The sequence below is a fragment of the Pseudonocardia bannensis genome, assembly GCF_012911875.1.
Classification (GTDB): Bacteria; Actinomycetota; Actinomycetes; order Mycobacteriales; family Pseudonocardiaceae; genus Pseudonocardia; species Pseudonocardia bannensis.
This window is the reverse complement of record NZ_JAAXKZ010000038.1, coordinates 1-44,370: the sequence shown is the minus strand read 5'-3', so window position 1 is coordinate 44,370 and position 44,370 is coordinate 1. Positions and strand designations below refer to the sequence as shown.

Annotated in this window: 43 protein-coding genes; 23 read left to right on the top strand and 20 right to left on the bottom strand. The window is 71.2% G+C overall.

Annotation, left to right across the window (positions count from 1 at the left end; all coding sequences use genetic code 11):
* The first annotated feature begins 210 nt into the window (after positions 1 to 210).
* From HF519_RS12785 to HF519_RS12765, 5 genes are read left to right on the top strand one after another with little or no spacing between them, the layout of a single operon-like run.
* Positions 211 to 1,653, top strand: a complete 1,443-nt coding sequence (locus tag HF519_RS12785; RefSeq protein WP_169413138.1) for a sugar porter family MFS transporter — start codon at positions 211 to 213, stop codon at positions 1,651 to 1,653.
* A 3-nt stretch (positions 1,654 to 1,656) separates the two neighbouring features.
* Positions 1,657 to 2,478: a trehalose-phosphatase gene (gene otsB, locus HF519_RS12780; RefSeq protein ID WP_169413137.1), complete on the top strand. Its 822-nt coding sequence runs from the start codon at positions 1,657 to 1,659 to the stop codon at positions 2,476 to 2,478.
* A 19-nt stretch (positions 2,479 to 2,497) separates the two neighbouring features.
* The gene (locus HF519_RS12775) at positions 2,498 to 4,927 is read left to right on the top strand and encodes a glycoside hydrolase family 65 protein (protein ID WP_169413136.1); all 2,430 of its coding nucleotides are present in this window, start codon (positions 2,498 to 2,500) and stop codon (positions 4,925 to 4,927) included.
* Between the two features lie 27 nt (positions 4,928 to 4,954).
* A complete protein-coding gene (locus HF519_RS12770; RefSeq protein WP_169413135.1) occupies positions 4,955 to 5,746 on the top strand; it encodes an HAD family hydrolase in 792 nt (263 codons plus the stop codon).
* A complete protein-coding gene (locus HF519_RS12765) occupies positions 5,743 to 6,711 on the top strand; it encodes an ROK family glucokinase (protein WP_169413134.1) in 969 nt (322 codons plus the stop codon). The genes HF519_RS12770 and HF519_RS12765 overlap by 4 nt, the downstream gene beginning before the upstream one ends.
* A 39-nt stretch (positions 6,712 to 6,750) precedes the next feature.
* Here HF519_RS12765 and HF519_RS12760 read toward each other — a convergent pair whose 3' ends face one another.
* From HF519_RS12760 to HF519_RS12750, 3 genes are all read right to left on the bottom strand, one after another.
* Complete coding sequence (locus HF519_RS12760) at positions 6,751 to 7,497, bottom strand: hypothetical protein (protein WP_169413133.1); 747 nt, start codon at positions 7,495 to 7,497, stop codon at positions 6,751 to 6,753.
* A gap of 140 nt (positions 7,498 to 7,637) precedes the next feature.
* Positions 7,638 to 8,600, bottom strand: coding sequence for a cysteine desulfurase-like protein (locus tag HF519_RS12755; RefSeq protein ID WP_312860076.1), 963 nt, complete (start codon positions 8,598 to 8,600; stop codon positions 7,638 to 7,640).
* A gap of 114 nt (positions 8,601 to 8,714) precedes the next feature.
* Positions 8,715 to 10,772, bottom strand: coding sequence for a fatty acid desaturase (locus HF519_RS12750; protein ID WP_211169933.1), 2,058 nt, complete (start codon positions 10,770 to 10,772; stop codon positions 8,715 to 8,717).
* A 108-nt stretch (positions 10,773 to 10,880) separates the two neighbouring features.
* Here HF519_RS12750 and HF519_RS12745 point away from each other — a divergent pair, with 108 nt between their 5' ends.
* Positions 10,881 to 11,501 (top strand): TetR/AcrR family transcriptional regulator, encoded by a 621-nt coding sequence (locus tag HF519_RS12745; RefSeq protein WP_169413132.1) that lies wholly within the window; start codon positions 10,881 to 10,883, stop codon positions 11,499 to 11,501.
* 591 nt (positions 11,502 to 12,092) lie between these two features.
* On the opposite strand, the gene HF519_RS31300 is transcribed toward HF519_RS12745, so the two are convergent.
* The 9 genes from HF519_RS31300 to HF519_RS12700 form a co-directional block, all read right to left on the bottom strand.
* Entirely contained in the window at positions 12,093 to 12,443 is a 351-nt protein-coding gene (locus HF519_RS31300) for a transglycosylase family protein (RefSeq protein WP_169413131.1), read from the bottom strand.
* 422 nt (positions 12,444 to 12,865) lie between these two features.
* Positions 12,866 to 13,948 (bottom strand): DNA topoisomerase IB, encoded by a 1,083-nt coding sequence (locus HF519_RS12735; protein ID WP_169413130.1) that lies wholly within the window; start codon positions 13,946 to 13,948, stop codon positions 12,866 to 12,868.
* Between the two features lie 76 nt (positions 13,949 to 14,024).
* Positions 14,025 to 14,990, bottom strand: coding sequence for a 5-oxoprolinase subunit C family protein (locus tag HF519_RS12730; RefSeq protein WP_169413129.1), 966 nt, complete (start codon positions 14,988 to 14,990; stop codon positions 14,025 to 14,027).
* Positions 14,980 to 15,876 carry a 5-oxoprolinase subunit B family protein gene (locus HF519_RS12725; RefSeq protein ID WP_169413128.1) on the bottom strand — a complete coding sequence of 299 codons (897 nt, stop codon included), beginning with the start codon at positions 15,874 to 15,876 and terminating at the stop codon, positions 14,980 to 14,982. Before HF519_RS12725 ends, HF519_RS12730 begins: the two co-directional genes overlap by 11 nt.
* Positions 15,873 to 17,264, bottom strand: coding sequence for an acetyl-CoA carboxylase biotin carboxylase subunit (locus tag HF519_RS12720; RefSeq protein ID WP_169413127.1), 1,392 nt, complete (start codon positions 17,262 to 17,264; stop codon positions 15,873 to 15,875). Before HF519_RS12720 ends, HF519_RS12725 begins: the two co-directional genes overlap by 4 nt.
* A complete protein-coding gene (locus tag HF519_RS12715) occupies positions 17,261 to 17,518 on the bottom strand; it encodes an acetyl-CoA carboxylase (protein ID WP_169413126.1) in 258 nt (85 codons plus the stop codon). Before HF519_RS12715 ends, HF519_RS12720 begins: the two co-directional genes overlap by 4 nt.
* A 25-nt stretch (positions 17,519 to 17,543) precedes the next feature.
* Positions 17,544 to 18,266 (bottom strand): LamB/YcsF family protein, encoded by a 723-nt coding sequence (locus HF519_RS12710; RefSeq protein WP_169413125.1) that lies wholly within the window; start codon positions 18,264 to 18,266, stop codon positions 17,544 to 17,546.
* A 15-nt stretch (positions 18,267 to 18,281) separates the two neighbouring features.
* The gene (locus HF519_RS12705) at positions 18,282 to 20,639 is read right to left on the bottom strand and encodes a xanthine dehydrogenase family protein molybdopterin-binding subunit (RefSeq protein ID WP_169413124.1); all 2,358 of its coding nucleotides are present in this window, start codon (positions 20,637 to 20,639) and stop codon (positions 18,282 to 18,284) included.
* Positions 20,640 to 20,717: 78 nt separating this feature from the next.
* Positions 20,718 to 21,998, bottom strand: coding sequence for an aminotransferase family protein (locus HF519_RS12700; RefSeq protein WP_246243349.1), 1,281 nt, complete (start codon positions 21,996 to 21,998; stop codon positions 20,718 to 20,720).
* A 107-nt stretch (positions 21,999 to 22,105) separates the two neighbouring features.
* On the opposite strand from HF519_RS12700, the gene HF519_RS12695 reads away from it, so the two are divergent.
* A complete protein-coding gene (locus HF519_RS12695) occupies positions 22,106 to 23,059 on the top strand; it encodes an RluA family pseudouridine synthase (RefSeq protein ID WP_169413123.1) in 954 nt (317 codons plus the stop codon).
* 44 nt (positions 23,060 to 23,103) lie between these two features.
* Here HF519_RS12695 and HF519_RS12690 read toward each other — a convergent pair whose 3' ends face one another.
* Entirely contained in the window at positions 23,104 to 23,874 is a 771-nt protein-coding gene (locus HF519_RS12690; RefSeq protein ID WP_169413122.1) for a hypothetical protein, read from the bottom strand.
* Positions 23,875 to 24,333: 459 nt separating this feature from the next.
* On the opposite strand from HF519_RS12690, the gene HF519_RS12685 reads away from it, so the two are divergent.
* The 5 genes from HF519_RS12685 to HF519_RS12665 all read left to right on the top strand — a co-directional run bounded on the left by HF519_RS12685 (position 24,334) and on the right by HF519_RS12665 (position 27,596).
* Complete coding sequence (locus HF519_RS12685) at positions 24,334 to 24,933, top strand: hypothetical protein (RefSeq protein ID WP_169413121.1); 600 nt, start codon at positions 24,334 to 24,336, stop codon at positions 24,931 to 24,933.
* A gap of 365 nt (positions 24,934 to 25,298) precedes the next feature.
* Positions 25,299 to 26,063, top strand: a complete 765-nt coding sequence (locus HF519_RS12680) for an alpha/beta fold hydrolase (RefSeq protein WP_169413120.1) — start codon at positions 25,299 to 25,301, stop codon at positions 26,061 to 26,063.
* Positions 26,064 to 26,260: 197 nt separating this feature from the next.
* The gene (locus HF519_RS12675) at positions 26,261 to 26,689 is read left to right on the top strand and encodes a DUF2267 domain-containing protein (RefSeq protein WP_169413119.1); all 429 of its coding nucleotides are present in this window, start codon (positions 26,261 to 26,263) and stop codon (positions 26,687 to 26,689) included.
* 95 nt (positions 26,690 to 26,784) lie between these two features.
* Positions 26,785 to 27,246, top strand: a complete 462-nt coding sequence (locus HF519_RS12670; protein WP_169413118.1) for a phosphate-starvation-inducible PsiE family protein — start codon at positions 26,785 to 26,787, stop codon at positions 27,244 to 27,246.
* A 185-nt stretch (positions 27,247 to 27,431) separates the two neighbouring features.
* The gene (locus HF519_RS12665) at positions 27,432 to 27,596 is read left to right on the top strand and encodes a hypothetical protein (protein WP_169413117.1); all 165 of its coding nucleotides are present in this window, start codon (positions 27,432 to 27,434) and stop codon (positions 27,594 to 27,596) included.
* Here the strand turns inward: HF519_RS12665 and HF519_RS12660 are convergent.
* The gene (locus HF519_RS12660; RefSeq protein ID WP_211169932.1) at positions 27,538 to 28,104 is read right to left on the bottom strand and encodes a hypothetical protein; all 567 of its coding nucleotides are present in this window, start codon (positions 28,102 to 28,104) and stop codon (positions 27,538 to 27,540) included. The genes HF519_RS12665 and HF519_RS12660 overlap by 59 nt on opposite strands.
* A 167-nt stretch (positions 28,105 to 28,271) precedes the next feature.
* Here HF519_RS12660 and HF519_RS12655 point away from each other — a divergent pair, with 167 nt between their 5' ends.
* From HF519_RS12655 to HF519_RS12645, 3 genes are all read left to right on the top strand, one after another.
* A complete protein-coding gene (locus HF519_RS12655) occupies positions 28,272 to 28,790 on the top strand; it encodes a hypothetical protein (protein ID WP_169413116.1) in 519 nt (172 codons plus the stop codon).
* A 204-nt stretch (positions 28,791 to 28,994) separates the two neighbouring features.
* The gene (locus HF519_RS12650) at positions 28,995 to 29,561 is read left to right on the top strand and encodes a hemerythrin domain-containing protein (protein ID WP_169413115.1); all 567 of its coding nucleotides are present in this window, start codon (positions 28,995 to 28,997) and stop codon (positions 29,559 to 29,561) included.
* 46 nt (positions 29,562 to 29,607) lie between these two features.
* The gene (locus HF519_RS12645) at positions 29,608 to 30,828 is read left to right on the top strand and encodes a ferritin-like domain-containing protein (protein WP_169413114.1); all 1,221 of its coding nucleotides are present in this window, start codon (positions 29,608 to 29,610) and stop codon (positions 30,826 to 30,828) included.
* 11 nt (positions 30,829 to 30,839) lie between these two features.
* Here the strand turns inward: HF519_RS12645 and HF519_RS12640 are convergent, their stop codons facing one another.
* Positions 30,840 to 31,199, bottom strand: coding sequence for an ATP-binding cassette domain-containing protein (locus HF519_RS12640; RefSeq protein ID WP_211169931.1), 360 nt, complete (start codon positions 31,197 to 31,199; stop codon positions 30,840 to 30,842).
* Positions 31,200 to 31,208: 9 nt separating this feature from the next.
* Between HF519_RS12640 and HF519_RS12635 the strand changes: the two genes are divergently transcribed.
* Positions 31,209 to 31,364, top strand: a complete 156-nt coding sequence (locus HF519_RS12635; protein WP_169413113.1) for a hypothetical protein — start codon at positions 31,209 to 31,211, stop codon at positions 31,362 to 31,364.
* A 20-nt stretch (positions 31,365 to 31,384) separates the two neighbouring features.
* Here HF519_RS12635 and HF519_RS32345 read toward each other — a convergent pair whose 3' ends face one another.
* On the bottom strand, positions 31,385 to 31,513 hold the full coding sequence (locus HF519_RS32345) for a hypothetical protein (RefSeq protein WP_281358508.1): 129 nt from the start codon (positions 31,511 to 31,513) through the stop codon (positions 31,385 to 31,387).
* Positions 31,514 to 31,613: 100 nt separating this feature from the next.
* Between HF519_RS32345 and HF519_RS12630 the strand changes: the two genes are divergently transcribed.
* Positions 31,614 to 32,513, top strand: a complete 900-nt coding sequence (locus tag HF519_RS12630) for a GntR family transcriptional regulator (RefSeq protein ID WP_312860077.1) — start codon at positions 31,614 to 31,616, stop codon at positions 32,511 to 32,513.
* A 75-nt stretch (positions 32,514 to 32,588) separates the two neighbouring features.
* Here HF519_RS12630 and HF519_RS12625 read toward each other — a convergent pair whose 3' ends face one another.
* From HF519_RS12625 to HF519_RS12610, 4 genes are read right to left on the bottom strand one after another with little or no spacing between them, the layout of a single operon-like run.
* A complete protein-coding gene (locus HF519_RS12625) occupies positions 32,589 to 33,599 on the bottom strand; it encodes an ABC transporter substrate-binding protein (protein WP_169413111.1) in 1,011 nt (336 codons plus the stop codon).
* 54 nt (positions 33,600 to 33,653) lie between these two features.
* Entirely contained in the window at positions 33,654 to 34,427 is a 774-nt protein-coding gene (locus tag HF519_RS12620) for an ABC transporter ATP-binding protein (protein ID WP_169413110.1), read from the bottom strand.
* 16 nt (positions 34,428 to 34,443) lie between these two features.
* The gene (locus HF519_RS12615; protein ID WP_169413109.1) at positions 34,444 to 35,220 is read right to left on the bottom strand and encodes an ABC transporter permease; all 777 of its coding nucleotides are present in this window, start codon (positions 35,218 to 35,220) and stop codon (positions 34,444 to 34,446) included.
* Entirely contained in the window at positions 35,217 to 36,098 is an 882-nt protein-coding gene (locus tag HF519_RS12610; RefSeq protein WP_312860075.1) for an ABC transporter permease, read from the bottom strand. Before HF519_RS12610 ends, HF519_RS12615 begins: the two co-directional genes overlap by 4 nt.
* Before the next feature lie 824 nt (positions 36,099 to 36,922).
* On the opposite strand from HF519_RS12610, the gene tcuA reads away from it, so the two are divergent.
* The 6 genes from tcuA to HF519_RS12580 form a co-directional block, all read left to right on the top strand.
* Positions 36,923 to 38,425, top strand: a complete 1,503-nt coding sequence (gene tcuA, locus HF519_RS12605; RefSeq protein ID WP_169413108.1) for an FAD-dependent tricarballylate dehydrogenase TcuA — start codon at positions 36,923 to 36,925, stop codon at positions 38,423 to 38,425.
* A gap of 183 nt (positions 38,426 to 38,608) precedes the next feature.
* A complete protein-coding gene (locus tag HF519_RS12600; RefSeq protein WP_169413107.1) occupies positions 38,609 to 39,970 on the top strand; it encodes an MFS transporter in 1,362 nt (453 codons plus the stop codon).
* A 37-nt stretch (positions 39,971 to 40,007) separates the two neighbouring features.
* The gene (locus HF519_RS12595; protein WP_312860074.1) at positions 40,008 to 42,332 is read left to right on the top strand and encodes a xanthine dehydrogenase family protein molybdopterin-binding subunit; all 2,325 of its coding nucleotides are present in this window, start codon (positions 40,008 to 40,010) and stop codon (positions 42,330 to 42,332) included.
* Positions 42,329 to 42,874, top strand: a complete 546-nt coding sequence (locus tag HF519_RS12590) for a (2Fe-2S)-binding protein (protein WP_169413105.1) — start codon at positions 42,329 to 42,331, stop codon at positions 42,872 to 42,874. The genes HF519_RS12595 and HF519_RS12590 overlap by 4 nt, the downstream gene beginning before the upstream one ends.
* The gene (locus HF519_RS12585) at positions 42,871 to 43,770 is read left to right on the top strand and encodes an FAD binding domain-containing protein (RefSeq protein ID WP_169413104.1); all 900 of its coding nucleotides are present in this window, start codon (positions 42,871 to 42,873) and stop codon (positions 43,768 to 43,770) included. Before HF519_RS12590 ends, HF519_RS12585 begins: the two co-directional genes overlap by 4 nt.
* Positions 43,767 to 44,370, top strand: a 604-nt coding sequence (locus tag HF519_RS12580; protein WP_169413103.1) for an SRPBCC family protein, incomplete at its 3' end; no start/stop codon positions are given. The genes HF519_RS12585 and HF519_RS12580, both read left to right, overlap by 4 nt.

The following is a 44,370-nucleotide window of genomic DNA, read 5'->3' as shown; positions in this document are numbered from 1 at the left end:
GCCGGGTGGGCCGTGTGAACCGGACCGGCCGAGGCCGTGGAAGCCGCCGGTCGGAGCAGCGGCCACCGGCATCCACCAGCGCCGCTCCCCCGTGCGGCCCCTGCGTGGGAACCCCCTTGCGCACGTATTGTGGCGCTGCACACACTCCACCAGCGGGCGGGTTCCGCAACGCGTGGAGCACGCCTCGTCCAGCCACCCAGGGAGGTTGACGTGGCGACGACACCAGGCGACGCATCCCAGCAGACCGGTGACGAGTACGGGCAGACGGGCGTGGCCGGACCCAGCACCGGCCGCACCGTCCTGGTCACCGCGACGGCGGCGCTCGGCGGCTTCCTGTTCGGCTACGACACCGCCGTCATCAACGGCGCGGTGAAGGCCGTCGGGGAGCAGTTCGGCGCCTCACCGCTGGTCCTCGGCTTCGCGGTGGCCGCGGCGCTGATCGGGTGTGCGATCGGCGCCTGGTTCGCGGGGGCGATCGCGGACCGGTACGGCCGGATCCGGGTCATGATCCTCGCCGCCGTGGCGTTCGCCATCAGCGCGCTGGGCTCCGGCCTCGCCTTCTCGATCTGGGATCTCGCGTTCTGGCGGCTCGTCGGCGGGCTCGGCGTCGGCGCGGCGTCCGTCATCGCGCCCGCCTACATCGCCGAGATCTCACCGGCCCACATGCGCGGCCGTCTCGGGTCGTTGCAGCAGATGGCCATCGTCACCGGCATCTTCGTGGCGCTCCTGGTCGACTACGCCCTGGTCGCGGCGTCCGGTAGTGCCTCGGCACCGCTGTGGTTCGGGCTGGAGACGTGGCGCTGGATGTTCCTCTCGCTGCTGGTCCCCGCGCTCGCCTACGGCTCCCTCGCGTTGACGATCCCGGAATCGCCGCGCTACCTCGTCGCCAAGCAGGAGAACGAGAAGGCGGCCTACGTGCTGCGCCGGTTCGTCGGCGGCGACATCGAATGGAAGATCTCCGAGATCCGCCGCACCCTGGCCGGCAAGACCGACAAGGGCAGCTTCGCCACCGTCCGCGGCCCGCGCTTCGGGCTGCTGCCGATCGTCTGGGTGGGAATCGGGTTGTCGGTGTTCCAGCAGTTCACCGGCATCAACGTGATCTTCTACTACTCGTCGGTGCTGTGGCAGGCCGTCGGCTTCGCCGAGCAGGACGCGCTGGCGATCACGGTGATCACCTCGGTGACCAACATCCTCACGACGATCATCGCCATCGCCCTGATCGACCGCATCGGCCGCAAGCCGCTGCTGCTGATCGGCGCGATCGGCCAGTTCGTCTGCCTGGGCACCCTCGCCTTCCTGTTCGGCACCGCGCCGGTCGTGAACGGCCAGCCGACGCTCGAGGGCGCGGCCGGGCCGATCGCGCTCGTCGCCGCCAACCTCTACGTCGTGTTCTTCGGGGCGACCTGGGGCCCCGTGGTCTGGGTGCTGCTCGGCGAGATGTTCAACAACAGGATCCGGGCGATGGCCCTGTCCATCGCCGCCGCGGCGCAGTGGGTGGCGAACTTCATCATCTCCACGACGTTCCCGGCGCTGGCCTCCGTGGGGCTGGGCCTGGCCTACGGCGTCTACACCTTCTTCGCCCTGCTGTCGATCTTCTTCGTGATCAGGCTCGTGCAGGAGACGAAGGGCCGCGAACTGGAGGAGATGGTCTGATCCATGAACGCACCCGCGGCGACCGTCCGCGACCTGCCACACGCGCTGCACGACGCCGACCGCTTCACCGCGCAGCTGGCCGGCCGGCGCCCCGCGGTGTTCCTCGACTACGACGGGGTCCTCACCCCGATCGTCGACCGTCCGGAGGACGCGCTGATCTCGGACGGGATGCGCGACACCGTCCGGGCGCTGGCCCGGCGCTGCCCGGTGTGCGTCGTCAGCGGCCGCGACCGGACCGTGGTGCAGCAGCTCATGGGCATCGACGACCTGGTCGTGGCGGGTAGCCACGGGTTCGACATCTGGAGCCCGCAGGAGGGCACCATCGCCCACGATGCGGGCTCCGGGTTCTCCGATCTCATCGCGAAGGTGACCGACCGGCTGCGCTCCGACCTCGGGGCGGTCCCGGGGGTGGTGATCGAACCCAAGAAGGCCTCCGTCGCGCTGCACTATCGGCTCGTCGATCCGGACCAGCACCCGCGCACGGCCGCCACGGTGGACGCGGTGCTCGCGGAGTACGAGGGGCAGCTCAAGGTCACCCCCGGGAAGATGGTCTACGAGCTGCAGCCCAAGATCGACTGGAACAAGGGCCGGGCCGTGGAGTACCTGCTCACGACACTCGGCCTCGACTCCGACGACGTGGTGCCCCTCTACCTCGGCGACGACGTCACCGACGAGGACGCCTTCCGGGTCCTGTCCGGGCGCGGCGTCGGCATCATCGTCGGTCACCCCGACGACCCGGAGGTGGCCGGGCGGCCGACGGCCGCCGACTTCGTCCTGTCGTCGCCCGCAGAAGTAGAACGACTCCTGAGCACGCTGGCACGCTGATCATCCCCGAGGGGGACCCGTGCAGGACTTCACAATCTCCTACGACCACTTCGACACGGGAGCCGAGAGTCTGCGGGAGGCGTTGACCTCCACCGGCAACGGCTACTTCTGCACCCGGGGCACGGCCGAGTGGGAGGACGTCGGCCCCGTCCACTACCCCGGCACCTACGCGCACGGCGGCTACAACCGCGAGACCACGATCATGGGTGGTCGCCCGGTGCACAACGAGGACCTCGTCAACCTGTCCAACTGGCTGGTGCTCAAGCTTCGGATCGAGGGCGAGGAGGCGATCCGCCTCGCCAACGTGGAGATCCTGTCCTACGAGCACTCCTACGACATCCGGCTCGCGATGGTGCGCCGCGCCGTGCGGTTCCGCGATCGCGCGGGCCGGGAGACGTCACTGCTCAGCAACCGCTTCGTGAGCATGGCGCACAGCCATCAGGCCGCCATCGAGTGGACCATCACCCCGGAGAACTGGTCGGGCCACGTCGAGGTGATCTCCGCGCTGGACGGGCGCGTCAGCAACCAGATGGTCGCGCGCTACCGCGAGCTGGAGGGCCGGCACCTGAACCCGGTCTCCCCCCGCACGTTCGGCTCGGAGGTCATCGCCCTGAAGGCACAGACCCGGCAGTCCAACATCTACGTCTCCGAGGCCGCCCGGACCCGGGTCTTCGCCGACGGGGAGCCACTCGGCGTCGGCCGCAGCCTCTACCAGATGGAGGACTACATCCAGCAGGTCCTCGCCTTCGATGTCGAGCAGGGCCGCCCGGTACGCGTGGAGAAGCTGGTCTCCCTGTTCACCTCGCACGACAACGCGATCAGCGAGACGCTCATCGCCGCGGGCCGGCACGTCCTGCGGTACCCGGACTTCGCCGACGCGCTGGCCGAGCACACCTCGGCGTGGACCGAGCTGTGGGACGACTGCGACGTCGAGCTGCCCCGCGAACCACGCGCGCAGCTGCTCCTGCGGTTCCACGTCGCCCACGTCCTGCAGGTCTGCTCACGGCACACCGCGCGGCACGACGCCGGAGTCCCGGCTCGCGGCCTCAACGGCGAGGCCTACCGCGGGCACGTGTTCTGGGACGAGCTCTACGTCTACCCGTTCCTGAACTTCCGGCTGCCCGAGATCACCCGCGGGTTGCTGATGTATCGCTACCGCCGGCTCACCGAAGCCCGGGCCGCCGCGGCCGAGGCCGGCTACCGGGGCGCGATGTTCCCGTGGCAGAGCGGCAGCGACGGCACCGAGGAGACCCAGGTCGTCCACCTCAACCCGCTCTCCGGACAGTGGGACCCCGACCACAGCCACAACCAGCGCCACGTCAACGCCGCGATCTTCTACAACGTCTGGCACTACTACCAGGCCACCGACGATCTGGAGTTCCTCCGCGACTACGGCGCCGAGCTCATGCTCGAGATCACCCGGTTCTGGGCCTCGATCGCGCACTTCAACCCGGAGCACGAGCGCTACGAGATCCACGGGGTGATGGGACCCGACGAGTTCCACGAGCGGCACCCGGGCGCGGAAGCGGACGGCCTGCGCAACAACGCCTACACCAACGTCATGGTCGCCTGGATCACCGACACTGCGCCGCGGGTCCTCGACCTGCTGCCGGCCAGCCGCCGGACCGCCCTGCGCGCCCGGTTGGGGCTGACCGACGACGAGCTGCGTACCTGGCAGGACATGAGCCGGCGGATGTTCGTGCCGTTCCACAGCAGTACCGACGGGGACGTCATCAGCCAGTTCGAGGGCTATGAGGAGCTCATCGAGCTCGACTGGGACCGCTACCGGGCCGCACACCCCAACATTCAACGTCTGGACCGCATCCTCAAGGCCGAGGGCGACGATCCCGACCGCTACCAGCTGGCCAAACAGGCCGACACGGTGATGCTGTTCTTCCTCTTCTCCCCCGCCGAGCTCCGCAGTCTGTTCGAGCGCCTCGGGTACGACTACGACCCGGGCATCGCCGCCCGGACCATCGACTACTACGACCGCCGGACCTCCCACGGCTCGACGTTGAGCTTGATCACCCATGCCGGCGTGCTGGCCGAGCTGGACCCGGAGAGCTCGTGGGAACGGTTCATGGTGGCGCTCGAGAGCGACATCAGCGATGTCCAGGGCGGCACCACCAAGGAGGGCATCCACATGGGTGTCATGTCCGGGACGCTGGACCTGCTGCAGCGCGGCTACCTCGGCAGCAGCGTCCGCGACGGGGTCCTGTACTTCGCGCCGCGCCTGATCGACCGGCTCGACGGCGTCGCGTTCTCGATGCAGTTCCGGGGCACCTCGATCCGGGTGTCCATCAAGGGCGAGGAGCTGACGGTGCTCGCCCGGGCCGAGGGTTTCCGGGGCCCGGTGCAGGTCGGTGTCGGCGAGGAGGTCCGGACGCTGGGCGCGGGCGACGGCTGGGTCTTCGCGCTCCCTCCGTTGTCCAGCCCGGCGCCCAGGTAGATCACGCACGACCCGAAGGGAACGGCGATGCCCGCAACGGGATTCCAAGGAGCAATCTTCGACGTCGACGGTGTGCTCGTCGACTCGCCGCACGAGCGCGCGTGGAAGGAGTCGCTGCGCGAGCTGATGGAGACCGACTGGGCCGGCATCCGCGACCGCACCACCTGGTCCGACGAGCGCTTCACCCCGCAGGTCTACCAGCAGGTCATGTCCGGCAAGCCCCGGATGAGCGGGGCGCTCGCCGCCCTGGAGCACTTCGAGGTGCCGGACGCCCAGGACCGGGTCGAGGCCTACGCCGCGCGCAAGCAGGACATGGTGATCAAGCTGATCGAGGCCGGCGAGTTCGAGGCCTACCCGGACGCGCTGCGGTTCATCCTGGCCGTCCGGGCCGCGGGGATCCCCACGGCGGCCGCGTCGTCGTCGAAGAACGCGGGGCTGTTCCTGCGCCAGATCCGGCTCGACACCTTCGCCGAGCGGGAGGGACTGCAGTACGACTTCATCCGCCCGGGCCTGACCCTGCTCGAGTTCTTCGACGCCGACATCTCCGGGCGCGACTTCGCCCAGGGCAAGCCGCACCCGGAGATCTTCCTGACCGCCGCGTCGGAGCTCGGCGCCGACCCGGGCGACTGCTTCGTCGTGGAGGACGCGGCGAGCGGGGTGGAAGCCGCCAAGGCCGGCGGGATGGCGGCGCTGGGCCTGGCCCGCGCCGGCGACGAGGCACTGCTGGCCGACGCGAAGGCCGACCTCGTCGTCTCCTCGCTCGACGACGTCGACGTCGGGAGCCTGTCCCGGCGCGAGCTGGCCCGGCGGGCGTCATGACCGCCCCGGCCCGGACGGACGACGCACTGGCCATCGGCGTCGACATCGGCGGCACGAAGATCGCTGCAGGGGTCGTCGACGACGAGGGCCGGATCGTCGTGCGCACCCGCCGGGACACCCCGGCGGAGGACCCGACCAAGGTCCAGGACACGATCGTCGACGCGGTCCGCGAACTGCTGAGCACGCACAGCGCCGTCGCGATCGGGCTCGGCGCGGCCGGTTTCGTCGACGAGAAGCGCTCGACCGTCATGTTCGCGCCGAACCTCGCCTGGCGTGACGAGCAACTCCGCGAGGCACTGGAGCAGCGACTCGGGCTACCGGTCGTGGTCGAGAACGACGCCAACGCCGCGGCGTGGGCCGAGGTCCGGTTCGGGGCCGCCCGCGGCGAGGACTACGTCGTCACCCTGACGATCGGCACCGGGATCGGCGGGGGCATCGTGCTCGGCGGTGAGCTGGTGCGGGGCCGGTTCGGCCTGGCCGCCGAGGTCGGCCACCTCAACATCGTCCCGGACGGCCGGCGGTGCGGCTGCGGTCTGCAGGGCTGCTGGGAGCAGTACGGCAGCGGGCGCGCGCTGCTCCAGGAGGCGCAGGAGCAGGCGAGCGTATCCCCGTCGATGGCCCGGGAGCTGCTGCGCCTCGCCGGGGGCGAGGCGCAGTACATCACCGGGTACATGGTGACCCAGGCCGCCCAGGCCGGCGACGTGGTGGCGCTGGGGTGCTTCGACGAGCTCGGCAAGTGGCTCGGCCGGGGCCTGGCCCAGCTGGCTGCGATCCTCGACCCGGCCGTGTTCGTGATCGGGGGCGGCGTGTGCCAGGCCGGCGACCTGCTCCGGGTGCCGGTGGAGACCACGTTCCGCAAGCACCTGACCGGACGTGGGCACCGGCCGACGGCCGAGGTGCGGATCGCCCAGTTCGGGGCCGACGCCGGAATCGTGGGGGCCGCGGACCTGGCCCACCGCCGCTGACGCGAGGGCGGTCGAGCACCGGCGCGGCAGGCCGGGACCTCACTCCCACTCCCCGCTCGTCAGCGGAGCCAGCGGATGCACGTCGCGCTCCATTCCCAGCTCGCTGAAGAACGCCGCCGAGTCCGGCGTCCGGTGCTGCGGACGCAGCCGCACGCCGAGCTCCCGCTCGGCATCGTGAGTGGCCCCGACCAGCACGATCTCGGTGCCTGGGTAGTCCAGGAACTCCGGGGGATCCAGCTCGATGAAACGCCTGCCGGTGAACTCGGCGCTCAGGGTTTCGGGGTAGTCGGGCCGCCGCGCCGGGGGCAGGCCGGCCCGTGGCCCCGGATCCGCGTCGGGGTTGCGCACCGTGACGACGAAACTGGCCTCGTCGGTGATGCGCAGATCCCGCTGCACGGGCCCCGGGGAGTTCGGCAGTTCCAGTACGTACGCCAGATGCGTGTGCGTGGCGTGCCGGGCGATCATGTAGACGCTCTCACCGGCGGGCCGGGCCGGGGCCGCCACCCGCGGCCCACGGGTCCGGGTGCGGTACGAACGGGGATCCAGTTCGTCCTCCAGTTCCACCGGGTCGGGACTCACGCGGTCGACGAACGCCCACTCCCGCTCGTGGGCGGCCAGGTCCGGCAGGCGCTTGCGGCCCATGATGATCCGCCGGAAGAGCCGCTTCCCGTCCGGCTTCATGATCATGTAGAAGCGCTGCACGTCCAGCAGTCCCGTGGCCCGCTGCACGTCCACTCGCGGCCGGTAACAGAAGAAGAGGTGGCCCCGCTCGAGTTCAGCTCCCATGGGTCCGTCCGGATGGGTGCGACGTGGCCGTCGAGCATGCCCGAACCACGACGCCGAACGACTCGGCCCAGCGGTACCAGCATCCGGCGCGGCGTCGACCTCTCGTGACAGCGACGACAGCAGCCGCTCCGGCACCGGTGTCAGTGCCGGGCCGTGAACTCCGCGAGCCCCTTGAGCAGCCGGTCGACATCGGAGTCGTCGGTGTACGGAGCGAGCCCGATCCGCAGCGCACCGCTGTCGCCGAGGCCGAGCCACCGCGACGCCTCCAGCGCATAGAACGAACCCGCCGGTGCGTTGATCCCCAGCGTCGCCAGGTACTCGTAGGCCTCGGCGGCGGCGCGGTCCCGCACGGACACCAGCAGGGTGGGGGTGCGGCTGGCGGCCCGCGAGTGCACGACCACACCCGCCATCTCGGCCAGCCCGTCCTCGATGCGCCGCCGCAGCCGGTCCTCGTGCTCCTCGACCCCGGTCATCGCGGCGACGAGGCGCTCGCGCCGGGAGATGGCCGTGCTGCCGGGTCCCAGTGACGCGAGGAAGTCCACGGCCGCCGTGGTACCCGCGAGCAGTTCGTAGGGCAGGGTGCCGAGCTCGAAACGCTCGGGTATCGCATCGGTCGACGGCAGCAGCTTCTGCGGGTGCAGGCCCTCCAGCAGCCCGGGGCGGGCGGCCAGTACCCCGCAGTGCGGCCCGCGGAACTTGTACGGCGAGCACGCGAACACGTCGGCACCGAGCCGCCCGACGTCGACGAGCACGTGCGCGGTCAGGTGCACGCCGTCGACGTAGAGCAGCGCACCCACGCCGTGCGTGAGGCGGGCGATCTCCGGGATCGCGGGCCGGGTCCCGATCAGGTTGGACGCCCCGGTCACGGCGACGAGCCGGGTACGCGGGGACAGCACCGCCGCCACCTGCTCGGGGGCCAGCTCACCGGTCTCGGGATCGAAGTCCGCCCAGCGGACTGCGGCACCGACGGCCTCGGCCGCCAGCACCCACGGGCGGATGTTGGCGTCGTGGTCCAGCCGGGTGACGACCACCTCGTCGCCCGGGAGCCACGTCGCCGCCAGCGTGCGGGCCATGTCGAACGTCAGCTGGGTCTGCTCCCCCACTCACTCCGGCGACCGGCTCCGGGATCGGATCGCCCAGGGTGACACGGACCGGGCGCCGGCGTGCAGACGCCGGCGCCCGGTCACGCATGCAGCGGGATCGACGCAGTCAGGCGGTCAGGCGTCGTAGTCCAGCTCGACCCGTTCCGAGGTCGGCCGGGACTGGCAGGTCAGCACGTAACCCGCGGCGAGCTCGTCGGCCCCGAGGGCGTAGTTCAGCTCCATCTCCGCGGTGCCACGGACGAGCTTCGCCCGGCACGTGCCGCACGCCCCGCCCATGCAGGCGTACGGAGCATCCAGCCCGCCGCGCAGGACGGCTTCGAGGACCGACTCGTGGCCGTCGGTGTCGACCGCCGACGTGCGCCCGCCGGCCGTCGCGGTGATGGTGCTCGCCACGCCCGCATCGAGGGCGCGGGCCGGCTCGGCGTGGAACAGCTCGACATGGACCAGCTCGGCCGGGACCGCGTGGTCCGTCAGCAGCGCGCGGGTGTCGTCGACGAGCTGCTGTGGTCCGCACAGGAACCAGCCGTCGACCTCCCGGGGTGACACGGCGTCGTCGAACAGCGAGGTGAGCTGCGCGGTGTCCATCCGCCCGCAGACGATCCGCTCGAAGCCGGACCCCGGCTCGGAGTCGGTGGCCTCGGAACGGAAGTGGACGATCCGCAACCGGCCCTCGAACTGGCGGGCGAGCATCTCCAGCTCGTCGCGGAACATCGTCGACTCGGCGGTGCGGTTGCCGTAGAGCAGGGTGAACCGGCTGTCCTCGTGCTCCGTCAGCGCGGTGGACAGCATCGAGATGATCGGCGTGATGCCGCTGCCGGCGGCGATCCCGACGTGGTGGCGGCCCTTCGCCGACGCCGGGTGCAGCGTGAACCGGCCCGAGGGGGGCGCCACCTCCAGCACGTCGCCCGCGGCGATCTCCTGGGTGAGGTGGCGCGACATCGCACCGCCGTCGATCCGCTTCACCGCGATGCGGACCAGGTCCGAGGTCGCCGACGTGCACAGCGAGTAGGTGCGGCGGATCTCCGCGCCGTCCACGGTCGTCCGCAGGGTGAGGTGCTGGCCCGGCGTGAACCGGAAACGCTCACGCAGGGACTCGGGGATCTCGAAGCTGATGGAGACGCTGTCCGCGGTGAGCGGCCGGACCTCGGCCACCGTCAGCGGGTGGAACTCCGACGTCTCGGCCGTCGAACCGGGCGCCTCCTCGCTGTGGAACGACGCGGTGAGCCGGCGCCACGCGCGGTACTCCGACGCCGTGAGCTCACGCCCCCACGCGGTCATGATCGGGACGTCTCGGCTCAGGTAGGCCTTCTCGTTGCGCTGCCACGCCTTGACGTACCGGTAGAACGGGATCGCGGGGTGCAGGTGATGCACCAGGTGGTAGTTCTGGTAGAGCATGACGGGGGTCAGCAGCCACTCCATGCCGACCCGCACCCGGGTGGCCGCGAACCGGTTCTGCCGGGCGGTGGCGGTCAGCCCGTGGTGGGGCATCCAGTCGAACCACCAGGCCAGCACGCCGACCCCGATGCGCTGCGGGATCAGGTAGATCAACGCCAGTTCCCACCCGTGCCCGGTGGCGATCAGCCCACCGAACGCGAGCAGGGTCAGGCCCACGGTGGCCATGGTCTCGAGGCGCTCACCGCGCGGACGGGTCCGCAGTCGCCGGAGGTAGAACACCGCGTAGCGGCCGTCGATCGACAGCCAGCGCAGCGGCAGCTGCCACCAGGGGCCGTGGGTGGTCCACGCGTCCGGGTCGGTGTCGATGTCCTCGTTGGTGTTGCGGTGGTGCTCGATGTGGATGAACCGGAACATGCCGAAGCTCGCGTAGCAGGCCACGAAGGGCACCGACAGCCGCCCGAAGACCTCGTTGACCCAGTTCATCCGCCCGGCGGCGTGATGGATCGCGTCGTGCAGCACCGTGAACATGGTGAAGGTGACCAGCGCGTGCAGCGGGATGGTCACCCAGAACGGGGCGTGCTCGCCCAGCGCGAGCCAGGTCGCCACGCCCCAGACCACGAGGGAGCCGAAGAACAGCGTGAGCGTCGGGGTCGCAGCCGGTGGCAGCGGGATCCCGGGATCCGGTACGCCGCGGCGTACCGCACGTGACTCGGCCTCACTGAGCACAGGGCCGTCACCCGCGAGCCGGACCCGCTCGTCGATGGGACTCGTGGTCAACGCGCCTCCCTCTTCTAGACGTCACGTCGGGAACTGTTCCCACCGTCGACAGATGAGGTCACACTGTAAACAGTGCCGACGATCACGCGCCAGATGTACGGTGAGGCGATGAGCGCCCGGCAGGGATTCCACGCCCGCGTCCGCTCGCTGTTGCGCGACCAGCTGCTCGACGCCGCCACCGAGATCACCTGCGACCGGGGATGGGACGCGGTCACCATGTCCCGGGTGGCGGCCCGGGTCGGCGTGAGCCGGCAGAGCGTCTACAACGAGGTGGGCTCGAAGGACGCGCTCGCCGAGGCGATGGTCACCCGCGAGACGGACCGCTTCCTGGCCGGCGTGACCGAGCGGCTGGCGCTGCATTCCGGGGACCTGCCGGCAGGCCTGAGCGCGGCGGTGGAGTACACCCTGCGGGAGGCGGCCGACAACCCGCTGATCAAGGCCATCGTCTCGGCCGCGCACGGTGCCGCGGACGATCTGCTGCCGCTGGTGGCCGTCCGGCCCGAGCCGGTGCTCGAGCGGGCGGTCGCGGCCATCGCCGCCCAGGTACGGGCAGTCCATCCGGATCTGTCGATCACCGGCCCCGACGGCGCCGACGCGATCGAGTCGCTCGTCGAGGTCTTCGTCCGGTTGACCCTCAGCCACCTGGTGCAGCCCAGCGCCCCGATCGAGTACGCGGTCGAGCAGGTCCGGTGGATCGTGAACGCGGTCCTGGCCGGCCGGCGGGGCTGACGGCGGAGCGAGGGAACCGTCGCGACGGAGGACCGTCGAGCGGAGTCCCTCCGCCGTGGGCACGGCAGGCTGAGGCGGCTCGATTGCCGGGTATGAGCTTCCTCGTTCGCGCGGTTCGACGTCCGCGGTTATCGACGGAGGGACTTCGAGCAGGTGGCGCTCGCACTGCGCGTGCAGGCGCAGGACGAGCCCGCGACCCTCACCTACCGGTGGTTCTCCTCCGGTGCCGGCAGCTACCCGGTGCTGGAGGAGTGGTGACTGCATTCGCGGACTTCCTGATCACGACACCCGGAGCTGAAACAGACGCGGCAGCACGCCGAAGGGTTCGCGGGCACCGGGACCGCTCCGCCGAGCGATCCCGGTGCTGCGCTGGCTCCGCATGCGCCACTGCGCGCTGGAAGCGATTACCGCCGAGGAACTCCGCTGTGTCCTCATGCGGGTCACACGAAACAATGGCGCCGCCGATGGACGGCCGGCCCCATTTCGGAACGACCGCGCAACGGAGGTCGTCGAGGCGCGTCGAACACGCCGATGCCCGGTGGGCGCGTACGCCACGAAGTGGCGAGGGAGCACGCACCCACCGGACGCGCGTCAGCGCAGGCCGAGCTTGGCCGAGCAAGCCGGCCAGGCGCCCCAGCCCTGGGCCGCGAGGACCCGCTCGGCCACGGCGATCTGCTGCTCGCGGCTCGCGTTGTGCGCGGCGCCCTGGCCACCGAAGGCCTTCCACGTCGACGGGGTGAACTGCAGGCCGCCGGAGAAACCGTTGCCGGTGTTGATGCTCCAGTTGCCACTGCTCTCACACTGCGCGAGCTTGTCCCACGTGGACGCGGGGACCGCGTTCGCGGTTCCGGTCGCGACGAACGGGATGCCGATCGCCACGGCGCCGGCCGCCGCCAGGCCCATGAGCCGGCGGGCCGAGAAGAAACTGCGTCGAGAAGCCATGCTGAGTCCGCTCCACCCGCACCGCCGAGGATCCGCACGACAGCCGGCCGGCACGGGGGAGACAACACCGATGCCGGCCGAACTCCCGGGCGTTGGGGAGAAACGCCCGGAACCGCTACCTCGTCCCTGTCCCGTCTTCATGTCTCAACGGACCGAAACCGCGGGACAGGGCTAGGCGCGGCGGATCCGGATGCTTTTCGGTCAGCCCGTACCGGGCCAACGAGAAACGACACTACGGAGACCGGAAGCGACTTCGTCAGGGAAAATCGGGGTGAGGATTGTCACGTTGAATGGCGAAATATGAGCCCTCAATGGCCGTTTCAGCAGGTCAACGCAAAGCTATCACGAAATGATCACGAGTTGACCCGCTCGACTGCAGGGCGCAGATTGTCGGCGCCGCCACAGCAATGGCGCAATCTGCATCACGTCGTGATCACGATCAGCATCGCCGATTCGGAGGTCCGCAGCCGCTCCAGCGCCGGGGCGTGCCGGTACGCGTCGTCGAGGGAACCGTCGACGTACGACTCGGGCACCCGCGGGTTCACGTAGCTCTTCCGGCACACCGCACGGGTGTTGTTGAGCCGCTCCGCCGCCGCATCGATCGCCGCGACGATCTTGCTCCGGGCATCGGCGGTGGAGCGCGGCGGACCGAGCTCCACCAGGGTCTCGGCGGCCGTCACCGAGCCACCCCAGGTCCGGAAGTCCTTGGCCGTGAAGGCGGCCCGGGTGACGGCCTTCAGGTAGGCGTTGACGTCGGCCGATCCGACGCGCGCCACCCGGCCCTCATCGGTCGTGTACTGGAACAGCTCGTGGCCGGGCAGCTCGTGGCATTCGCGCACCACGGTGGCCAGACGCGGGTCGCTCAGCCGGACCCGCTGCTCCTTGCCGGACTTCGCCCGGAACTCGAAGGCGACCGTCGTACAGCCCTCGATCCGCACGTGCTCGTGCTGCAGCGTGGTGAGACCGTAGGAGTGGTTCTGCCGGGCGTACTCCTCGTTGCCGATCCGGATCAGGGTCTCGTCCATCAGCCGCAGCACGGCGCCGATGACCTTCTCGCGCGGAAGGCCGGGGCGGTCCAGATCGTCGTCGATCCGCCGGCGCAGCCCGGGGAGCGCCTCCCCGAACTCGGTCATCCGGTGGTACTTGGTGGCGTCGCGGACCTCGTGCCAGCGTGGGTGGTACCGATACTGCTTGCGTCCACGGGAGTCACGCCCCGTGGCGAGGATGTGCCCCTGCGGGGTCGGGCTGATCCACACGTGCGTCCACGCGGGCGGGATGCCGATCGCATCGATCCACGACCGCTCCCCCTGCCCGACGATGAGGATGCCGTCCGGCCTGCGGTAGAGCCAGCCGTCCGCGTGGCGTTCCCGGGTGATGCCCGCAACGGTGTCGGTCACGTAGATCAGGCCGGCGCGTACCGCGACCGCGACGGGGTCGGATTCGGTCGTGCCCGGCTCCGCCGCTGGCCCGGGGCGGCGCCGGACCTGCGTCCTGCTCGTGACCATGGGGACCCTCGCTCGGATGGGCGCACGGATTCCCCCGCTCGCCGCACCCAAACGGAGACGCTCCGTGGTCGCCGGATCAGCCCAGCGCCTCGTGCAACCGCTGCACCCGCCGCCGGTGGTCCGCCCGCGCGGCCAGCGCCGCGTCGAGGTCGAGCTCGATGAACCGGGTGCGGGTGTTGGGCGCCGACTGGGCGACCACGTCCAGGTCCCCGCTGATCACCGTGGCGATCATCATGTAGCCGCCGCCGGAGACGGCGTCGCGGTGCAGGATGATCGGCTCCACGCCGCCGGGCACCTGGATCGAGCCGATCGGGTAGGGCGCGTCGACGATGTTCGACGGGTCGTGGCCCGCGCCGAAGGGCTGCTCGCGTTCGACCGTCTCGAGCGCCGGACCCTTGTAGCGGAACCCGATCCGGTCGGCCACCGGGGTCAGCGTCCAGGTCGTGTCGAGGAAGGTCTTCCGGCCGGCCTCGGTCAGCCGGTGGTCGTAGAGGCCCATCACGACCCGGACCTCGTTGTCCTTGCCGAGCGCCGGCCGCAGGTCCTCCGGCACGCTCCGCCCGGCCGTTCCGTCACCGGCGCCGAGCGGGAGGGTGTCGCCCTCCTGCAGCGGCCGGCCCTCCAGGCCGCCGAGCGCCCCGAGCCCGTAGGTCGAGCGGCTGCCCAGCACCTCCGGGACGTCGATGCCACCCGAGACGGCGAGGTAGGCCCGCGCGCCGGCCTTGATGTAGCCGAAGTCGAGCACATCGCCGGCCCGCACGTCGAACGACTCCCACAGCGGGCGGCCCTCCCCGTTGACCCGCGGGGCCATCTCCGCGCCCGCCACGGCCACCACCGCGGGCTCGGTGAAGACCAGCTGCGGGCCCAGGTACACGCACTCGAGCGCGGCGGCCCCGACCGGGTTGCCGACCAGCAGGTTCGCGGCCCGCAGCGAATACTGGTCCAGCGCGCCGGAGGGTGGGATGCCGAGATCGTAGTAGCCGGTCCGGCCGGCGTCCTGCACCGTGGTGGACAGGCCGGGCTTGCGCACCTCAATCGGCACGGAGCACCTCCAGCAGTCGGGCGTTGTAACCGTCGGGGTCGTCGAGGAACGGCTGGAGGCTGAAGTCCACCGGGCGGGTGCGGATCCGGAACGTGCCCGCCTCCACCTCGGCGAGGTGGGCGTCGTAGCGCTCCCGGTCGATCGGCGTGAACTTGACGATGTCGGCGGGGCGGAAGAACACCATGAAGTCGCTGAAGTCGGGCAGCTTCTGGGTCGGGTCGTAGATGGGCGCCGGGGTGATGCCGAACATCTGGTAGCCGCCGGCACCGCGCACCGAGTAGATGCACGCGAAGCAGCCGCCGTACCCGACGGTCTGCTTCGGGGTGTCGGTGCGCGGCCGCAGGTACTTCGGCACCACCAGCTGACGCTCCCGGGGAACCATCTGGAACATGAACGGCAGCCCGGCGACGAAGCCGACCATCGAGGTGAACCACGGCGAGCGGGAGTGCGCGGCGATGAACTCGTCGGCGTCGGCGAAGCCGTTGATCCGCGCCGCGTACTCGATGTCGGTGGCCTCCGGATCCTGGTGGCGGTCCCGGAAGCGCATCAGCGTCTCGGTGGTCCACGGGTCCCGGTAGAGCACCGGGATCTCGAGCACCCTGGTCGGCAGCGTGAGCTCGTGTGCGTCGCCGACCTGCTTCTCGAGGTCCTGCAGCTGTGCGAGCAGCGCCCGGGGCTCGATCACGTCGGGGTCGAAGCGCACCTGGTAGGACGCGTTGGCCGGGCAGATCTCGAGCACCCCGTCGGGGCGCTGCTCGCGCAGCAGCTTCGTGATGGCCATGGCCCGGAAGTTGGCCTGCAGGCTCATGTCCTCGGCCAGCTCCACGAAGATGTGCTCGTCCCCGCCCCAGCTGTAGCGGGCGTCCTGCACCTGCGCGGTCGTCATGATCCGTGCCCTCCCTGGTCTGCCGCCGCCCGCCGCCGGCCCAGCCAGCCCTCGAGCGTTCCGGTGTGGAAGTCCCCCGCCTGCAACCACGGCTCGTCGAGCAGCTCGGTGAACATCCCGGCCGTGGTCGCCACCCCGTCCACCGCGAACTCCGCGAGTGCCCGACGGGACCGGCGCAGCGCGGTCTCCCGGTCCTCGCCCCACACGACCACCTTGGCCAGCAACGAGTCGTAGAAGGGCGAGACCTGCGAGTCCGGCTCCAGCCAGGTGTCCACCCGGACCCACGGCCCGCCCGGCAGCGACACCCGGCCGACCTTCCCGGGGGCGGGCAGGAAGTCCCTGTCCGGGTCCTCGGCACAGATCCGGAACTCCACGGCGCTCCCCCGGGCCGTGACGTCGTCCTGCCGCAACCGCAGCGGTTCACCGGTCGCGATCCGCAGCTGCTCGGCCACCAGGTCGACCCCGGTGACGAGCTCGGTGGTCGGGTGCTCCACCTGGATGCGGGTGTTCATCTCGATGAAGAAGAACCGCTGATCCGATGACTCATCGGCATCATCATCAACGAGGAACTCGACCGTCCCCGCGCTGCGGTACCCCACCTCGCGGGACAGCCGCACCGCCGCGTCGGTCATCGCGGCCCGCACGTCGGCGTCGATCCCGGGGGCGGTCGCCTCCTCGACCATCTTCTGCCGTCTGCGCTGCAACGAGCACTCCCGCTCGAACAGGTGGACGACGTCGTCGCCGTCGCCGAGGACCTGGACCTCGACGTGACGGGCCCGGCGGACGAACCGCTCCAGGTACATCCGGCCGTCCCCGAACGCGCTGGCCGCCTCGGCCGAGGCCGCAGGGAAACCGGAGCGCAGTTCCGCCTCGTCGGCGACCACCCGGATCCCCCGGCCCCCGCCGCCCGCGGCCGCCTTGAGCATCACCGGATAACCGATGTCGGCCGCCGCGGCGACGGCGGCCGCCACGTCGTCGACGCCGTCCTCGGTGCCGGGCACGGTCGGTACCCCGGCGGCCCGGGCGACCTGCCGGGCCCGCACCTTGTCCCCCATCTCCTCGATCACCGCGGCGTCCGGGCCGACGAACGTCAGCCCGGCGTCCGTCACCGCCGCGGCGAACGCCGCCCGCTCGGAGAGGAAGCCGTACCCGGGATGCACCGCGTCGGCCCCGGACGACCGCGCGGCCTCCAGGATCGCGTCGACGACCAGGTAGCTCTTGGTCGCCTGGGGTGGCCCGATCTCGACCGCGGCGTCGGCGAGCCGGACGTGCGGGGCCTCCGCATCGGCGGTGCTGTGCACCGCGACCGTGGAGATCCCGAGGTCGCGGGCCGCGCGGATGATCCGCACGGCGATCTCGCCCCGGTTCGCGACCAGCAGGCGTCTCACCCGCCGTCCCCGGCGCCGTCGATGATCGCGACCACCTGACCGGCGTCGACCACGTCCTCGTTCTCGACGAGGAACTCCACGACCGTGCCCGCCGCGCCCGCCGGCACCTGGTGGAAGGACTTCATGACCTCGACCAGGCACACCGTGTCGTCGGCGCCGACGTTCTGGCCCTCGGTGGCGAACGGGTCGCTGTCCGGGTCCGGTCGGCGGTAGAAGACACCGGGAATGGGCGAGACGACCTCGTGACGCGGCATCGGACTCCTCTTCGGTCGGGGTGGGCTAGTCGAGGTAGGGCGCCAGGGCCTCGTTGACCGCCTTGGCGAGCTCCACCGCGTTCGGGGTGTCGGAGTGCACGCACACGCAGTCGGCGCGCACCGGGATCTCCTTGCCGCCCACGGACGTGGCGACGCCCTCGGTGACGGCGCGCACCGCCCCCTTCGCGGACTCGGCGGGATCGAACGCGGCGTGTTGCCGGGTGATGATCAGCGAGCCGTCGTCGCGGTAGTCGAGGTCGGCGTAGTACTCGGCGATGAACCCGGCCTCGCGGCTGCCCCAGACCTGCTCGTGCACCGTGCCGGCCATGCCCATCAGGGGCACGCCGAACACCTCGGCGGCGTCGGCGACGGCCTCGGCCACCTGCTCGTCGCGGGCGGCCATCCCGTACAGCGAGCCGTGCGGCTTGATGTGATTGAGCGCCATTCCCTGGGCCTGCAGGAAGCCCGACAGCGCGCCCACCTGGTAGATCACGCAGGCGGTGAGCTCGTCACGGTCCATCTTCATCTCGCGGCGGCCGAAGCCCTGGCGGTCGGGCAGCGAAGGGTGTGCGCCCACCCTCACCCCGTGCTGCTTGGCCAGCGCGACCGTGTCCGCCATGACCATCGGGTCGGACGCGTGGAAGCCGCAGGCCACGTTCGCGAGTGTGATGTAGGGCATCAGCCCCTCGTCATCACCGCAGCGGTAGATGCTGAACGCCTCGCCCATGTCGCAGTTGATGGCAACCATGTCTCGTCCTCCTCGCTACCGGGCTTCCTGGATCGCCCGCCAGACCTTCTCGGGCGTCGCCGGCATGTCGATGTGGGTGACGCCGAGGTGGGCGACGGCGTCGATCACGGCGTTCATCACCGCGGGCGAGGACCCGATCGCCCCGGACTCGCCGATGCCCTTGACGCCCATGGGGTTGGTCGGCGACGGGGTCACCGTCTGGTCCAGCTCGAAGTTCGGCAGGTCGGAGGCGGCCGGGACGGTGTAGTCGGCCAGGGTCGCCGTCGTGGGGTTCCCGGCGTCGTCGTGGCGCGCCTCCTCGTACAGCGCCTGCGCGACGCCCTGTGCGATGCCGCCGTGCAACTGCCCGTTGACGATCGCCGGATTCACGATCGGCCCGCAGTCGTCCACCGCGACATAGCGCTGGATCCGGACCCGCCCGGTCTCGGTGTCGACCTCGGTGACGCAAATGTGGGTGCCGAACGGCCAGGTGAAGTTCGGCGGGTCGAAGTGGGTGTCCGCGGTGAGGTTGGGCTCCATCCCGTCGGGGAGGTTCGCGGCCAGCGAGGCCGCCATCGCCACCTCTTGGATCGTCACCCCCGGGGCGTGGGTGCCCGCGACGGAGAACCGGCCGCCGGAGAACTCGATGTCGTCCTCGGCCGCTTCCAGCAGGTGCGCCGCGATCTTCTTCGCCTTCTCCGCGACCTTCCCGGCAGCCAGGTGCACCGCGACCCCGCCGACCGGCAGGCTCCGCGAGCCGTAGGTGTCCCGGCCGAACGGCGCGACGGCGGTGTCGCCGTGCAGCACCTCCACGTCGTCGGGATGCACGCCCAGGGCGTCGGCCGCGATCTGGGCCCACACCGTCTCGTGGCCCTGGCCGTGCGGCGACGTTCCGGTGACGACCTCGACCTTGCCGCTGATCGTCATCCGCACGGTCGCGGCCTCCCAGCCGCCACTCTGCAGCCGGACCCCGGCGGCGACCTTCGACGGCGACAGCCCGCCGCTCTCGGTGAAGTTGCCGATCCCGATGCCGATCTGCACCGGGTCCCCGGACTCGCGGCGGCGCTGCTGCTCCTTGCGCAGGTCCTCGTAGCCCACCAGGTCGAGAGCCTTGCGCATGCAGGCGTCGTAGTCGCCCGAGTCGTACATGACACCGGACGGGACGGTGCACGGCTGGCTGAACGGCGGAATGAGGTTGCGCAGCCGGACCTCGGCGGGGTCCATGTCCAGGGCCCGCGCGAGGTCGTCCATGATCCGCTCGTGGGCGTAGGCCGCCTCGGAGCGGCCGGCGCCGCGGTAGGCGTCGGTCGGGGTGAGGTTGGTGAAGACCCCCCGGCACTCGAACGAGTACGCGCCGAAGTCGTAGAGGCCGCAGTAGGTGAACGCGCCGAACACGGCGATGCCCGGGGTGAGCAGCTGGAGGTAGGCGCCCATGTCCGCGAGCAGGTTCACCCGCATGCCGAGGATCGTGCCCTCGCGGGTGGCGGCGACCGCGATGCGCTGCACCTGGCCCCGGCCGTGGGTGGTGGCGATGTGGTTCTCCGAGCGCCCCTCGACCCACTTCACCGGTGCGCCGAGCCGCCGGGCCAGCGCGAGGGCGAGCGCCTCCTCGGCGTAGACGTTGAGCTTCGAGCCGAACCCGCCGCCCACGTCCGGCGCGACGACCCGCAGCTTGCTGTCCGGGACGCCGCAGATCATGGCGAGGATGTCCCGGACGAAGTGCGGGACCTGGGTCGAGCTGTAGATCGTGAAGCCACCGCCCACCGGCTCCGGGTTGACCACCACGGCCCGCGGTTCCATCGCCGACGGGATCACCCGCTGCTGGAGGTAGCGACCCTCGACCACGACGTCGGCCTGGGCGAACGCCGCGTCCACGTCACCGACGGCCAGCGGCCAGGTGTAGCAGTGGTTGGTGCCGAGCTCGGCGTGCACGAGCGGCGTGCCGTCGGCGAGCGCGGCCTCGACGTCCACCACGGCGGGAAGCTCGTCGTAGGAGACCTCGATCAGCTCGAGCGCGTCCTGCGCGCTCGCGCGGTCACGGGCCACGACCACCGCGACGCCGTCGCCCACGTGGTTCACCTCGCCACGGGCGAGCGGCGGGTGGTCGGGGATCTTGATGTCCTCGGTGACCGGCCAGCCGCACGGCAGGCCGATGGCGAAGTCGTCGGCCAGATCCTCGCCGGTGAACGCGGCGACGACACCGGGCAGCGCCAGCGCCGGGCCCACGTCGACGCTCAGGATCCGGGCGTGCGCCACGGGACTGCGGAGTACCGCGAAATGCAGCATCCCGGGCAGACGGATGTTGTCCGTCCAGGTCGCCCGCCCGGTCAGCAGCGCGGCGTCCTCCCGGCGGGGCACGCTTCTGCCGACGTACCGTTCGCTGGTCTCCGTCATGACAGAACCTCCTCCCGCGCCCGGACGCTAGCGTGATCAGAGCCACACGGGAAGATCGTGCGCCGACCGGACCGCCCCTCAGAGCACCGCCGACAGGCCGCCCCGCACCGCGTCGACCAGCAGGTCGAGGTGCTCCTCGCGCAGGGTCAGCGGCGGCGAGAAGCCGAGCGCGCTGGTCATCGGGCGGATGAGGGCACCACGCTCGCGCGCGGCCCGCGCCACCCGCGCGGGCAGGGTGGGGTCGGCGCCCAGACGCTCCGGGGCCAGCTCCAGCGCGCCGAGCACCCCGGTGCCGCCGCGGACCTCGGTGACCAGGGGGTGATCGGCGAGCGTGCGCAGGGCCGCGTGCAGTTCGCCCTCGAGGTCCTCGGCGCGCTTGAGCAGCCCGTCGCCCTCGAGGATGTCGAGGTTGGCGAGCGCGGCCGCGCAGGCGGCGGGGTGGCCCGAGTAGGTCGCGCCGTGCCGGAACGGAGCGGCGGCCGGATCGTCCCAGAACGGCGCGGCGACCCGCTCGTGCGTGACGACCCCGCTGAGCGGCAGGTAGCCGCTGGTGACACCCTTCGCGAAGACGATCATGTCGGGGACGACGCCGAACCGCTCGATGCCGAACCAGTCCCCGAGGCGCCCGAAACCACAGATGACGCTGTCGACGACGAACAGCACGCCGTGGCGGTCGCAGATCTCCCGGACCCGCTCCAGGTAGCCCGGCGGGGGCGGGAGCACGCCCCCCGCGCCGATCACCGGCTCGGCGAAGAACGCCGCCACCCGGCCGGGCCCCAGCCGTTCGAACTCGGCCTCGAGGGCCGCCGGATCGTCGTGCGCGACGACGGAGACGTCGGGGACGAACGGCGCCGCGATGCGGTTGCCGGGCATGCCGGCCAGCGCCGTCCCGAAACCCTGCGTGCCGTGGTAGGAGTGCTCGCGGCTGACCAGCACCGTCCGCTCGGACTCCCCGGTGCGCACGAAGTACTCCCTGGCCAGTTTCGCAGCGGTGTCGATCGCGTCGCCGCCCCCGTTGACCAGGAAGATCTTGGCTCCCGGGACCGGCGCGAGGGCGGCGAGGCGCCGGGTCAGCTCCAGAGCCGGCGGGTTCGCGATGTCCCCGAAGGTCTGGTAGGTGGCCAGCTCCCGCATCTGCGCGGCGACCGCGTCGGCGATCTCCCGGCGGCCGTGCCCGACGTTGACGCACCACAGGCTGGCGGTCGCGTCCAGGTATCGCGACCCGCCCTCGTCGAAGAGCCATACGTCGTCGCCGCGGGTGAGCACGAACTCGGCGCGGCGCACCGCACCCATCGCCGCGAACGGGTGCCAGAAGGCGGTGTCTACGGGATCTGCGCCCTGCATGGTCTCGCTCATCATTCGGACCTCCCTGATCGGCAACGTACCGAGGGCGGGGCCCGCCCGGCAGGGACGAAACACAACCGGTCGTCGAGCGGTGCGGCGCGGCTTCTAGGCTGGGGCCCGATATGAGGCGCAAGCTGCGGTCCCCCCTGCCTCAGCGGCACGGCCTCGACCCCGTCCGGCTGCGGACACCGGCCGAAAGGTCGTGGGCGACCATGCGGGACCACCTGGTCGAGCGGTTGCCCCGGGTCGATCCGCAGCGCATCGACGAGATGCTGCGTGAGGGCCGCATCGTCGACCGGGACGGCCCGGTGGCACCCGACGCGCCGTTCGTCCCCGAGTCCTTCGTGTGGTTCCACCGGGACCTGCCCGTCGAGGTCCCCGTCCCGTTCGAGATCAACATCGTGCACCGCGACGATGACCTGCTCGTCGTGGACAAACCGCACTTCCTGTCGACCATCCCCCGCGGCAAGCACATCGTCGAGACGGCTCTGGTGCGGTTGCGCCGGGCCCTCGACCTGCCCTCGCTCAGCCCTGCCCACCGGCTGGACCGCGTCACCGCCGGGCTGATCATGTTCGTCATCCGGCCCGAACGCCGTGGGGCGTACCAGACGATGTTCCGCGACCGGCTGGTGCGCAAGACCTACGAGGCCGTCGCCCCGCACGATCCGGCGCTCGAGCTGCCGCGCACGGTCCGCAGCCGGATCGTCAAGGAGCGAGGGGTCATCTGCGCACTGGAGGTGCCCGGGCCGCCCAACAGCGAGACGCACGTCGAGCTCGTCGAGCACCGTGACGGCCTCGGCCGGTACCGGCTGACGCCCACCACCGGCCGCACCCACCAGCTCCGGCTGCACATGAGCGGGCTGGGCGTGCCGATCCTGGGCGACGACTTCTACCCGGTGCTCACCGAGACCCCGCTGGACGACTTCAGCCGCCCCCTGCAGCTGCTCGCCGCCGCGCTGGAGTTCACCGACCCGATCAGCGGCGAGCCCCGCCGGTTCGACAGCCGGCTCACGTTGCAGGCGTGGACGTCGCACGCGGACTGGGCAGGCGACGGCGCGGCCGAGCGGCCTGCGTGAGGCCGGCGGGCCCGGACCTGATCGGGCGCCCGCCGGTGGTGTCCCTATCCGAGGTTGTTGATGGCGTAGGCGAGCACGATGGTCATCGTCATCAGCGACGCGAGTGCCTGCAGCCCCATCAGCACCTTCGCGCGGCGGGTCAGCGGAGTCGTCTCCCCCGGGCCGAACGAGGCCGCGTTCGTCAGCGACAGGTAGAGGTAGTCGAGGAACTCGGGCCGCCAACCGGGCGGGGCCGCGCCCGGCTCGGTCATCTGCGGGAACAGGAAGTCGACGGGGTCCTCCTCCTGGTAGGCCCGCGCCACCGCCCCACCCCGGTCCAGTTCCCAGAACCACACGGCGAACAGCAGGACGGCGATCAGCCACAACGCTCCGGCGCCCACCAGCAAGGACCGCCCGTCCAGCCCGGCCCGCTGCACCAGTCGCTCCGCGAGCAGCAGCAGCACCACCACGTTGATCCCGCTGACGAGTCCGACCAGGCCGATCCGGATCCGCCGGCGGCGGTCGATCTGCGAGGGCCGGCGGGGAGAGGAAGCCACGAGCCCGAGGAGCAGCAGGGTCTCCGCGGAGGGCACCAGCCACCACGCGCCGATCGTCACCTCCTCGGGCAGGGCGAGGCCGAGCAGGATCCCGATCAGCACGGTCAGGTCCGCCGGCCACAGGGCGGCGGACTCGGGGTCCGTACGGGGTGCGTTCCCCTCGGCGGGCCCGGCGTTGTCGCCCTGCACGGCCGGGGCGTCGTCTGCTTCGGGGCGGGTGTCCCGGGGCGGATCGGGCGGGGCAGCCGCTCGACTCTCGGCGCGATCACCTGGGGCCACGGTTCGGTCCCTCTTTCCCGGCAGGGTCTCCCGCGACGAGCCGCACCGCGGGCGCTTCTCCTGCTGCTCTCCTGCTGTGCGTGGTCGGCTCTCAGGTTGCGCCGTCCCGGCACGGACGGGCAGGGCCCGGCAGCGCGAAGCCCATCGCGCCGATTGGACCCGGGGTAGCCGATCCGGCACGGGTGGGGGCCACCCCGGCGGCGCGGCGCGCGGGGTCCACCCACCCGTGTTCCGGTGCGTGCACGCCGGGAACCTGCACGCCGGACCGTCCGTTAAGGTCCACGAACATCCTTTTTGCGAGTTTTGCGAAAGATGGGGCGCGGCGCCCCGGAACCCCGCCGAGGTCCCGGTACGAAGACGTGCCGAGCCGGCCTCCCTGGGGGTCCGCCCTGCCTCCTCTCCGCGCTGCCCGCCGGGTGTCTCGAGTCCAGCCACGACCAGAAAGAAGGACGTCCGCCGATGGGCCTGTTCGACAAACTCAGGGAGCGCTTCGCCCCAGCCCCCGCGCAGCCTCGAGGAGGCCCCGCCGCCGCGTCCACGGGCCGGGCCGCGACGGGACAGAAGTCTCCCGACGAGCTCGCCGTCGAGCGGTACCAGTACATGCTGCGCACCGCACCTCCCGAGACGATCGAGCAGGCTCACGCCGAGGCGTTCGCGAAACTCACCCCCCAGCAACGCCAGCAGGTCCTCGCAGATCTCAGCACCGCCGTCCCCGCATCGGAGCGAGCCAGCTCGGACGACCCGCAGTCACTGGCCCGGATGGCGACCCGCGCCGAGATGCGGCAGCCCGGAACGATGGAACGCACGCTCGGCGGCGGCCGAGGCGGACCCGGGATGGGCAGCATGATCGCCGGAACGCTGCTGGCGAGCGTGGCCGGAGCGTTCATCGGCAGCGCGATCGCCGACGCCTTCCTCGGCGACGACCTCGACGCCACAGAGGACGCCACAGAGGACGTCGCCGCCGGCGAGGAGCTCGGGGGCGAGCAGGCGGCCGAACCCGCAGACCCGGGTTTCGAGGACTTCGGTGGCGATGATCTCGGCGGAGACTTCGAGTTCTGAGCCCACCGCCGGCTCTCGCGCCCACCTGACCCGCCGGCCCGGATCTCTCCTCACCTCTCCGCGATCGGGCGGCGCAGCGGCGTCGATGTCGCGGTCCGAGGAGTGCTCACCGGCGCCAGGACCGGGTCCGGGTGGCGGTCCGCGCCGGAGTCGACGGCCTGCACCGGACCCGCGCCGCAGCGGCTGCGGCGCGGGTCCGGTGCAGTGCCGCATTGATTGCGCGACGCGGCGCCTGACAGGACGGCTTCGATCGGAGCTGTCGGAGCCGCGAGGCGGCACTGCACGATCCCGGTCCGACCGATGAGTCTCGCGCGGTCAGCGGGTCTGCCCTCCGGAACCACCGACCACGGCGAAGGGCACGACCCATGGTGACCACGACCGGTACCGAGGGGGCATACGCCACCGTCAACGGGCTGCGGATGTACTACGAGGTGCACGGCAGCCGGCGGCCACTGATCCTGCTGCACGGCGGGATGCTCACCGTCGACCTCACGTTCGGCCTGGTGCTGCCCGCCCTCGCCGAGCAGCACCAGGCAATCGGTGTCGAGTTGCAGGGGCACGGACACACCGAGGACATCGACCGACCGTTGCGGCTGGACTTCCTGGCCGACGACGTGGTGGCGCTGATGGACCACCTCGGCCTCGAACGTGCCGATATCTTCGGCTACAGCCTCGGCGGGCTGGTCGCGACCGAGTTGGCGGTGCGGCACCCCGGGCGGGTGGACCGTCTGGTGCTGGCGGCCACCCACTTCCGTCCCGACGGCTACCACCCCGAGATCCACGATCCGCGACAGGACTCCCCGCGACTGCCGACCGAGGCCGACTTCGCCGAGATGCAACAGGCGTACGCCGCGGTCGCTCCCGACCCCGACCACTTCGAGGCGTTCCTGGAGAAGGCCCAACCGGTGGTCGCGGACTTCCGGGGCTGGCCGGACGGGCAGCTTCAGGCGATCACCACGCCCACCCTGCTCGTCATCGGCGACACCGACTTCGTGCGGCTGGAGCACGCCGCAGCCATCCTTGACCTGATCCCGGACGCCCGTCTGGCGGTGCTGCCGGGCTGCACGCACATGGACGTGATGCGGCGTGCGGAACTGCTGCCCGTGGTTCGGCCGTTCCTCGACCGGTAGGTCACGACCTGCGGACCTCCGCTCGACCTCCGTGACGGGCGACGGCCGTGATCCCAGCCGCACCGACCCGGCCCGACGGGTGGAGGTGCGGGCCCGGATACCCACCTCCCAGGGGCAGGCCGAGCGGCGTTGCGTAGGTCACCGTAGGGGCCGCACGAGGCACGCGTCCAAGCAGATGCACGAGAAGGTGTACACAGGTGAGCTTCACGGGATATCCGACCTTCGACACCACCCTCCAGAAGACGAATGGGATCCTCAAGCAGATCGAGGCGTCCTACGGGTGGCCGAAGGAGCGTCGCAACCAGTCCTACGCAGGACTGCGAGCCGTCCTGCACGCCCTACGTGACCGGTTGACCGTCGAGGAGGCCGCCCAGCTCTCGGCGCAACTGCCGCTGCTGGTGCGCGGCATCTACTTCGAGGACTGGGACCCGAGCAAGGTGCCGATGAAGATGCACCGTAACGACTTCCTGGAACGGATCCGCAGTGACTTCCCCTATGAGGTCCCCGGCGGTGTGGAGCAGCTGTTCGACACGGTGATCCAGGCCCTGCGCCGGCACATCACCGAGGGCGAGTGGGAGGACGTGCGGGCCAGCCTGCCCAAGGACATGGTGACCGTCCTGCCGTAGCCGCCGCGGGGCCGGTGTCCGTGTCGACGACCGATCGGGACGGTGATGACCTGACCGCGGGGGCCCGGCCGGTCCGGTCTCAGGACGGAGGGCTCGTGCCTGCCGACTCCGGCGGCTTCGTGGCCCGTGTCGGACGCGTCATCGAGATCGCGGAAGACACCATCCACGTCGTGGTCGCCGCCCTCCTCGCGGTGCTGGCGATCGTGCTGATCATCGACACGGTGCGCCAGATCGCGACCGTCCTGGCCGGCCCGTCCCACGCCCCGGCGATCCTGGTCGCGATACTGGACGAGACACTGCTGCTCTTCATCGTGGCCGAGCTGCTCCACACGGTTGCCATCGCGCTGCTCCACCACGACGCTCTCAGTCCCGAGCCCTTCCTCGTCGTGGGCATGGTCGCCGCGATCCGACGCGTGCTCGTCGTGACCGCCGAGTCCGAGCATGAGTTCCGGTGGGACCAGCAGGGCATGGAGCTGATGATCCTGACGGGCCTGATCCTCGTCATGGCGATCACCGCCCTGGTGTGGCGGCACGCGAGCAAGGCCGCCCCGGCCTGACGACTCCGGCCGCCGCAGCTCAGCGAGACGATCCGGGCGGTCCGATCGCCGGACTCGCATCCTGCTCCGCCCGTTGCCCCGGCACGGGTCGGGTTCTCCCGGGCACCTCGCGGGTTGTCCCCATCGACCGGTGCCGCGCTCCCCCCGAGGATTGCCGGTAGCTGCCCGCCGAGACGGAGTCACCGATGAGCTACCAGATCACCTCGTACTGGACCTGCACGCCGTGCCAGGTCGAGGGCCGGGACCCCGAGCACGAACCGAACTGCTGGAACTGCGGCGGCCCGGTCACCGTCACCGCCCGCCCGGTGGTGACGGAGATCCACGTCGCGCCGTATGCCGACGCCGCGTGAGGAACACCCGCCGCGCTCCGCCGCGCTCCGATCCCGATGCGCAGTCGCACAGGTCGACCACCGCGGCGGTCGTCAACCCGTATGCAAGGTGCGGCACCAGATCGGACATCCACGAGCTCGCCGACCACGTCCGGGGGTCGGTGATGCCGAGTACGGCCATCGGCCCGGTGGTGCCGATGTTCGCGCCCAGGCCGGCGACGACACCCCTGACCGGCAGCGGCAGTTCCCGCAGACGGGGGTGTAGTGCGCCGTAGACCGCCCCCGTCCCCAGCCCCGCCAGGATCCCGAGGAGCGCACCGAGCCCGGACCGGCGATTGCGGGCCGGCTCGCTGTCGGGACCGTCCTTCGCGAGCGAGATGCCGAGGAACTGCTCGCCCTTGCGGATCGTGTCCTCCGGAGTGGTGCTCGCCGGGCGGGCCCGCACCACCATGTCCAGGTACGTCACGGCGTTGAGCGCCGTCGTCCCGGCCGCACCGGCCACGACCCCACGCCAGATGTTGTCCGACATACCGCCGTGTTCCCGTGACCGGTGGCCCGGAACCGAAGGATCTCCGGCTCGAGGCGGCACCATCCGGCATGGACCGTGCATGACGTACGTTGGAGAGAGGTTAGGGTGACCTGTTGCGGCGCCGCACGGCGGCCGTCGCACGGCACCAGTCGTACCGAGAAGGAGAAATGCCCGCGGTGTCCGACCTCAGTTCCGTCATCGCGGCGACGACGCAGTGGCTCCTGCACGCCTACCCGACGACCGGCCGTGCGTTCTCCGCCGAGCTGGCCAGGGCCCAGGCCCGGCAGGCCGTGACCGTGGCCTGCTGGCTGCGCTACCCCGACCCTGCGGACGTCGCCCTGCTGATGCTCCTCGGTCCGGGCGGGGCCGCCCGCCTCGACGAGATCGCCGGCACGGACACGACCGAAGCCGACACCGCGTGGCGCACCTGGGTGGACGAGGTCGCGGCGAGCTGGGCGGCCTGCCTGCTCGCCGATCCGGAACTCGCTGCCGACGCCGTCGACGCCCTGGCTCCCGGCACGCACATCGCGGGACGACCGGTGGACTTCCGCCGGCTCACCGCGCCCGAGGAACTCGACCGCGGTGCCGCCGTCCTGCTGCGCCACCCGGACCTGCTCGCCCCGGTCGCGGACCTGCACCGCGCGTCGCTGCTCGACCTTCTCGGCACGGCCCGCGAGGCCGCCTGAGCCTCGGCGCGCCACCGAGCCGCGGCCCGCTCCCCGGCGGACCCTGACCGGCTTTCCGGGTCCTGCATCCTCCGGCTCGGCGGCCCCCGCGCCTGGGCCCCGAAGGCCGGAATCGTGGCGCTCCCGTAGAGCCGTCGGGTCCGTGTCCGGTCCGCCCGCCCGATCTACCTTGGCGGCGACGGACGAGCAGGTCGAGGGGACGCGATGGACGACCAGCGCACGGCGGCCACGCCCGACGAGGACGTGGTGGAGTTGCTACTGCACCGGCACGGCGAGATCCGGAACCTGTTCGACGAGGTCAGAACCACCGAAGGCGACGCGCGGCGGGAGGCGTTCGGTCGGTTGGTCCGCCTGCTCGCCGTGCACGAGACCGCCGAGGAGGAGCTCGTCCATCCCCTGGCCCGGACGACGGTGCCCGGCGGCGAGGGGGTGGTGGCCGATCGCCTCGCCGAGGAGCGCAGGGCCAAGGAGGCGCTCGCCCAGTTGGAGGAGCTCGGTCCCGGCGAACCCCGGTTCCTGCCGCTGCTGGACACGCTGCGACGCGCGGTGCTCGAGCACGCCCGCGCCGAGGAGCGCTACGAGTTCGTCAAGCTGGCGCAGGAGACCGACCCGGCGACGCGGCAGAGCCTGGCCGCCGCGATCCGGGCGGCCGAGACCGTCGCGCCGACGCGTCCGCATCCCGGCGTCGAGTCGGCGAGCGCCGGGTCGATGGCCGCGGTCGTGGACCGGGTCCGCGATGCCGTCCGCCGGGCCAGCGCCGGCTCCGGCTGACGCGCCGCCCGTCACCGACGAACCGAACGAACCGAGGACCTCCCAGATGAGCTTCAATCCGCTGACCGAGAAGGGCATCCCGCTGGACCGGCAGATCCGAAACTGGCGGGAGCTCGACGTCGAGCCGATCGATCCGGACGACGCAGATCCCTACACGAAGTGCCGCATCATCACGATGAACGCCATCGAGGTGGAGAGCGTCTTCTTCTGCCACCATCTCAACCGGTTCTGCACGGATCGCGCGATCCGCGAGCAGTTGGCTCACAGCCGCTACATCGAGCAGCAGCAGCAGAAGGTCGTCAACTGGCTGCTCCCCGGTACCCAGTCGGTGCTGGAGACCACGATCTCCTACGAGCAGCAGGCCGTGGACCTCACCGCGTGGCTGGCCCGCAACGAGCCCGACCCCTACCTCAAGCAGTCCTACGACTTCGGCGTGCTCGAGGACTTCGACCACCTCTACCGGTACGCGAACCTCTACGAGATCATCGAGCACCGGCAGGCGGAGAAGATCGTCGACGGGCTCACCGAGGTGATGCCCGGGCGGCCGACGAAGTGGGAGCACCGGCACCCGGTCGACAACGTGCGCGACCCCTACGACAAGGACAGCGTCGATCCGCGCTCGAAGTTGCACACGCTCACGCTGGTGGCCGCCGAGCAGCAGGTGATGAACCTGTACATGAACGTCGGGCCGCTGGCCATGGAGCCCATCGCCCGCCGGCTGTACCAGGAGATCGCGCTCATCGAGGAGGAGCACGTCACCCACTACGAGTCGCTGATGGACCCGCGGGAGTCCTGGTGGGAGCGGCTCGTCCTGCACGAGTACAACGAGTGCTACCTGTACTACTCGTTCATGCAGCAGGAGCCCGACCCCAAGGTCCGGGCGATCTGGGAGCTGCACCTGAACATGGAACTGGAGCACCTGCGGCTGGCCGCCGACCTGATGCGCCGTCTCGACGGACGCGACCCGGAGGAGATCGTGCCCCGCGGGATTCCCGAGACCGTCGTCTTCGAACCGAACAAGGCCTACCTCCGGGAGCTCCTCAACACCCAGATCGACCTCACCACGCTCGGCGCGGGCTACGTGCGCGAAGCGCACGAGCGTTTCCAGCGCATGCAGGAGACCATCCACGGCGGTCAGGAGCCGCCGAGCGAGCAGGTCATCGAGGAGCACCGCGTGCGTTTCGGCGGCCACGACTACCGGCTGCAGACCGAGGGCGAGCACCCCGACCCGCGCCTGCAGCAGCGCCCGGTCACCGCACGCGCCTGACCCCGTCGCGGTCAGTTGCCGCGCAGTCCGGTCGGGCAGACGACCGGGCAGCCGTGCGTGGGGTCGGTGAGCACGACACACTCGACGCCGTACAGCGCGGCGGTGACCACATCGGCCGGCTCGCCACGTGCGACCACCGCGCCGTCGCACATGGCGACGAGGTGGTCGGCGTGCCGGCAGGCGGCGGAGAGGTCGTGCAGCACCATGACGACCGTCCGCCCGCGGGCCGCGAGCCCGCGCAGCATCTCGTGCACCTCGAACTGGTGGCCGAGGTCCAGCGCCGAGGTCGGCTCGTCGAGCAGCAGCACCCCGGTGTCCTGCGCGATCTTCATCGCCAGACCCGGGCTCAGCTCGACGCGTGGGCCGTGCACCGGGCGGAGGTGCTGGGAGAGGTTCTCGGCCGCCTCGGCCCCGAGGACCGCGAGGCCCTCGCCGCGGCCCTCCCGGCGCTCTCCCGGCTGCAGGGGCTCCTCGCCGAGCGGGCACGGGGCCGTGACGTCCTCGACGGCCTCGACCCCGGGGCCCGATCGCCGTAGGCGACCGCGACCTGCCGCGCTCAGGCGAACGCGGCGGCCGGTGACGGCGCGGCCATGGCACACACCCGGTGCGCGTCCGAGGCGGTCTGCAGCTTGGCCGGCGCGGCGTGCTCGAGTTGCACGCGTCCCTGGCCCTGCAGCTGCGCCATCCGAAGGCAGCTGCATGCCGGTGATGTCGGCGAGCATCTGGGAGAGCTGGTGGCGGCGGTGGCGAGACGGACCTGGCCGGTCGGCACGTGCAGCTCGGCCATGATCGCGCTCCTGGCGCTCGAATCCTGCGACCAGAGGTTTTTAAGTCCTACTGTCGGTAACCCTAGGGTCATCTTCTGCGAGATGTGTCACGGTTCGAAACCCTCGCGACGGGCACTTGCACTCGAATGGATCGCGACCGGGGAAGTCGATATGCAACGGCGTACAACGGTGTACATTCAGTCCGCCCAGCACCGGCGCGATCCGACGGAGCAACGAATGGACGAGCTACCGGTTTCGACCTCTCGCCGCCTGCCCCGGAAATCCGGCGCGACGCGGAAGGCGTCGCCGTACGAACGACTCAAGCAGGCGATCATGTCGGGCGAACTGCCGCCCGGCGAACCCCTGGTCGAGCTCGCCCTCGCCGAGTGGTGCAACGTCAGCCGGACCCCGGTCCGCGAGGCGCTGACCCGCCTCGAGCAGGACGGTCTCATCCAGCGCAACGACCGCGGTCTCATCGTCCGGGAGAGCAGCCCGGAAGAGATCCTCGACATCTACGACACCCGGATCGTCCTGGAGAGCAAGGCTGCAGCCGTCGCCGCCGAACGGCGGACCTCCATCGACCTCGTGGCGATGCGCCGGGCCGAGGAGCGCGCGCACCGCGTCGACACCGACGATCCGCACGCGTTGGCCGAGCGCAACCGGGAGTTCCACCGCACCGTGTGGCGGGCCAGCCGCAACGAGTCGCTGATCGACCTGCTCGAGCGGCTCAACCTGCACCTCGGCCGCTACCCCGCGACCACCCTCGCCTACCCCGGCCGGCAGGACACCTCGCACGTCGAGCACCACGATCTCGTCGACGCCATCGAGGCGCGAGACCCCGAGACGGCGTCGGCCATCGCCACCCGGCACTTCACCGCCGCGCGCGATATCCGGTTGCGGCTGTGGGAGTCGGAGTAGCTGCCTCGACGCGGAAAGCATCCGGCCCGGGCCGGCGACACCGCACGGTGCCGCCGGCCCGGGCCGGACAACGGGTCAACTCTTGCGCAGGACCGCGGTCGGGTCCGGCAGGGTCTTCGGATCCAGTAGCCCGTAGCGGGTCGTGGCGTCGTACAGGCTCCGCAGCGACTGCTCACTGGGCATGCCGGCCGGCCACTTACCGAGCGCGATCTCACCGGCGAGTGCCGGATCGAGGTTGAGGAACCCGGGGATGAAGGCCCGCACCTCGTCGGTGTGCTCGGCCGCGTAGGCGCGGGAGCGCTCCAGGGCCCGGGCGAAGCGCTCCACGGTGTCCGGGTTCGCCTTGATGAACTGGTCGGACCCGAACCACGAGGAGATGTGGACGTCGGGCTGCACGACCCGGTACGGGTGGGCGATGATCCTGGCTCCCGCCTGGACGGCCTTCGTCAGGTGCGGCTCGGCGATGTGGGCCGCCTGCATGCGCCCTTGTGCGAGCGCTGCGGGCATGTCCGGGAACGGGATCTCGATGAACTTCACCCCGGACAGGTCCACACCCGCGTCCTCGAGGGTGACTCGGTTGGAGATCTCGACGATGTTGTTGAGCGTGTTGACCGCGACGGTCGACCCGCGCAGGTCCGCGACCGACTGCACGGGACTGCCGGCCGGCACCACGATCGCCTCGTCGATGGGTTCGGGGTCGACACCCGCGCTGCTCGCCGCCGCGACGATGCTGACCGGCAGGCCCTTCGAGCGAGCCAGCAGCAACGAGACGTTGTTGGAGAAGGCGAAGTCGTACTGGCCACTGATGACCGCCGGCAACAGCGCGGCGCCGCCCTGCCCCAGGTGGGTCGTGACGGCCAGGCCCTCCTCCTGGAAGAAGCCCTTCTGCACGCCCAGCGCAAGCGGGGCGTTGGTGACGATGGGCAGGATTCCGACGTCGACCTGGGCCACGCCGCCGGGCCCGGCCGCCTGCTCGCCGCCGCCCGACCCACAGGCCGCCGTGATGCCCAGGACGAGAGCTGCGAGTCCGCTGTAGATACGGGTTCTGGATGGGCGCCGTCGTCGCACGGGTGTTGCGGTGGGCATGAGTGTGCCTTTCTGGGGAACGCGAGGAGGGGGGCGGCCGCGCCGGCCGGTGGGCTACCGGTCGCCGAGGATCTGCCGGTACACGTGCGCGCGGAGCTCGGCGAACTCCGGCAACGCCTTCGTGGCGGTCTGGTTGCGCGGAGTCGGGAGTGGAACGTCGAGCACCTCGGCGACCGTGCACGGCGGCGCGCTGAGGACGACGATGCGGTCGGCGAGGTAGACCGCCTCGTCGATGTCGTGGGTCACGAACAGGACGGTGACGCCGAACTCGTGACGCACCTGCAGGACGAGGTCCTCCAGCTCGATACGGGTCTGCGCGTCGAGCGAGGCGAACGGCTCGTCCATGAGCAGGATCTCGGGGCGGTAGGCCATCGCCCGGGCGATCGCAACGCGCTGCTGCATGCCGCCCGACAGCTGCCAGGGATAGCGGTCGCCGAACCCGGTCAGCCCCACCGCGGCGAGCGCGTCGTCCACGGCTCGGGAGCGCTCGGCGGCCACCCGGATCTTCTTCTTCAGCGGGAGCTCGACGTTGCGCCGCACCGTCATCCACGGCAGCAGCGAGCGGTTGTACTCCTGGAAGACCAGGCCCATCTCCTGCGGCGGCCGGTCGATGGCGGTGCCGTGCAGCTTCACGAAGCCGGAGGTCGGCGGCATCAGCCCCGACAGGCAGCGCAGCAAGGTCGTCTTGCCGCAACCGGAGGGGCCGACGATGCAGACGAACTCGCCCACGCCGACCTCGAAACTGATGTCCGCGATCGCCAGGTGGGCGGTGGGCCCACTGCCGTAGGCCTTGCGGAGGTTCTCGACCTCGACGAGCACAGTGCACATCTCCTATCGATGGGGGTCAGGAACCGAGCACGCTCGCCCGGAAGCCGCGGTGCCAGGCCAGGACGCGCTTCTCGATCACGACCAGCGCGATGTTGATCAGGTAGCCGAGCAGACCGAGCAGGACGATCCCGGCCCACATGTCGGTGGTGGCGAACAGCCGCTGGGACTGCAGGATCGAGTAGCCGATCCCGTTGGTGCTGGCCACCATCTCGCTCACCACCATGAGGATCAGCGCGAGCGAGAGGCTGGCCCGCAGTCCCGCGAAGATCTGCGGGCTCGCCGAGGGCAGCACCACACGCCACAGCCGCTCGACGCGGCCGAAGCCGAACATGCGGGCCACGTCGAGCTGCAGCGGCTCGACCGAGCGGACCCCGTCGACGGTGTTGAGGATGACCGGGAACGAGCAGCCCAGGGCGATGACGAACACCTTCATCGTCGTGTCGTCGGTGAACACCACGAGCGCGAAGGGGATCAGCAGCACCGCCGGCAGGGCCCGCAGGAACTCCACCGCCGGTCCGAGCAGCGTGCGTGCCACGGGCGAGAGGCCGAGCGCGGTGCCGACGACCACGCCCGCGACCGCGGCGACCACGTAGCCGGTGAGCATCCGCCCGAGGCTGGGCAGGGCGTCGCTGACGAAGCCCGCCCCCAGCCAGATCTGCCCGAACCGCTCCAGGATGTCGGCCAGCGGCGGGTAGTACAGCGAGGTCGAACCGGCCGAGATCACGAACCAGCCGACCAGGACCACGAGCGGCGTCAGCACCTCCAACGCCAGCAGGACGACGCGACGGCTCATGCCTGCACCGCCCGGTGACTCGTGTGCCAGTGCAGCAGCCGGCGCTCGGCCGCGGACAACGCGGCGCTCAGCAGGAGGCTGACCAGCCCGGTGACGACGATCAGGGCGTACATCAGGTCGCTCGCCCCGGCGCTCTGCGCGACGAGGATCGAGCGGCCCAGGCCCGGCGCGCCGGCGACGAGCTCGGCGGTGACGGCCAGGACGATCGCGAGCGCGGAGGCCAGCCGCAGGCCGGTGACCACGTAGGGCGCGGCGCTGGGCAGGGTGATGTGGAAGAAGATCTCCCGCCGGTTGAGCCCGAACGATCGGGCGGAGTCGCGCGCCACCGGGTCGACGTCCTGCACTCCGTAGACGGACTGCACGAGAATCGGCCAGAACGTCGCGAACACGATCAGGAAGACCTTCATGTCCAGCGTGATCCCGAAGACCAGGATGGCGAGCGGGATCAGCGCCACCGACGGGATCGGACGGAAGAACTCCACGATGACGCGAGTGGCACGGTGCAGGGCGGTGTTGGTCCCGATCAGCAGCCCGAGCGGCACCGCCACCACGGTCGAGAGGACCAGGCCGATGGCCCAGCCGCTCAACGTCGCCCCGACGTCCGACCAGAATGCGCCGTCGCCGAACAGCCCCACCAGGGTCGGGAGGACCACCGAAGCCGGCGGGATGTACTCGGCGGGCAGGATGCCGAGCCGGGGGAGCAACTCCCAGAGCGCGACCGCCGCCACCACACCTGCCCACCTGGAGGTGGCACCGCGCAGCAGCGCGCCTGCCCGGTTCGGCGTCGGTGGACGCGCCTGTGCCCCGGCTGCGACGCGTGGTGCGTCTGCCGCCGGACGGGCCGACTCGTCGGTCGGCGCCTCGGGTGCCTGAACCACGCCTGTATCTCCTCGCCAGTCGCTGCCAGTCAGTGCTGGTCGCCGTCAGTCACTCATGCCTGGAGCCCCGCGCGTGACAGCTCGCGGGGTAGTACGCCGCATTGCGCGGATCCCCGTCCCCGAAAAGTCGCGGGGGCTCCAGCGGCCGGTGGTGGCACGCCGCGGCGGGCCCCGTCAGTTGTCGAACGATGATGTATACCGCTGGACACCGTGTCAAGAGGGCGTCCGAGTCCGAACGGCGTCCGTGGTCGCGGCGGAGCCCACCCGCCCCGGACGCACCATATTCATGCCGTGGGAATGTTTCGCGATCGTTTCGGATCCGTTGCCCGCGGAGAACGTGTTCACGCCCGCCGGCGCGCTGGCGACTTCCACTCGCGACGCCTTGAGCAGCAGTTATGCGAAGACGGCCACGGGTGGGGCCTCAACCACGGACTACGCCCAGCGCTCTCGACTCCGTTTACAGTTGCGCCCGCCGGCGCCTGCGAGCCTGTTCAGGGAAACGATCGAAGCGCGCCACAGAAATCGGCATCGAAGGATTTTCCGCGAGACCTGACCGCGATTCTCGAATGCTGGGCGCACGCCGTTTTTCGGCAGGCGCACCGTTTGTCCGGTGGCCCGCCGAAGCCACCTACTCCGCAGCACGAGATCCACCTCACAACCGACCTTCCGCGCGAAGGTATACAGCAGAATACGGCAGGGCGCCAGGGGTGACTTCGTCACCCGGCGCCACGACGGCGGGCTGCCGGATCGATGATGGACACGTCTGGATACGTATGTATACAGTCGAATCACCACGTCCGATCCGAGGCACAGGAGGCCCAGCGATGGCAGTAGACCCGGTCGCGTCACCCGACAGTCCGGCCGATCGGCCGTTCGACGTCGTCGTCGTCGGGGGCGGCAACGCGGGTTTCAGCGCGGCCCATGCCGCAGCGGAGCGGGGCCGGCGGGTTCTGCTGATCGAGAAGGGGCTGCCCGACGAAGCAGGCGGCAACAGCTACTACACGGCCGGAGCGTTCCGCATCACGCACTCCGGGCTGGCCGAGATCAGCGACCTGCTGGACCCGGACGAGCGGCTCGACACCACGGTGCTGCCGCCGTACGAAGCCGAGGCCTACCTCGCCGACATGGAGAAGGTCACCTCGGGGCGGGCCGACCCGGTCCTGAGCCAGGCCCTCGTCCGCGACAGCCAGGACACGCTTCGCTGGCTGCACGGCCTCGGACTGCGGTTCCGCCTCATGTTCGAGCGGCAGTCCTACCCCGACTCCGAGGGCCGGCACGTGTTCTGGGGTGGCCTGGCCGTCGGCAGCACCGACGGTGGCCAGGGCCTGATGGAGCAGCACCTGGCGGCGGCCCAGAAGAGCGGCATCGAGGTGCGCTACGGGCTGCGCGGCACGGAGCTGGTGGTCTCCGACGGCGCCGTGCGTGGGGTCGTCTGCACGGATGTGAACGGTGAGGCGGTCACCCTGCACGCGGAGTCGGTCATCCTGGCCGCCGGCGGCTTCGAGGCCGACCCCGAGCTGCGCCGCACGCACCTGGGCGAGGGCTGGGAGCGGGCCAAGGTGCGTGGCACGCCGCTGAACACCGGGGACATGCTGCGCGCTGCGCTCGACGCCGGCGTCGCCCCGGCCGGTGACTGGGCGTCCTGCCACAGCGTGGCCTGGGACGCCCGGGCCGAGAACAACGAGAGCAACCGGGAGCTCACGAACCGGCTGACCCGGCAGAGCTACCCGCTGGGCATCGTGGTCAACAACCGGGGACTGCGGTTCCTCGACGAGGGCGCCGACTTCCGCAACTACACCTACGCGAAGTACGGGCGCGAGATCCTCGCCCAGCCCGACGGGATCGCCTTCCAGGTCTTCGACGCCACCACCCGTCCGATGCTGCGCACCGAGGAGTACGACAGCCCCGGGGCCTCCGTGGTCGTCGCCGACTCGCTCGAGGACCTCGCACGCGGCATGGGCGTGGACGCCACCGCGTTCCGTCGCACCGTCGAGGAGTTCAACGCCTCCATCGACCGCGACGTACCGCTCGACCCGTCCGTCAAGGACGGCCGCGCCGCCCGGGTGGACCCGCCCAAGAGCAACTGGGCGATCCCGGTCGAGCAGGCGCCCTACTACGCCTTCCCGGTCACCTGCGGCATCACCTTCACCTTCGGCGGGTTGCACGCCGACGACAACGGACGCGCCCTCGACGAGTCGGGCGAGCCCGTGCCCGGGCTGTACGTGTGCGGGGAGATGCTCGGTGGCCTGTTCAGCGGCAACTACCCCGGTGGCACCGGTCTGACCTCGGGCGCCGTGTTCGGGCGCCGCGCAGGCAGCCTGGCGTGAGCCCGGAGGCCGGGGGCGGCTCCGGGTGCCGCCCCCGGCCCTTTCACCAGGGCCCCCGATCGACGGCGTGCGCAGCGAAAGCACGCCGGTCAGCACGCCCCGCTGTATCGACCGCACCGCTGTATCGACCGCACCGCTGCGACGCCGAGGCCGCGCGCCCCGGCCCCACCGATAGGAGCGACCATGCAGGCAGGAGAGCAGCAACTCGGTGCCGCGCCCGTGAACCCGCGGAAGGTGGCTTTCGCGAGCTTCATCGGCACCACCATCGAGTGGTACGACTTCTTCATCTACGGCACGGCCGCGGCCCTGGTGCTCGGGAAGCTGTTCTTCCCCACGGTGAGCCCGACGGTCGGTCTCATCGCGTCGTTCGCCACCTTCGGGGTAGCCTTCGTCGCCCGGCCGCTCGGCGCGATCATCGCCGGTCACGTCGGTGACCGGCTGGGGCGCAAGACCGTCCTGGTGACGAGCCTGATGGCCATGGGTATCGCCACCCTGCTGATCGGCCTGTTGCCGACGTTCGACACGATCGGCATCTGGGCACCGATACTGCTCACGGCACTGCGCTTCGTGCAGGGCCTGGGCATCGGGGCCGAGTGGGCCGGCGCGGTGCTGATGGCGACCGAGCACGCACCGCCGGGCAAGCGGGGCTTCTACGGCAGCTGGCCGCAGATCGGCGTGCCCGCGGGCTCCCTGCTCGCGACGGCGACCTTCGCCATCGTGTCGTCGCTGGCCGGCGACGCCTTCCTGACCTGGGGCTGGCGGATCCCGTTCATTCTCAGCTTCGCGCTGGTGATCATCGGCCTGGTCATCCGACTGCGCCTGGTGGAGCCGCCGTCGTTCACCGCGGTGCAGAGTCGGGGCGAGACCGTGAAGCAGCCGGTCGTCGAGGTCATGCGCCGGTACCCCCGCAACATCCTGCTCGCGATCGGCGCCCGGTTCTCCGACACGCTGATCTTCTACATCGTCGCGGTGTTCGTGCTCAGCTACGCGACCACGACCCTGGGCGTCCCCCGCGGGGTGGTGCTGACCGGGGTGGTCATCGGCAGCGCGCTGGAGCTGGTGATGATGCCCCTGATGGGGGCGCTGTCCGACCGGGTCGGCCGCCGGCCGGTCTTCCTGGCGGGTGCCGGGTTCGCCGTCCTGTTCGCCTACCCGTTCTTCCTGCTCGTCGACACCGGCACCCCGGTCCTGATCTGGACCGCGATCGTCCTGATGCTGCTCGGCGGACACGCGCCGACGTTCTCCACCTCGGCCGCGCTGCTGTCGGAGATGTTCCCGACCCGGGTCCGGATGAGCGGATCCTCGGTGAGCTACAACATCTCGTCGATGCTCGCCGCCGCGCCGGCGCCGCTCATCGCGACCGCCCTGCTCGGCTGGGCCGGCGGCAACTCCTGGCCGGTCGCGCTCTACGTCGCGTTCGGGGCCGCGCTGGCGTTCGCGTCCGTGTTCGCGGTCCACGAGACCTTCCGGGCGGACATGGACGCCACCGATGAACCGGCCGTGACCGAGAGCACCGGCCACGCGACCGCGGACGTGGTTCGGTAACGCTACCGCCCGTGGTCAGTCTCGGCGAACGAAAGAGGTGAAGACGTTGCTCGATGCACGCGACCGGGTGACAGGGCGAACGCCCTTCGTGATCAATCACGAGGTTCCCGGCATGCTGCATTGCCGCCTCGTGCGGTCGACCGCCGCCCATGCGGAGATCACGGCGGTGCGGACCGGTGACGCCGCGGCGTGGCCCGGGGCGGTCGCCGTGGTCACCGGGGCCGACCTCGCCGCACGCGGGGACATGGCTGTGCTGTTCGGGCCCGTCCTGCTCGACCAGCCGGTGCTGGCGATCGACGTCGTCCGCTACATCGGCGAGCCGGTCGCGGCGGTTCTGGCCGAGGACCCCGCGGTGGCCGACGAGGCGGCCGCGCTCGTGGAGGTGGACTACGCCCATCTCCCGGCGGTGTTCGACGCCGAGGAGGCCTTCGGGTCCGATACCGCCCGGCTGTTCCCGGAGCCGCCGGAACGCGATCCGTCCTTCGTGGACGTGACGCTGCGGGCCGACCACGAGCGCAACGTCTGCAACACCTTCACCGTCGTCAAGGGCGACGTCGAGGCCGGGTTCGCCGCCGCGGACCTGGTCTTCGACGACGTCTTCGACAGCCCCGCCGCGGGGGCCGTGCCGCTGGAGACGCACGCGGTCGTCGCCGACGCCCGCGGCGACCGGCTCACCGTCTGGTCGTCCACCCAGACGCCCTACATCACCCGCCGCCAACTCGCCCTGCTGCTCGGCCTGCCGCTCAACCGGGTCCGGGTGATCGTGCCGGCTCTCGGCGGCGGGTTCGGCGCCAAGGCGTACGCCTCGGTCGAGCCCATCGCCGCGGCACTGTCGCGGGTGGTGGGCGCTCCGGTACGGCTGCACCTGACGCGCGAGGAGGAGTTCGTCACCAGCACCAAGCACGCCATGCGGGTTCGCATCCGGACCGGTGTGATGCGCGACGGCCGGATCGTGGCCCGCGAGGCCACCGCCTACTACAACGCGGGCGCCTACGCGGTGATCAGCCCGCGGAAGGTGATGTTCGGGGCCTACGGCCTCAACGGCCCGTACGCGATCCCGCACGTGCGGACCGAGGCCCACGCCGTGCTGACCAACACTCCCCCGGCCGGCGCCTACCGCGGTTTCGCGATCAACCAGTGCGCCTGGGCCTACGAGGGCCAGTTGGACATGATCGCCGAGCGGCTCGGGATCGACCCGGTCGAGATCCGCCGCATCAACCTGCTGCGTGACGGCGACACGTTCTGCACCGGCGAGACGCTGGACCACCTCCGGTTCCACGACCTGCTCGACGCGGCGGCCGAGCGGATCGGCTGGGACCCGGACGAGCCGGTCCACCGCGACGGCGACCTGGTGCGGGCCAAGGGGATCAGCTGCGTCATCGAGGGGACGATCACCCCGTCGACGTCCACCGCGACGGTGCGGCTCGGTCCGGACGGCAGCGTGGACGTGCTCACGAGCTCGGTCGAGATGGGACAGGGCATCCGGCCCGCCCTGGCCGCCGGCGTGGCCAGGCACCTCGGCATCGACCCCGCTCTCGTCGGCGTGTCCTATGTGGATACCGACTTGACGCCGTACGACCAGCAGACCACCGCGAGCCGGTCCATGTACTCCATGGGTGGTGCGATGGGCCGGGCCGCCGACGACGCCCTGCACAAGATCCGCGAGCTGGCCGCCGACCTGCTCGAGGTCGACCCGGCCGACCTGGAGATCGTCGACGGGCAGGTGCGGGTCGCCGGGGTCGAGCAGCAGAGCCTGTCCCTGGGCGAGGTGGTGCGGCGCAGCCAGGTCGGCAACGTCATAGGGGAGGGCACCCTCGTCACCTCCGGAGGGCTCGATCCCTTCACGGGCCAGGGTGTCGGATCGGTGCACTGGCACCAGTCCGTCGGCGCCGCGGAGATCGAGGTCGACACGGCCACCGGGCACGTGCGGGTGCTCCGCTACACCGGCGGGGTCTTCGCGGGCGAGGTCGTCGACCCGGTGGGCGCCGAACATCAGTGCGAGGGCTGCCTCGTCTTCGGCGTTGGCAACGCGCTGATGGAGGAACTCGTGTTCGACCAGGGCCAGCTCGTCACCGGCACCCTGGCCGACTACATGGTGCCGACCCTCGAGGACATGCCCCGCCACCACGAGTTCGAGCTGATGGAGGATCCGGAGCACGGGGAGGTGCACGGTCTGGGCGAACCGGCCCTCCCGCCGATCGCCCCGGCCATCAGCAACGCGCTCTACCGGGCGACGGGAGTGCGCATCCGGAGCCTGCCCATCAGCGCGGAGAAGGTGCTGCGCGGGCTGCGGGAGCGCCGCGAGAGCGAGCAGGCGGCCGGACAGGTCGACGAGGTCACGAGCGTGGGAGCGCAGGGATGAGCGAGCTGCAGGAGCTGCCCGACGACCCTGGCGCGGTGAAGCTGCCCGACGCCGACGGCCGGGTGCCGGTCCGGATCGACGTCAACGGCCGGGCCCGCACGCTGCGGGTCCGCACGACGCAGACGCTGCTCGACGCGCTGCGCGAGCAGCTGCGGCTGCAGGGTGCGCGCAGCGGCTGCGGGGTGGGCATGTGCGGTGCGTGCACCGTGCTGCTCGACGGCCGGGCCGCGAGCGGGTGCCTGACGCTCGCCGCGGTGTGCGACGGCACCGACGTGCGCACGGTGGAAGGCCTGGAGGACCCGTCGGGTGAGCTGAGCCGGGTGCAGGAGGCGTTCCTGCGCCACCGCGCGTTCCAGTGTTCCTACTGCACCCCCGGTTTCGTGCTGGCGCTCGAGGCGTTGCTGGCGGTGGACCCGTCACCGGACGAGGCCGCGATCCGGGAGGCCTTCAGCGGGCACATCTGCCGGTGCGGCAGCTACTCCCGCATCATGGCCGCCGCGCTCGAGGTGGCCGGCGCCACGGATCGGCGGGAGCAGGCATGAGCACCCCCGCCTTCTTCTTCCCCCGGTCGGTCGCCGAGGCGGTCGACGTCATGGACTCCTACGACGGCGCCGCCAAGCTGGTCGCGGGCGGAACCGCGTTGACGCTGATGGTCCAGCAACGACTGGTCTCCCCCCAGGCGCTTGTGTCGTTGCGCGATGTGCCCGGCCTCGGCGAGGTCCTCGTCGACGAGGACTCCGGTCTGCTGCGGATCGGCGCCCTGGTGACCCACGCGGCGGCGGCCCGTCACCCGCTCGTGCGCCGGCACGCCCCTCTGCTCGCCGACTCGCTGGCCGTGGTGGGCAACGCGCAGGTGCGCTCGGCGGCCACCGTCGGCGGCGTGCTGGCCGAGGCCGACTACGCCTCCGACCCGCCCGCGACGCTGCGCGCGCTCGACGCCGAGGTCGCCGCGCACGGGCTCGCCGGGGAGCGGACGATCGGCGTCGGCGAGCTGCTGCTGGGCTTCTATCAGACCGCTCTGGCGCCGGCCGAGGTCGTCACCGAGGTCCGGGTGCCGGTCCTGCCGGCGGGCACCGGCTCGGCCTACCTCAAGTACACGTCGCGGTCGCACGAGGACCGGCCGTGCGTCGGCGTCGCCGCGATCGTGGGGCTCGCCGACGACGGCAGCTGCGCCGACCTCCGGGTGGCCGTCGGCGCCGCGTGCGACGCACCGCTGCGGCTGGGGGACGTCGAGCAGCAGATCCGGGGCCGGCGGCTCGACGGGGCGACGCTGTCCGAATTCGCCGACGCCTACGCCGACCGGATCGACCCGGTCTCCGATGTGCGGGGCTCGGCCTGGTACCGCCGCGAGATGGTCCGGGTGTGGGTCCGCCGGGCCATCGAGCAGGCCCTGCTGCGCAGTGGCGCGCACGAGCATTCGAAGGAGAGGGCGCAGTGATCGTCGACCGCAGTATCAGCATCGACGCCTCGGCGGAGGAGACCTTCCGCCGATGCCTCGACATCCCGTTCGTGGGCGCCTGCCTGCCGGGTGCCCAGGACATCCGCGAGGACACCCCGGACACCTACCGGGGGAGCTTCTCGATCCGGGTCGGGCCGGTGGCCGTGTCCCTGCAGGGCACCGTGCGGGTGATCGAGACCGATCCCGATGGTCGCGTCGCGGTGCTGCGCCTGGAGGGCAGCGACCGGCGCATCGGTGGCGACGTGGCCGGCGACATGCGGATCAAGGTCGTCGAGCACTCCGCGACCGGGTGCCGGCTCGACGTGCACACCGACGTCACGATCTCCGGGAAGCTCGGGCAGTTCGGGCGGGCGGTCATCGTGAAGAAGGCCGACCAGATCACCGAGGCCTTCGTGCAGGAGTTCTCGCGGCAGCTGGCCGCGGTGCGGACCCCCGCCGACCTGGTCGCGGCCCAGGCCGCACCGGGACCCGTAACCCCGGCGGCAGCCCCCACAGCTCCCGCAGCCTCCACGGCCCCGCAGCCCGCACCGGCGATGACCGCGATCTTGCCGTCGAATCTGCGCATGTTCCTCCGTGCGC

What these genes read in the sequence shown, in the direction of transcription:
- otsB (WP_169413137.1), top strand. Translation starts at nt 1,657, where the DNA reads ATGAACGCACCCGCGGCGACCGTCCGCGACCTGCCACACGCGCTGCAC.
- HF519_RS12770 (WP_169413135.1), top strand. Translation starts at nt 4,955, where the DNA reads ATGCCCGCAACGGGATTCCAAGGAGCAATCTTCGACGTCGACGGTGTG.
- HF519_RS12765 (WP_169413134.1), top strand. Translation starts at nt 5,743, where the DNA reads ATGACCGCCCCGGCCCGGACGGACGACGCACTGGCCATCGGCGTCGAC.
- HF519_RS12760 (WP_169413133.1), bottom strand. Translation starts at nt 7,497, where the DNA reads ATGGGAGCTGAACTCGAGCGGGGCCACCTCTTCTTCTGTTACCGGCCG.
- HF519_RS12745 (WP_169413132.1), top strand. Translation starts at nt 10,881, where the DNA reads ATGAGCGCCCGGCAGGGATTCCACGCCCGCGTCCGCTCGCTGTTGCGC.
- HF519_RS31300 (WP_169413131.1), bottom strand. Translation starts at nt 12,443, where the DNA reads ATGGCTTCTCGACGCAGTTTCTTCTCGGCCCGCCGGCTCATGGGCCTG.
- HF519_RS12735 (WP_169413130.1), bottom strand. Translation starts at nt 13,948, where the DNA reads ATGGTCACGAGCAGGACGCAGGTCCGGCGCCGCCCCGGGCCAGCGGCG.
- HF519_RS12725 (WP_169413128.1), bottom strand. Translation starts at nt 15,876, where the DNA reads ATGACGACCGCGCAGGTGCAGGACGCCCGCTACAGCTGGGGCGGGGAC.
- HF519_RS12715 (WP_169413126.1), bottom strand. Translation starts at nt 17,518, where the DNA reads ATGCCGCGTCACGAGGTCGTCTCGCCCATTCCCGGTGTCTTCTACCGC.
- HF519_RS12710 (WP_169413125.1), bottom strand. Translation starts at nt 18,266, where the DNA reads ATGGTTGCCATCAACTGCGACATGGGCGAGGCGTTCAGCATCTACCGC.
- HF519_RS12705 (WP_169413124.1), bottom strand. Translation starts at nt 20,639, where the DNA reads ATGACGGAGACCAGCGAACGGTACGTCGGCAGAAGCGTGCCCCGCCGG.
- HF519_RS12700 (WP_246243349.1), bottom strand. Translation starts at nt 21,998, where the DNA reads ATGATGAGCGAGACCATGCAGGGCGCAGATCCCGTAGACACCGCCTTC.
- HF519_RS12695 (WP_169413123.1), top strand. Translation starts at nt 22,106, where the DNA reads ATGAGGCGCAAGCTGCGGTCCCCCCTGCCTCAGCGGCACGGCCTCGAC.
- HF519_RS12685 (WP_169413121.1), top strand. Translation starts at nt 24,334, where the DNA reads ATGGGCCTGTTCGACAAACTCAGGGAGCGCTTCGCCCCAGCCCCCGCG.
- HF519_RS12680 (WP_169413120.1), top strand. Translation starts at nt 25,299, where the DNA reads ATGGTGACCACGACCGGTACCGAGGGGGCATACGCCACCGTCAACGGG.
- HF519_RS12665 (WP_169413117.1), top strand. Translation starts at nt 27,432, where the DNA reads ATGAGCTACCAGATCACCTCGTACTGGACCTGCACGCCGTGCCAGGTC.
- HF519_RS12660 (WP_211169932.1), bottom strand. Translation starts at nt 28,104, where the DNA reads ATGTCGGACAACATCTGGCGTGGGGTCGTGGCCGGTGCGGCCGGGACG.
- HF519_RS12655 (WP_169413116.1), top strand. Translation starts at nt 28,272, where the DNA reads ATGCCCGCGGTGTCCGACCTCAGTTCCGTCATCGCGGCGACGACGCAG.
- HF519_RS12650 (WP_169413115.1), top strand. Translation starts at nt 28,995, where the DNA reads ATGGACGACCAGCGCACGGCGGCCACGCCCGACGAGGACGTGGTGGAG.
- HF519_RS12645 (WP_169413114.1), top strand. Translation starts at nt 29,608, where the DNA reads ATGAGCTTCAATCCGCTGACCGAGAAGGGCATCCCGCTGGACCGGCAG.
- HF519_RS32345 (WP_281358508.1), bottom strand. Translation starts at nt 31,513, where the DNA reads ATGGCGCAGCTGCAGGGCCAGGGACGCGTGCAACTCGAGCACGCCGCG.
- HF519_RS12630 (WP_312860077.1), top strand. Translation starts at nt 31,614, where the DNA reads ATGATCGCGCTCCTGGCGCTCGAATCCTGCGACCAGAGGTTTTTAAGT.
- HF519_RS12625 (WP_169413111.1), bottom strand. Translation starts at nt 33,599, where the DNA reads ATGCCCACCGCAACACCCGTGCGACGACGGCGCCCATCCAGAACCCGT.
- HF519_RS12620 (WP_169413110.1), bottom strand. Translation starts at nt 34,427, where the DNA reads ATGTGCACTGTGCTCGTCGAGGTCGAGAACCTCCGCAAGGCCTACGGC.
- HF519_RS12615 (WP_169413109.1), bottom strand. Translation starts at nt 35,220, where the DNA reads ATGAGCCGTCGCGTCGTCCTGCTGGCGTTGGAGGTGCTGACGCCGCTC.
- tcuA (WP_169413108.1), top strand. Translation starts at nt 36,923, where the DNA reads ATGGCAGTAGACCCGGTCGCGTCACCCGACAGTCCGGCCGATCGGCCG.
- HF519_RS12600 (WP_169413107.1), top strand. Translation starts at nt 38,609, where the DNA reads ATGCAGGCAGGAGAGCAGCAACTCGGTGCCGCGCCCGTGAACCCGCGG.
- HF519_RS12590 (WP_169413105.1), top strand. Translation starts at nt 42,329, where the DNA reads ATGAGCGAGCTGCAGGAGCTGCCCGACGACCCTGGCGCGGTGAAGCTG.
- HF519_RS12585 (WP_169413104.1), top strand. Translation starts at nt 42,871, where the DNA reads ATGAGCACCCCCGCCTTCTTCTTCCCCCGGTCGGTCGCCGAGGCGGTC.